This window comes from Serratia sp. CY33802, assembly GCF_052169095.1.
Taxonomy (GTDB): domain Bacteria; phylum Pseudomonadota; class Gammaproteobacteria; order Enterobacterales; family Enterobacteriaceae; genus Serratia; species Serratia bockelmannii.
In genome coordinates this window covers 1-57,037 of the sequence record NZ_JBJNLL010000012.1, presented here as the reverse complement: position 1 = coordinate 57,037, position 57,037 = coordinate 1, and the positions used below count along the sequence as shown (strand labels likewise).

The 57,037-nt window shown below is 60.6% G+C and carries 52 protein-coding genes (1 of these 52 cut by a window edge); 15 read left to right on the top strand and 37 right to left on the bottom strand.

Annotation, left to right across the window (positions count from 1 at the left end; translation table 11 throughout):
- The 14 genes from ACJ8HA_RS23070 to ACJ8HA_RS23005 form a co-directional block, all read right to left on the bottom strand.
- Positions 1–1,178 carry the 5' portion of a thiamine pyrophosphate-binding protein gene (locus tag ACJ8HA_RS23070; RefSeq protein WP_442515533.1) on the bottom strand. Its footprint begins 463 nt before the window's first position, so the window shows 1,178 of its 1,641 coding nt (coding positions 1–1,178); the start codon lies at positions 1,176–1,178; its stop codon lies off the left edge, out of view.
- Between the two features lie 52 nt (positions 1,179–1,230).
- Positions 1,231–2,700, bottom strand: coding sequence for an aldehyde dehydrogenase (locus ACJ8HA_RS23065; protein ID WP_049296213.1), 1,470 nt, complete (start codon positions 2,698–2,700; stop codon positions 1,231–1,233).
- A 16-nt stretch (positions 2,701–2,716) separates the two neighbouring features.
- On the bottom strand, positions 2,717–3,511 hold the full coding sequence (locus ACJ8HA_RS23060; RefSeq protein ID WP_025304196.1) for an aspartate dehydrogenase: 795 nt from the start codon (positions 3,509–3,511) through the stop codon (positions 2,717–2,719).
- Between the two features lie 15 nt (positions 3,512–3,526).
- Entirely contained in the window at positions 3,527–4,321 is a 795-nt protein-coding gene (locus tag ACJ8HA_RS23055; RefSeq protein ID WP_043141245.1) for an SDR family oxidoreductase, read from the bottom strand.
- Positions 4,318–5,136, bottom strand: coding sequence for an alpha/beta fold hydrolase (locus ACJ8HA_RS23050; RefSeq protein WP_049208797.1), 819 nt, complete (start codon positions 5,134–5,136; stop codon positions 4,318–4,320). Before ACJ8HA_RS23050 ends, ACJ8HA_RS23055 begins: the two co-directional genes overlap by 4 nt.
- A complete protein-coding gene (locus ACJ8HA_RS23045; protein WP_004937634.1) occupies positions 5,136–5,660 on the bottom strand; it encodes a cupin domain-containing protein in 525 nt (174 codons plus the stop codon). Before ACJ8HA_RS23045 ends, ACJ8HA_RS23050 begins: the two co-directional genes overlap by 1 nt.
- A gap of 168 nt (positions 5,661–5,828) precedes the next feature.
- Positions 5,829–7,085, bottom strand: coding sequence for an MFS transporter (locus ACJ8HA_RS23040; RefSeq protein WP_049208796.1), 1,257 nt, complete (start codon positions 7,083–7,085; stop codon positions 5,829–5,831).
- Between the two features lie 23 nt (positions 7,086–7,108).
- Entirely contained in the window at positions 7,109–8,320 is a 1,212-nt protein-coding gene (locus tag ACJ8HA_RS23035) for an NAD(P)/FAD-dependent oxidoreductase (RefSeq protein WP_025304200.1), read from the bottom strand.
- The gene (locus tag ACJ8HA_RS23030) at positions 8,317–9,258 is read right to left on the bottom strand and encodes a VOC family protein (RefSeq protein WP_142591732.1); all 942 of its coding nucleotides are present in this window, start codon (positions 9,256–9,258) and stop codon (positions 8,317–8,319) included. The genes ACJ8HA_RS23035 and ACJ8HA_RS23030 overlap by 4 nt, the downstream gene beginning before the upstream one ends.
- A gap of 109 nt (positions 9,259–9,367) precedes the next feature.
- Positions 9,368–10,162, bottom strand: a complete 795-nt coding sequence (locus ACJ8HA_RS23025) for an IclR family transcriptional regulator (protein ID WP_025304202.1) — start codon at positions 10,160–10,162, stop codon at positions 9,368–9,370.
- Between the two features lie 37 nt (positions 10,163–10,199).
- Positions 10,200–10,955, bottom strand: a complete 756-nt coding sequence (locus tag ACJ8HA_RS23020; protein ID WP_142591730.1) for an SDR family oxidoreductase — start codon at positions 10,953–10,955, stop codon at positions 10,200–10,202.
- The gene (locus tag ACJ8HA_RS23015; RefSeq protein WP_025304204.1) at positions 10,952–11,995 is read right to left on the bottom strand and encodes an aromatic ring-hydroxylating oxygenase subunit alpha; all 1,044 of its coding nucleotides are present in this window, start codon (positions 11,993–11,995) and stop codon (positions 10,952–10,954) included. Before ACJ8HA_RS23015 ends, ACJ8HA_RS23020 begins: the two co-directional genes overlap by 4 nt.
- Positions 11,996–12,015: 20 nt before the next feature.
- Positions 12,016–12,324 carry a recombinase-like helix-turn-helix domain-containing protein gene (locus tag ACJ8HA_RS23010; protein ID WP_004937617.1) on the bottom strand — a complete coding sequence of 103 codons (309 nt, stop codon included), beginning with the start codon at positions 12,322–12,324 and terminating at the stop codon, positions 12,016–12,018.
- Between the two features lie 2 nt (positions 12,325–12,326).
- Complete coding sequence (locus ACJ8HA_RS23005; protein WP_004937614.1) at positions 12,327–12,644, bottom strand: non-heme iron oxygenase ferredoxin subunit; 318 nt, start codon at positions 12,642–12,644, stop codon at positions 12,327–12,329.
- A 398-nt stretch (positions 12,645–13,042) separates the two neighbouring features.
- Here ACJ8HA_RS23005 and ACJ8HA_RS23000 point away from each other — a divergent pair, with 398 nt between their 5' ends.
- Entirely contained in the window at positions 13,043–14,284 is a 1,242-nt protein-coding gene (locus tag ACJ8HA_RS23000; RefSeq protein WP_049296214.1) for an MFS transporter, read from the top strand.
- Positions 14,285–14,394: 110 nt separating this feature from the next.
- Here ACJ8HA_RS23000 and ACJ8HA_RS22995 read toward each other — a convergent pair whose 3' ends face one another.
- The 3 genes from ACJ8HA_RS22995 to speA all read right to left on the bottom strand — a co-directional run bounded on the left by ACJ8HA_RS22995 (position 14,395) and on the right by speA (position 17,977).
- Positions 14,395–14,547: a Hok/Gef family protein gene (locus ACJ8HA_RS22995; RefSeq protein WP_049203456.1), complete on the bottom strand. Its 153-nt coding sequence runs from the start codon at positions 14,545–14,547 to the stop codon at positions 14,395–14,397.
- Positions 14,548–14,885: 338 nt separating this feature from the next.
- The gene (speB, locus tag ACJ8HA_RS22990; protein WP_004937606.1) at positions 14,886–15,806 is read right to left on the bottom strand and encodes an agmatinase; all 921 of its coding nucleotides are present in this window, start codon (positions 15,804–15,806) and stop codon (positions 14,886–14,888) included.
- 194 nt (positions 15,807–16,000) lie between these two features.
- Positions 16,001–17,977, bottom strand: a complete 1,977-nt coding sequence (gene speA, locus ACJ8HA_RS22985; RefSeq protein WP_004937600.1) for a biosynthetic arginine decarboxylase — start codon at positions 17,975–17,977, stop codon at positions 16,001–16,003.
- Positions 17,978–18,875: 898 nt separating this feature from the next.
- On the opposite strand from speA, the gene metK reads away from it, so the two are divergent.
- Complete coding sequence (metK, locus tag ACJ8HA_RS22980; protein WP_016926681.1) at positions 18,876–20,030, top strand: methionine adenosyltransferase; 1,155 nt, start codon at positions 18,876–18,878, stop codon at positions 20,028–20,030.
- 123 nt (positions 20,031–20,153) lie between these two features.
- Here metK and ACJ8HA_RS22975 read toward each other — a convergent pair whose 3' ends face one another.
- The 7 genes from ACJ8HA_RS22975 to hrpB all read right to left on the bottom strand — a co-directional run bounded on the left by ACJ8HA_RS22975 (position 20,154) and on the right by hrpB (position 31,849).
- A complete protein-coding gene (locus ACJ8HA_RS22975) occupies positions 20,154–20,306 on the bottom strand; it encodes a Hok/Gef family protein (protein ID WP_004937610.1) in 153 nt (50 codons plus the stop codon).
- A gap of 305 nt (positions 20,307–20,611) precedes the next feature.
- Entirely contained in the window at positions 20,612–22,600 is a 1,989-nt protein-coding gene (gene fhuB / locus ACJ8HA_RS22970) for a Fe(3+)-hydroxamate ABC transporter permease FhuB (RefSeq protein WP_442515532.1), read from the bottom strand.
- Positions 22,597–23,505, bottom strand: a complete 909-nt coding sequence (gene fhuD / locus ACJ8HA_RS22965) for a Fe(3+)-hydroxamate ABC transporter substrate-binding protein FhuD (protein ID WP_308369891.1) — start codon at positions 23,503–23,505, stop codon at positions 22,597–22,599. The genes fhuB and fhuD overlap by 4 nt, the downstream gene beginning before the upstream one ends.
- A complete protein-coding gene (gene fhuC / locus ACJ8HA_RS22960; RefSeq protein ID WP_060434503.1) occupies positions 23,505–24,302 on the bottom strand; it encodes a Fe3+-hydroxamate ABC transporter ATP-binding protein FhuC in 798 nt (265 codons plus the stop codon). The genes fhuD and fhuC overlap by 1 nt, the downstream gene beginning before the upstream one ends.
- Before the next feature lie 47 nt (positions 24,303–24,349).
- Positions 24,350–26,548, bottom strand: a complete 2,199-nt coding sequence (gene fhuA / locus ACJ8HA_RS22955) for a ferrichrome porin FhuA (protein ID WP_049296225.1) — start codon at positions 26,546–26,548, stop codon at positions 24,350–24,352.
- 251 nt (positions 26,549–26,799) lie between these two features.
- The gene (gene mrcB, locus ACJ8HA_RS22950; RefSeq protein WP_049296226.1) at positions 26,800–29,292 is read right to left on the bottom strand and encodes a bifunctional glycosyl transferase/transpeptidase; all 2,493 of its coding nucleotides are present in this window, start codon (positions 29,290–29,292) and stop codon (positions 26,800–26,802) included.
- Positions 29,293–29,410: 118 nt separating this feature from the next.
- Positions 29,411–31,849, bottom strand: coding sequence for an ATP-dependent helicase HrpB (gene hrpB / locus ACJ8HA_RS22945; protein WP_442515531.1), 2,439 nt, complete (start codon positions 31,847–31,849; stop codon positions 29,411–29,413).
- Positions 31,850–32,038: 189 nt separating this feature from the next.
- Between hrpB and thpR the strand changes: the two genes are divergently transcribed.
- The 6 genes from thpR to folK all read left to right on the top strand — a co-directional run bounded on the left by thpR (position 32,039) and on the right by folK (position 37,017).
- Positions 32,039–32,581, top strand: coding sequence for an RNA 2',3'-cyclic phosphodiesterase (gene thpR, locus ACJ8HA_RS22940; RefSeq protein ID WP_197813256.1), 543 nt, complete (start codon positions 32,039–32,041; stop codon positions 32,579–32,581).
- Entirely contained in the window at positions 32,578–33,285 is a 708-nt protein-coding gene (gene sfsA, locus ACJ8HA_RS22935; protein ID WP_079656799.1) for a DNA/RNA nuclease SfsA, read from the top strand. The genes thpR and sfsA overlap by 4 nt, the downstream gene beginning before the upstream one ends.
- Before the next feature lie 183 nt (positions 33,286–33,468).
- Positions 33,469–33,924 (top strand): RNA polymerase-binding protein DksA, encoded by a 456-nt coding sequence (dksA, locus tag ACJ8HA_RS22930; protein ID WP_004937569.1) that lies wholly within the window; start codon positions 33,469–33,471, stop codon positions 33,922–33,924.
- 72 nt (positions 33,925–33,996) lie between these two features.
- Positions 33,997–34,908 (top strand): tRNA glutamyl-Q(34) synthetase GluQRS, encoded by a 912-nt coding sequence (gene gluQRS / locus ACJ8HA_RS22925; RefSeq protein WP_025304222.1) that lies wholly within the window; start codon positions 33,997–33,999, stop codon positions 34,906–34,908.
- 61 nt (positions 34,909–34,969) lie between these two features.
- Positions 34,970–36,517: a polynucleotide adenylyltransferase PcnB gene (gene pcnB / locus ACJ8HA_RS22920; protein WP_075200639.1), complete on the top strand. Its 1,548-nt coding sequence runs from the start codon at positions 34,970–34,972 to the stop codon at positions 36,515–36,517.
- Positions 36,517–37,017 carry a 2-amino-4-hydroxy-6-hydroxymethyldihydropteridine diphosphokinase gene (folK, locus tag ACJ8HA_RS22915; RefSeq protein WP_060448070.1) on the top strand — a complete coding sequence of 167 codons (501 nt, stop codon included), beginning with the start codon at positions 36,517–36,519 and terminating at the stop codon, positions 37,015–37,017. Before pcnB ends, folK begins: the two co-directional genes overlap by 1 nt.
- Before the next feature lie 5 nt (positions 37,018–37,022).
- On the opposite strand, the gene qseC is transcribed toward folK, so the two are convergent.
- Together qseC and qseB are read right to left on the bottom strand one after the other, a co-directional pair.
- The gene (gene qseC / locus ACJ8HA_RS22910) at positions 37,023–38,381 is read right to left on the bottom strand and encodes a quorum sensing histidine kinase QseC (protein WP_442515530.1); all 1,359 of its coding nucleotides are present in this window, start codon (positions 38,379–38,381) and stop codon (positions 37,023–37,025) included.
- Positions 38,378–39,040, bottom strand: a complete 663-nt coding sequence (gene qseB, locus ACJ8HA_RS22905; RefSeq protein ID WP_060448068.1) for a quorum sensing response regulator transcription factor QseB — start codon at positions 39,038–39,040, stop codon at positions 38,378–38,380. The genes qseC and qseB overlap by 4 nt, the downstream gene beginning before the upstream one ends.
- 166 nt (positions 39,041–39,206) lie before the next feature.
- On the opposite strand from qseB, the gene panB reads away from it, so the two are divergent.
- The 3 genes from panB (at position 39,207) to panD (ending at position 41,405) form a co-directional block, all read left to right on the top strand.
- Positions 39,207–40,001: a 3-methyl-2-oxobutanoate hydroxymethyltransferase gene (panB, locus tag ACJ8HA_RS22900; protein WP_025304226.1), complete on the top strand. Its 795-nt coding sequence runs from the start codon at positions 39,207–39,209 to the stop codon at positions 39,999–40,001.
- 23 nt (positions 40,002–40,024) lie between these two features.
- Positions 40,025–40,879 (top strand): pantoate--beta-alanine ligase, encoded by an 855-nt coding sequence (gene panC, locus ACJ8HA_RS22895; protein ID WP_147823234.1) that lies wholly within the window; start codon positions 40,025–40,027, stop codon positions 40,877–40,879.
- 145 nt (positions 40,880–41,024) lie between these two features.
- Positions 41,025–41,405 carry an aspartate 1-decarboxylase gene (gene panD, locus ACJ8HA_RS22890; protein WP_004937544.1) on the top strand — a complete coding sequence of 127 codons (381 nt, stop codon included), beginning with the start codon at positions 41,025–41,027 and terminating at the stop codon, positions 41,403–41,405.
- A 34-nt stretch (positions 41,406–41,439) separates the two neighbouring features.
- Here the strand turns inward: panD and ACJ8HA_RS22885 are convergent, their stop codons facing one another.
- The 3 genes from ACJ8HA_RS22885 to ACJ8HA_RS22875 form a co-directional block, all read right to left on the bottom strand.
- Positions 41,440–42,720: a polysaccharide deacetylase family protein gene (locus ACJ8HA_RS22885; protein WP_025304228.1), complete on the bottom strand. Its 1,281-nt coding sequence runs from the start codon at positions 42,718–42,720 to the stop codon at positions 41,440–41,442.
- Positions 42,721–42,897: 177 nt separating this feature from the next.
- The gene (locus ACJ8HA_RS22880) at positions 42,898–43,668 is read right to left on the bottom strand and encodes an ABC transporter permease (RefSeq protein WP_004937535.1); all 771 of its coding nucleotides are present in this window, start codon (positions 43,666–43,668) and stop codon (positions 42,898–42,900) included.
- The gene (locus ACJ8HA_RS22875) at positions 43,665–44,588 is read right to left on the bottom strand and encodes an ABC transporter ATP-binding protein (RefSeq protein WP_015379030.1); all 924 of its coding nucleotides are present in this window, start codon (positions 44,586–44,588) and stop codon (positions 43,665–43,667) included. The genes ACJ8HA_RS22880 and ACJ8HA_RS22875 overlap by 4 nt, the downstream gene beginning before the upstream one ends.
- 210 nt (positions 44,589–44,798) lie before the next feature.
- Between ACJ8HA_RS22875 and can the strand changes: the two genes are divergently transcribed.
- Entirely contained in the window at positions 44,799–45,455 is a 657-nt protein-coding gene (gene can, locus ACJ8HA_RS22870; RefSeq protein WP_016930066.1) for a carbonate dehydratase, read from the top strand.
- A gap of 38 nt (positions 45,456–45,493) precedes the next feature.
- Here can and hpt read toward each other — a convergent pair whose 3' ends face one another.
- The 4 genes from hpt to cueO form a co-directional block, all read right to left on the bottom strand.
- The gene (hpt, locus tag ACJ8HA_RS22865; protein ID WP_048234659.1) at positions 45,494–46,030 is read right to left on the bottom strand and encodes a hypoxanthine phosphoribosyltransferase; all 537 of its coding nucleotides are present in this window, start codon (positions 46,028–46,030) and stop codon (positions 45,494–45,496) included.
- Positions 46,031–46,120: 90 nt separating this feature from the next.
- Positions 46,121–46,396 (bottom strand): type II toxin-antitoxin system RelE/ParE family toxin, encoded by a 276-nt coding sequence (locus tag ACJ8HA_RS22860; protein WP_049208401.1) that lies wholly within the window; start codon positions 46,394–46,396, stop codon positions 46,121–46,123.
- 5 nt (positions 46,397–46,401) lie between these two features.
- Positions 46,402–46,593, bottom strand: a complete 192-nt coding sequence (relB, locus tag ACJ8HA_RS22855; RefSeq protein ID WP_049208400.1) for a type II toxin-antitoxin system RelB family antitoxin — start codon at positions 46,591–46,593, stop codon at positions 46,402–46,404.
- A 105-nt stretch (positions 46,594–46,698) separates the two neighbouring features.
- Positions 46,699–48,342, bottom strand: a complete 1,644-nt coding sequence (cueO, locus tag ACJ8HA_RS22850; RefSeq protein ID WP_025304229.1) for a multicopper oxidase CueO — start codon at positions 48,340–48,342, stop codon at positions 46,699–46,701.
- 217 nt (positions 48,343–48,559) lie between these two features.
- On the opposite strand from cueO, the gene ACJ8HA_RS22845 reads away from it, so the two are divergent.
- The 3 genes from ACJ8HA_RS22845 (at position 48,560) to speD (ending at position 50,718) form a co-directional block, all read left to right on the top strand.
- The gene (locus tag ACJ8HA_RS22845; RefSeq protein ID WP_004937515.1) at positions 48,560–48,907 is read left to right on the top strand and encodes a YacC family pilotin-like protein; all 348 of its coding nucleotides are present in this window, start codon (positions 48,560–48,562) and stop codon (positions 48,905–48,907) included.
- A 125-nt stretch (positions 48,908–49,032) separates the two neighbouring features.
- Positions 49,033–49,896 (top strand): polyamine aminopropyltransferase, encoded by an 864-nt coding sequence (gene speE, locus ACJ8HA_RS22840; RefSeq protein WP_442515529.1) that lies wholly within the window; start codon positions 49,033–49,035, stop codon positions 49,894–49,896.
- Positions 49,897–49,923: 27 nt separating this feature from the next.
- The gene (gene speD, locus ACJ8HA_RS22835) at positions 49,924–50,718 is read left to right on the top strand and encodes an adenosylmethionine decarboxylase (protein ID WP_004937510.1); all 795 of its coding nucleotides are present in this window, start codon (positions 49,924–49,926) and stop codon (positions 50,716–50,718) included.
- 32 nt (positions 50,719–50,750) lie between these two features.
- Here the strand turns inward: speD and yacL are convergent, their stop codons facing one another.
- The 4 genes from yacL to aceF form a co-directional block, all read right to left on the bottom strand.
- Positions 50,751–51,113: a protein YacL gene (yacL, locus tag ACJ8HA_RS22830; RefSeq protein ID WP_442515528.1), complete on the bottom strand. Its 363-nt coding sequence runs from the start codon at positions 51,111–51,113 to the stop codon at positions 50,751–50,753.
- 139 nt (positions 51,114–51,252) lie between these two features.
- Positions 51,253–53,850, bottom strand: a complete 2,598-nt coding sequence (gene acnB / locus ACJ8HA_RS22825; protein WP_043141310.1) for a bifunctional aconitate hydratase 2/2-methylisocitrate dehydratase — start codon at positions 53,848–53,850, stop codon at positions 51,253–51,255.
- Positions 53,851–54,365: 515 nt separating this feature from the next.
- Positions 54,366–55,790, bottom strand: a complete 1,425-nt coding sequence (gene lpdA, locus ACJ8HA_RS22820) for a dihydrolipoyl dehydrogenase (RefSeq protein WP_004937500.1) — start codon at positions 55,788–55,790, stop codon at positions 54,366–54,368.
- Positions 55,791–56,023: 233 nt separating this feature from the next.
- A partial coding sequence (aceF, locus tag ACJ8HA_RS22815) for a dihydrolipoyllysine-residue acetyltransferase (RefSeq protein ID WP_442515527.1) occupies positions 56,024–57,037 on the bottom strand: 1,014 nt, incomplete at its 5' end.

The following is a 57,037-nucleotide window of genomic DNA, read 5'->3' as shown; positions in this document are numbered from 1 at the left end:
AACAAACGGCTGCCCCAGACGCTGCCGGAAACGGTGATATCGCGCACCAGCAATCCGTCCTGCGGCAACGCGGCGTCGATGGCGTCGTTGAGTTTGGCGTATTCGCCGGACTGTTGACGCAACGCGCTCTCCGCCTGCTGCACCGCCCCCGCGATCTCGGCATCCCACTCGGCGTTAACCTTCTCGCCGGGGGTCAGTCGCGCCGCCAGCGCCGTCAGCAGCGCCGCACAGTCGCCGTTGATCTGCTCATCGGCCAGATAGTTGCGGTTGGCCGCCGCCGGATCGATGTCAATCTGCACCAGCGGGCGCGGCAGCGGCAGCGTCCAGGTGCGGGTTTCATTGCTGCGCAGGCGCGAACCAGCCACCAGCGTCAGATCGCACTGCGTCAGGATCGCTTCGATGCTCGGCGAGTTGTGGAACGCCCGCAGGCTGCGCGGATGGCTGTCCGGCAGAATGCCCCGCCCGTGGGTGCTGGAGATCACCGCCACGCCGGCGTCCGCCAGCTTGCGCACCGCGTCGCCGCAGGCCAAGGCGCCACCGCCTAACCACAGCAGCGGACGCTTGGCCTGTTTCAGCCGCTGATGCAGCCGCTCCACCGCCGCATCGTCCGCCTTCGGCAGCGGCGCCGGCGCCAACGCTTCGGTCAACACCGAACGGGAAACCAGGCTACTTTGAATATCGATCGGGATCTCGACCGCCACCGGGCCACAGGGCACGGTTTGCGCATCCAGGATCGCCCGCTGGATCACCGCCACCGCCTGCTCCGGCGAATTGACCCGGTAAGCGCGCTTGGAGCAGGCGCGCAGGAAGCCGAGCTGATCGCGGGTTTCATGAATAAAACCGGCGTCGGCGTCCAGATAGGCTTTTTCCACCTGGCCGGTGATATGCAGCAGCGGCGTGTTGGCGTTGAGCGCCTCAATCATCGCCCCCACCGCGTTGCCAGCGCCGGCGCCGGTGCTGGTCAACGCCACGCCCAGGCCGGAGAAGCGCCCGTGCGCGTCGGCCATGGTGACCGCACCCGCTTCGCCGCGCGCCGGCACGAAGCGAATTTTATCGCGCTGCCCCACCGCATCGGCGATCGGCAGATTATGAATCGAAATGATGCCGTACATCGCCGACACCGCGTACTGTTCCAGAGTCCGGGCTATCGCCTCGCCAACCGTGATTTTATCGCTCATCATCTGCCTTCTTAGGGTAGTCGTTATTAGGGTTATGCGTAGAGGTGTCGGCCTAGTCGCTCCAGCGGTTCACCTGACGGCTCAGCGCCAGATACACGCTTTTCTGCTGCATGTAGGCCTTGATGCCGTTCAGGCCCTTTTCGCGGCCCAGCCCGCTTTCCTTGAAACCGCCGAACGGTGTAGAAATCGAGAACGTTTTGTAGGTGTTGATCCAGACGGTGCCGGTTTCCAGCCGCTCCGCCAGCGCCATCGCCCGCGGGAAATCGCGGCTCCAGATGCCGGCCGCCAGGCCGTACACCGAGTCGTTGGCCTGTTCGATCAGCTGTTGCTCGTCGTCGAACGGCAGCGCCACCAGCACCGGGCCGAAGATCTCCTCCTGGCACACGCGGGCGTCGTTGTTCAAGCCTTCAATAATGGTCGGCAGGTAATAGCTACCGCTCGCCAGTTGCGGATCGGCCGGCGCTTCGCCGCCGATGATCACCCGGCCACCCTCCTGCCGCGCCAGCGCCACGTAGTCCGCCACGCTTTGCCGATGTTTGGCGCTGATCAGCGGACCGAGGTGCACGCCCGGCACCAGCGGGTTGCCGATGCGAAGCCCCGCCGTCAGTTCGGTCAAGCGCGCCAGCAGCGGCTGATACAGCGAACGATGCACGAACAGCCGCGATCCGGCGATGCACGCCTGGCCGGCGGAGCTGAAAATGCCGTAGCAGATACCGCGCGCCGCCTGTTCCAGATCGGCGTCCTCCAGCACGATGGTCGGTGATTTGCCCCCCAGTTCCAACGAGGTGGGGATCAGCTTGTCGGCGGCGATATGCGCCAAATGGCGCCCGGTGCTGGTCCCACCGGTAAAGGAGATCTTTTTCACCCGCGGATGGCGCGCCAACGCCTCGCCGATCACCGAACCTTTGCCCGGCAGCACGCTGAGCAGCCCGGCAGGCAGGCCCGCCTGTTCGAACAGCTCGGCCAGCTTCAGCGCCATCAGCGGCGTGGCTTCGGCCGGTTTGAGCACCACCGCGTTGCCCGCCGCCAGCGCCGGCGCCACCTTCTGCATTTCACTGGCGATCGGTGAGTTCCACGGCGTGATGGCGGCGATCACCCCCATCGGCTGATACTGGCTGAGCGTCATCACCTCGGCGCTGCGCGGGGTCGGCAATTCGCCTTCCAACACTTCGCAGGCGGCGGCGAAGTAGCGCGCGGTCGCCGCTGCGCTGGCCACCAGCCCGCGGGTCTCCGCCAGCGGCTTGCCGTTGTCGCGGGTCTGCAGCTCGGCCAGCTGTTCCTGCTGCGCCAGGATCAGGTTGCTGACGCGGTAGAGGATCGAGGCGCGTTGGTGCGGCACCAACCCACGCCACTCCGGCGCGCGCCAGGCGCGTTCCGCTGCCTCCACCGCCTCATTCACGTCCTCGACGTTAGCGGCACGCAGCCGCGCGTTGACGCTGCCGTCGGCCGGGAATACCGAAGCCATCTCTTCGCCACGCCCTTCGCGCCAGCGTCCGGCGACAAAAATATTCAATCGTTCCATGCTCCGCTCCTGCCGTTCAGGCAATAAAACCGCCGTCCACCAGACGGCGGCAGGCTTGTACCGCGCTCAGCGCCGCCAGGGTTGATGTTTTGGGATTGCTCGCCAGCGGGGTGCCGCTCAGCTCGATGTGAAACTCGCCAAAATCGCCGCACACCTGCAGGCGATGGGTATTGCGTCGGGTGGCGGGATCGACCTGCAGGCGTACCCGGGTGGCGTCCATCCCCAGGCCGTTGAGCGCAATGGTGGCCGCCACGTTGGCATTAGCCGGGAACAAACGCGCCGCTTCACGCGCCGAACCTTCAAAAAACACCTGCGCTTCACTCACCGCATCGAGATCGATCAACTGTTCCGCCGGGCTGCCGCGCCAGCTGGCCGGGCTTTTACTGGCCTGATAGGTCACGCTCTCCAGCCCGCCTTCGCGCGCCGACGCCAGCCCGTCCATCCCCGCCACCGCGCCGGACAGCACGATCAGTTGCCCGTGATGGCGGCGGCAAACCTGCTGCAGCCGCTGTTGCAATGCGGCGTCCGCCAGCGCGCCGGTCGAGATCAGCGCCAGCGGCCAGCCGCGCTGCAGCACCGCTTCGCCAAACTCCGCCACCGCCTGCTGGCTGGCGCACTCCAGCACCAGATCCGGCCGCTGCGAACACTGCCCAGGATGGGCCAGCGCCTGCACCCGCCCGCCAAAAGCCTCGGCGATCGCCGCATGATGAGCTGCGCGCGCCAGGATCCAACCGACCTCCACGCCTTCCGGCAAACGGGCGATCACTTCCTTCGCCATCGCGCCGTAGCCAATCATCATGATCTTCTTCATCTTTTTCGGCCCCTGCTACACATGGCGGTTAAAGCCGCCGGAAACGTCCAGCGCCGCACCGGTGGTAAAAGAAGCCAGCGGCGAAGCGAGGAACAGCAGCGCCTGCGCCGGCTCCTGCGGCTTGCCCAGGCGCTTCATCGGGATGCCGCGCCGTTCGGCGATCGCCGCCGTCCACTGCTCCCAACTTTGATCTTTATCGCTGCGCTCTTCGAAACGGCGGCGCCACTGACCCGACTCCACCATCCCCAGCAAGATCGAGTTAACGCGAATACCTTTGTCCACCAGCTCTTTCGATAGCGTCAGCGTCATGTTGAGCAGCGCGGCACGCGCCGCCGAGGTGGCGATCATGTGTTCTTCCGGCTGCAGCGCCAGCAGCGAGTTCACGCAGGTGATAGACGCGATCGCCGATCGTTCCAGCGCCGGTAAGAACGCCTGCACCGGATTGATCACGCCGAACAGCTTCAGCTCGGCCTCATGCAGCCAGGCCTCGCGCGGCGTCTGGTCAAAATGGGCGACGAAGCCCTGACCGGCGTTGTTGATCAGCAGATCCACGCCGCCGAAACGCGCCGTCACCTGAGCGGCGAACTGCGCCACCTGCTGCGCATCCAGCACGTCGCAGCGCAGCGCCAGGATCTCCGCCTGCGGGAAGTCCGCGCGCAGGCTGGCCTCCGCGCCGGCCAATTTGTCCGGATCGCGGCCGCAGAACGCCACCTTCGCCCCTTCGGCCAGCAGCAGCTTCAAAGTTTCGAAACCGATGCCCGACGAGCCGCCGGTCACCACCGCCACCCGATCCTCAAGCTGAAAATTCATCGTTGGATTGCTCCCGTAAAATCCCGCAGATAGCGGTTGAAACACGCCGGCGCATCGAGGTAGCTGGCGTGACCGGCGGCGGCAATCAGACGCAGCGTCGCGTCTTGCTCACGCGCCAGCTCGGCCGCCTTCTCCGGCGGCGTAATGCGATCCTGTTCACCGCACCACACTTCCAGCGGGCCGCGATAGCGCGCCAGATAGCGGCCGATGTCGTCGTTAGCCAGCATCCAGGCGGCACTCAGAAAACCGTCGGGATCGAGCTGCTGCATGCCGTTGCGCACCCAGGCGATGTCCTGCGGATCCGCCCCTTCGCGCAGCAAGGCCGCCGCCCGCTGCTCGCCGTAGCCCACCGGCCCCAGCGTCTCCATCATCTGTTGGCGCTGGCCGTACACCTGCCGGCGTTTTTCCTCCGGCGCCGCGGCATAGCCCTGCGCCGGATCCGCCAACACCAGCCCACATAGCCCGTCCGGATAGCCGGCGGCGTAGGCGCTGCCGATCAGCGCTCCCAGCGAATGGCCAACGATCAGCGGCTGCGCCAGCTGCAGTTCATCAATCAGCGCCGCCAACGCCGCCGCATAACCGGCGGCGTCAGCCTGCGGATCCGCCAACGGCAGGCTGCCGCCGTAGCCCGGCGCGTCCCACGCCAACAGACGATGACCGTCCGTCAGGCCGCTGTCGTTAAACTGCTTTATCCACGAGGCGGATCCGGAACTGATGCCGTGCAGCAACACCACCGGCCGCCCCTGCCCGGTCTCGCGCCAGCTCAGGGTGTACGCCCCGCAGCGCGCCCGTTGACGTTGCGCCAGGCCGTTCATCAGTTGCGCTTCACTTTGGACAGCGGGTGATCCGCCGGATAGGTTGGGATCTCCGGCTTGGCGGTGCCGAGCATCACGCACATCAGCGCCTCTTCCTCGCCGTGGTTGAACAGGCCGCGGTACACGCCCGCCGGCACCGAGATCAGATCGCGCTCTTTCAGCCTGGTTTCGTAATACTCTTCCCCATCCTGGATCATCAGCGTGATGCTGCCTTTCAGCATGAAGAACACTTCTTCCACGTCGTCGTGCAGGTGCAGTGGGCCCTCGCACTTCGACGGCAGCACCATGGTGGAAAAGGTGAAGTTGCCCGCCGGAATGGTGTTGGCGTCGCTGGCCACGCCGGTGGCGCCGGTGCCGATATAGCGCATCTGCGCGCGGCGGTATTTCGGGTCAAAGTCGGCCTGGAATTTCAGCGCGTTCCAGTCGTATTTGCGGCCCTCGAAACGGGCGATGCGCGACTCTACCCAGTTTTCCATCGACAGATCCTGCGGCTTGACGCCGGCTTTGTTCTCAACCTGAGACATGTTGTCACTCCTCTGTTGAATCAAATGGTTATCCCCTTCGTCTTTCACGCTGTGGCGTTGTTGGCTGCATTCGTTCACACCAGTCACTTACCGCAGTAAGCTCCTGGAGACTCACGAACTTGCCGCCTAGCCACAGCATGAAATCCATTGGGCTTAGCAATTGTTAATTCAGTACTTTCTCAGCAACGGCAGCAGAATGAGGCAGCCGACGAACGCCATCACCACCAGGAACAGCAGGCCGTTATCCATATTGCCGGTGGCGGCGATCAACGCCCCCATCAGCACCGGCGCCAGCGCGCCGGCAAAATTGCCCAGTCCGTTGAAAATGCCGCCGGCGGTGGCGCTGACCTTGCTGCTGGTCGCCTTCGCCAACAGCGCGAAAATATTCGGCGCACCGGCGCCCCACATAAAGGTGCTGAAGGCCATGGCGGCGATCACGCTGTAGGTGCCCTGCAGGTGCAGCACCACCGCCAGACCGAGGCCGGCGCCGCACAGCGACAGGAAGCAGGCCAGCGCGCGGCGATCCAGCTTGTCCGACAGCCAGGCGCCCAGCACTTCGCCGAGCAGCATGGCGATGAACGGCAGCGAAGAGAGGTAACCGGCATGCTCCAGATGAATGCCTTTGCCCTTGATCAGGTAGCTCGGCAACCAGCCGTTCATGCCCCACAGGTAGGTCAGGAAGGCGATATTGAACAGGCAAATCATCCAGAAATGCGGGCTGCGCAGCAGCTCGCGGCGGTGCTGTTTGCGTTCGGACACCGCCGGCTTGGCCGCCGCCGCCGGGCGCGAGACGTTCAGGTGGCGCATGCCGAACAGCACCAGCAACATCACCGGCAGCGTCAGAAACGCCATAAAGAAGAAGGTGGTCTGCCAGTCGAAGGTATTGAGGATGTACAGGGTGACCGGGAAGCCGAGCGCGGCCCCGAGCGGCGTGCCGAGCAGCCACAGCATGGTGGCGCGCGCCTGCAGCTGCGGCGGAAAGGCCTGACGAATAATGGCGTAGGCCATCGGCAGCAGCGGCCCTTCGGCGATGCCGAGCAGAATGCGCAGCGTCATCATGGCATGATAGGAACGCACCAGCCCCATCAATACCATCAGCACGCCCCACACCACCATCATGCCAATCAATACTTTTACCGGGTTAAGCCGATCGCCGATGCCGCTGAGCAGCATCGAGGAGATGCCGTAGGAGAACAGAAACGCGCTCATCAGCAAGCCCAGCCGCGCCGGGTCAAAGCCGATCCCTAACGCCTGCTGAAACTCGGCGTCGGAAAACAGCGCCGCGATGCTGATCTTGTCGAAAAACGCCAGCAGCACGCAGGCGAACAGCGCGATCGGCACCGACCAGCGCACCCGTTGCTGCGGATTTTCGGCAACGGCTTCCCCCGCCCGTCCAGCGCGGGCGTCAATGTCTTGCGTAGTCATAAAACGCTCCCGAGGTTCGGGCGTTATTTCAACGCCATCAAAGAAAACTCCGCATCCGCCAGCTGCTGCGGATCCAGCACCCGGCCGCTCGCCAACCAGCGCTTGCCGAGCTTGATGGTGCGCGCGTCGTTGAACGCCACCATCTGCACCAGCTGCCGATCGGCGTTCAGCGTGAAGAACACCTGCGACTGCGGCGTGCGGCGCACCACATGGTGCACGCCGCCGCTCGGCACGCCGAGGATCTGGATATTGACGTCATATTGATCCGACCACAGCCAGGCCACGTCGTCATACGGAGCGGCAAAGGCGTCGAGCATCGCGCAGGCGGTGCTGATGGCCTGATTTTGCGCGTAGGCCCAGGACTGCAGGCACAGGCCAAGCGTCGGGTGGCGCGCCACGTCGCCGGCGGCGAAGATCGCCGGATGGCTGGTACGCCCTTGGCCGTCGACCACGATGCCGGACTCGATCGCCAGCCCGGCGCTGCGCGCCAGTTCGAGATTCAGCTCGACGCCGATCCCCACCACCACCAGATCGAAGACCTGCGGATCGCTGACTTCGCTGCCGATCCAGGCGGCGCCGTCGCGATCTTCCAGCGAGATCTCGCCGCAGCCACACAACACCGTAACGCCCTGCCGGCGATGCAGTTCGAGCAACGCCTGCGAGACATCGGCGCCGACGCTGCGCATGCATAGCGCGGGCTGGCGTTCAAACACCGTCACCTCGGCGCCGAGACGGCGCGCAGAAGCGGCGATCTCCAGCCCGATCCAACCGCCGCCGACGATCGCCAGACGGCGGCAACCTTGCAGGCCCTGCCGCAACCGGGCCGCATCGTCCCAGGAACGCAGCGTCATCACGCGCGGATGCTGCGCCCAAGCGGCGCCCGGCACACGCGGCCGCCCGCCGGTGGCGATCAGCAGCTGCTCGAACTGCAGCCGTTGCCCGTCGCTGAGCGTGACGATTTGCTGTTCAGCGTCGATGGACTCGGCGCGCAGCGGGCGACGCCAGTCGATGTTCAGCTCCGCCACCGCCTGTTCGCTGAACAGCCGACTGAGGGGAGCCGCGGCATCCAGCAGCGCCGCTTTCGACAGCGGCGGCCGCTCGTAAAAATCGTAGGGCTCGTCGCTGACCACCGTCAGCCGGCCGCTGTAACCGCGGTCGCGCAGCGTCTTGGCCGCCCAGCCGCCGGCCTGGCCGCCGCCGACGATGACGATGCCCGTCTGTTCTGGCCGGTTCATAACGCTTGCGCCTTTTTATGCTGGCGGCGCGTATCGTGATCGATGCCGCCCTCTACCGCCCATTCGGTGAAGGAGACCAGCGAATGCTCCAGCTCGCGCGGCTGCCAGTTTTCCGTCAGATAATCGTCGTTGGTGTAATACTCGAACGCGCCGCCGGTCGGGCTGTTGACGTACCAGAAATAGGCCGAGGAGATCGGGTGGCGGCCGGGGCCGATAAAGGTGCTCCACTGCTCTTTGTTCATGGCGATGCCGCCGCCAATCACTTCGTGGATATCGCGCACGGTGAACGCCACATGGTTCAGGCCGCGTGGGCGGTTAGGCAGCTTCAGCAGGAACAGATTATGGTGGCCGCCGCGCGCCTGGGTGCGCAGGAAGACGGCGCGATCGATATAGCGATCTGAGACCTGGAAATCCAACAGCTCGCGATAGAAACGCTCGGTCGCCACCAGATCTTCAACGAAGAACACTACGTGGCCAATATTGATCGGTTGCGCCTGCGAATAGACCGGGCTGGGTTGATCGATGCGGCGCACGTCGCCCCATTGGTTGATCGGCGTGACCGGCACCTCAACCGCCTGCTGGCGGCTGACGACGAAGCGCAGCGTCATGCCGTTGGGATCGAGGCATTCCAGCTCTTCTCCCACCTGACGGAAGCCGGGCATCAACGCCAAACGCGGCTGCAGGCGCGCCAGATCGGCGGGTGAGCCCACGCCCCAGGTCATGCGGCGCAGGGTAGAACCGCCTTCAAACGCCGCAGGCAGCGCCGCGCTTTGCAACGGGTGCAGAACGACCTGCGCCCCGCTCAGGGTGGTGAATTCGCGCTGCGGTTCGCCCCAATGTTGCGTGGCGGGCTGCAGGCCGAAGTCTTGCATGAATTTTTCGCAGGTTGGCAGATCTTCGACGCCAAATTCCAGTTTTTCGATTCCGATTACGCTCATTGTTCAGCCTCACGTTCTCGCTGCATACGGTTTTCAGGCATGAGTGAACCCCGGCCCCTGTTTGCTGTGGGCCTTATCCCTGCCTGAGTGAAAGAGTCGGTCCTGTCGGTTAGCCGACGTTGGCCTGCGGCGGCGCGCCGAGGAAGCCAGAAATTTTCTCCGCCGCATCGCGCACTTCCATGCGCAGCCGCTCGCGATCCGCTTTCGGGATCTCATCGGACGGCACCATGATGCTGACCACCGCCTCGACCCGCTGCTCACGGTTGAAGATCGGGTAGACGATCGAGGAGATGCCGTGGCGGAAGAACGATTCGCCGATCACATAGCCGCGCGCCTTGTCTTGCTGCACCATCTGCCACAGCATTTCGCGATCCGCCGGGGTGCCCGGCGCGTTGCCCGGCAGCTGCGCGTCCGGATAGAGTTGTTCGAACTCGCTGCGGGTGGCGCTGGTCAACAACATGCGGCCGAGCGAGGTTTGGTGCACCGGCAAGCGGGTGCCGACGCTGACCTGATTGATCTGTGAACCGGCGGCGCTGACGCGGGCGATATAGATCACGTCGCGCCCGTCGCGGATCGCCAGATGGCTGCTGCACTGGCTGCGATCGCGCAACTGCTCGATCACCGGCTGGCCGGCCTGCGCGACGTCCAGCGACGCGATGTATTCAAAACCGAGACGCAGCACCTTGATGCCCAGTGCGAAGGTATTGGTGCGCGGATTGCGCTCCAGAAAGCCCAGGTGCTCGAGCGTCTGCACCACGCGGTAGGCGGTGGCCTTCGGCATATCGACCAGGCGATGCAACTCGGCAAAAGTCATTTCCTTATGCTGCTCGCCAAACGCCAGCAGCAACTGCAACCCGCGATCCAGTCCCGGGATCAGATACTTACATGCTTGCTCGTCCGCCATCTCTCGCTCCTGCGCTGTGCGCCTGCCCTGCGGGCCGTCAGTTGAATACGAAGCCGCCGTTGACCGGCAGCAGTTGGCCGGTGACGAAATCCGCCAGCGACGACAGCAGATAAAGTACCGTACCGTTCACATCGTCCGGGTGCTGCGCCCCGGCCAGCGCTCGCCCCTGCTCGTACAGCTGATGGCGCTCGGCGGGCACATACTCAGTGGCTTCCACTCGCGTCAGGCCCGGCGCGATGGCGTTGACGCAGATACCCTGCGGGCCCAGCTCGCGCGCCATCGATCGGGTCATTGCAATCACCGCGCCTTTACTGGCGACATAGGCCATCAGGCGCGGCGCGCCCCACAGCGCGGTGTCCGACGCCACGTTGACGATTTTGGCGTGCGGGTTGCGTGCCAGCAGCGGCACCGCCGCCTGGCTCACCAGCCAGGTGCCGCGCACGTTGACCTGCATCACGCGATCCCACAGATCGATATCGTATTCCATCATGGTTTTGCCACCGACGCCGGTCGCCAGCGCCGCGTTGTTCACCAGACCGTCAATCCCGCCGCCTGCGGCGATCTTCTCGAACGCCAAGCGGATCGAATCCGGCGACGCCAGGTCGATCGTCTGCGTTTCCACCCGAGCGCCCTGCTCGCGCAGCGCGGCGCCGCTCGCGGCCAGCTCATCCGCCAAGATGTCGCACATCACCACCTGCGCGCCGGCGGCGGCGATGGCGGCGGCGAAGCTGTAGCCCAGGCCGCGCGCCGCCCCGGTGACCACGATGCGCTTGCCGTTCAGCAAGCCGTTCACTGCGCCGCCTCCCGCTCGCGCAGCGTCGCCAGCTGTTTCTGCGCCTCTTTCTGCATCAGGCGGCGCAGGCGAGAAAGACCGACGTCGTGCTGGTACAGGTATTCGCGGCCGCGGGCGTTAGGCGCCATGTTCTCGAGCACGATGCGATCCTGCTCGAGCACGTCCCAATGCAACGATTCCAGGCGATTACGGTACATGAAGCGCCACATGTCGCGCTGCCAGTCTTTGACCTTACGGATGCGCCAGAAGAACACCCGGCAGTGATCCTTATCTTCCGGCACCACCATGCCGATGATCCAGAAGTGACCACCCGGCCCAAAGCGCTTCTTGTACGGGATCGACAGGCGCATCCAATACGCGCCGCTGCTGCCGAATTCCACCCAGTCGAAGTTAACCCCGATCTGTCCGTTCTTTTTGAAGATAAACCCGCTGTCGGTCGGCTCCAGCCCCATATCCGCCTTGCGATCGCCTTCCGCCATCGAGTGTGAGGAAGAGTGCAGGTAGGTGCCGTGCATCGGATCCATCACGTTTTCCAATGCGTACTGGTAGTTGCAGTCCCAGCTGGCGGTACACAGAAAATTACTGTACGACGCTTCGTCCGCCAGCTCTTGCGGGAAAGTCAGCTCCGCCGGCGCTTCATCCGCCGTCACGCCGAAATAGAGAAACACTGCGCCGTAGGCTTCTTTGGCCGGGTAAGACCGCAGGCATTTTTGCCCCACCAGCGGGCAGCGATCCACCGCCGGCACGTCTTTCACCGTCCCGTCTCCGCCGACTTCCACCCCGTGATACCAGCAGGCGATACGATCGCCGAGGTTCCACCCCATGGAAAGCCGCGCGCCGCGGTGCGGGCAGCGATCTTCCAACGCGTGGATCTGGCCTTCACCGTCGCGCCACACCACGATTTGCTGCTCGAGACGGGTGATGCCGACCGGGTTGTTGCCCACTTCCCAACTGGCCAGCACCGGATACCACATGCCGCGCAATCCCTGGTCAAGATAGTCCTGCAGGCTCTGTTCGGAGGATGTTGTGTTTGCTGTCATTGTCTTCTCCCGGATGTGGCTCAGAAACCGTTAACGTGAAGGAATTCGCGGAACGTCGCCTCATTCCACGGTTGGCCGCTGCGATCGAACAGGCGGCGCTGATTCAACGCGCTGACGATCTGCTCCAGCTCTTCCGCCCCCTGATCGAAGATCGTTTCCAGCGCCGCCACCAGCGCGGTTTCGAAACCGTCCGGCACCCGGGCGCGGTTTTGCCAGATGACATTGCGGAACTGGCCCGGCTGATGGATTTGGCCGTTGCCGCCTTCGCGGGCCGGCGTCACCTGTTGGGTGTCCGGCAGCCAGGGATTGAAATCGGTGATGTGCTGCATGATTACTCCTCCGCGATAAAGGTGATCTGGATTTGGTTGTCGACCACCCGGGTGGGATAGGTTTGCAGATCGCGGCCGCCTGGCTCGCGCAGGCACTGGCCGGTGCGCACGTCAAACAGCGCTTCGTGCAGCGGGCACTCAACCTTGCCGTCGTCTACAAACCCCTGGCTGAGCAAGGCATAAGCATGCGGGCAGACGTCTTCCAGCGCGTAGTAGTTACCGTCGAGCAGGTACACCCCGATCTCTTTTCCTTCCACTTTGCCGGAGAAAGGAAAATCTTCTTTCACCTGAGACACTTCGCACACATTCTTCCAGCTCATTGCTTTTATCCTCTATCTGATTGTTTCATATATGAAACTCAGTTTCTTATTTAATACAGCCACTATAAGTCTGGCGAAACTTTCGTCAAGCGAGCGGAAGGGCAAATGTTAATGAAAGGTTGTTTAAAAATGACAAATGCGGGAGGGATCACGAAATCATGCACCGATATGAAAAACCTATGTCAGTTGTGCGCTCTTCCGCTAATTTATGGCAAAAAATGCGTTGATCCCGGCGGCGCATTGCGCGTAAAAGTGTTTTCTCACTGTCTTTTACACTCAATTTAATAACAATTAATTTACATTAATCAGCCTCGTCCCCCGCGTTTACGCGTAATGGCCTCCGCGGGCGAGTTTACTGCTGCCTGAATTCGTCAACCGCTCGCACTGAGGAACGCGCCGTGCAACAACGTCAACGCTGGTTTGGGGTGATCGCCCTGCTGTTTCTGATCGTTATCGCCTATGCAGATCGGGTTAATATCGCCGTGATGTTGGTCAATCCCGACTTCCTGCAACACTTTCAACTCGGCGGTGACCGCGCCCATCAGGGCACGCTGATGACGGTGTTTTTACTCGGTTACGGCCTGTCCGCCATGTTGCTGACGCCGTTTCTGGAAACGCTGATGGGTTACCGCCGCGCGCTGACGCTGAGCGTGGTGCTGTGGGCGCTGCTCACCGCCGCCTCGCCGTTGGCGGGATCGCTGCTGTTGCTGTGCGCGGTGCGCGCGTTGCTTGGCGTCAGCGAAGGGCCGCTGTTCTCGCTCAAGACCATGTACATCAGCGATCATTTCGCCGCCGACGAGCGCGGCAAACCCAACGCGGTCAGCGCGCTGGGCGTCTCGTTGGGGCTGGTGATCGGCTTTCCGCTGGTGAGTTTTCTGATGGCGCACTTCGGGTGGGCGATGTCGTTTCACCTGCTGGCGCTGCTCAACCTGCTGTTGGGCCTGGCGCTGGTGCGGCTGTTCGTTCATCCGCTCGCCTTACCCTCATCTTCACGCCCCGCCGATCCTCAGCCGGTGTTGAGCCGCGTCTGGCACACCTTCGCGCTGGCCTGGCGCACACCGATGCTCGGTTGGATCCTGCTGATCGAGATCGCCACGCTCAGCTACCTGTGGGGATCCAGCGCCTGGCTGCCGGCTTACCTGACTGATGAAAAAGGATTCTCCATCAAGCAGATGGGATGGATGGCCGCACTGCCTTTCATCGTCAGCATCGCCTCAAAATACCTCGGCGGCGTGCTGCTCGATCGTATCCGCCCCTATCAGGCGCCACTGATCTTCGTCTTTGGCGGCGCGGCGACCGCACTGTGCATCTATGGCGTAATGAACAGCCATCAGCTTGGCTGGATCGCCTTCTTCCTACTGGCGGCCAACGCCTGTTGGGGCGCACAGGGCGCGGCAATCCCCACGCTGCTGCAGCATTATGCGCGGCCGGAGGCGGTCGGCAGCGCCTATGGTCTGATCAACGGCATCGGCAATCTGTTCTCGGCGTTTGTGCCGATGGCGATGGGCATGGTGATGGCCAGCCAGGGCAAGGTGTCCTCGGGCTTTGCGGTACTGATTGCCTCACAGCTGCTGACGCTGCTGGCGGGCGGCGCGCTGTTTAGCCGCATGTTGCTGGCGCGCCAGGTGAAACGGGCATAGCCTGTTCCCGCACCGTTGCGGCAGAGAAAGCCAATGGCCTTGAGAGGGTGCTCATGGATCTGGACGCCAACAACCAGCAGACGGGGGACACCCCCCGTCGCCGGGTTGCCTTACCGTTCGGATTCGTAAGCCAAAATGGCCGCAACCTCCGTGTTGCCCGATCGGATCCGCAGCTCGCACAGCGTGCTGCGGGTTATCCATACCAGTGATATTACCGTGGCACAAATAACCACCAGTTTTAACAGGCTCCGTTTGTTCGGCATCATGCCTTCTTCTCCTTGCCTCGCGGCGGGTAAGAGGCTAACTTAACGTTGCTGGCGTTAGAGTAGGCCTCGGGTTGATGAATATCGACTCGGGGCTTTTCTCTTTGTACCTTTCACGCAGGCTCTAGATACAAAGATCCAGAGCACCCGCGCGCAGTATATTCATCCTCCCCGTTATCCCGGTTCCTTTTTACTGACTCAGTTTCATTTCTGCGCAGGATTGCGCAAAGGCGTTGCAACAGGCTGAAAATCGCAGTGCGGATGGCGACAGACAAATGAAATAAAAAAAGCGGCCCCATACGATGGGAGCCGCTTTTTCAGCGAGGCGTGGCCAAGCGTCAGGCGTGTTTCTTGGCCGCCTGCAGGTACAGCATCTCCAGACCCAGGGTCGCCGCGGCCAGCGCAGTGATCTCGGACTGGTCATAGGCCGGCGCCACTTCCACCACGTCCATGCCGACGATGTTTAGCGACTGCATGCCGCGCACCAGTTTCAGCGCGCGATCTGAGGTCAGGCCGCCGATCACCGGTGTGCCGGTGCCCGGTGCAAACGCCGGATCCAGGCAGTCGATGTCGAAGGTCAGATACACCGGCATATCGCCGACGATGCCCTTGATCTGGGTCAGCAGGTCGTCCACGCTGCGATCGTTCACCTGCGCGGCGTCCAGCACGGTAAAGCCGTTGTCGTGATCGAACTCGGTGCGAATACCGATCTGCACCGAGTGGTGCGGATCGATCAGGCCTTCATTCGGCGCATGGTAGAACATGGTGCCGTGGTCGAACTTGCTGCCGTTGGCGTAGGTATCGGTATGGGCGTCGAAGTGCACCAGCGCCAGCTTGCCGAAATGCTTGGCGTGCGCGCGCAGCAGCGGCAGGGTGACAAAGTGGTCGCCGCCGAACGAGAGCATGCGCTTACCGGCTTTCAGCAGTTTCTCCGCGTGCGCCTGCAGCTTGTCGCTCATGTCCTGCGCATCGCCGAAGTTGAACACGATGTCGCCGCAGTCAACCACGTTCAGGCGATCGCGCAGATCGAAGCTCCACGGCCAACGGTTGCCTTCCCAGGCCAGGTTGGTGGACACCTGACGGATGGCCGCCGGGCCATGGCGGCCGCCGGCGCGACCGGAGGTCGCCATGTCAAACGGAATGCCGGTGATGACCCACTCTGCATCGCTGTCGTAAGGCATGAAGTTCAGCGGAAAGCGCAGGAAACCAAAGGCGTTGGACACTAATGAATTATCGGACTGATGGCCTAAGGTGCTCATAGTAAACCCTCGTAGTTCAACAAGTTGCCGGGCGCAGATGCCGGGCCGTGACAAAAAAAAATCCCTCCCGCGTCGTTAGCCCGACGAGAAAGGGATTTGTTCGATGTTTGTTTCGGTGCTACCGATACGGCAGATTATGGCCGCATTTTGTTCGTGCTTCAAGGGGGTCAACAGCGCCCCCCTGAAGAGGGCGGTTACTCGTCTTCCAGATACGTATAACCGTACAGACCGGCCTCAAACTCTTCCAGGAACTGCGCCTGCAGCTCGCTGTCCAGATCGGTTTCTTTGACCTGATCGCGGAACTTGGACAGCAGCGCGCTCGGATCGAGCTGCACATACTCCAGCATGTCCGCCACGGTATCGCCCTCGTCGGACAGCTCGGTCTCGACGCTGCCGTCCGGGAACACGTACACGTCAACCGAGGCGGTGTCGCCGAACAGGTTGTGCATGTTGCCAAGGATCTCCTGGTACGCGCCGACCATGAAGAAGCCCAACGCCGGCGGGTTCTCCGGATCGTATGGCGGCATCGGCATGGTGGTCGCCACGCCGTCGCCGTCGACGTAATGATCGATGGTGCCGTCGGAGTCGCAGGTGATGTCGAGCAGCACCGCACGGCCTTCCGGCGGCTTATCCAGCCCTTCCAGCGGCAGCACCGGGAACAGCTGGTCGATGCCCCAGGCATCCGGCATCGACTGGAACAGCGAGAAGTTGACGTAGAACTTGTCCGCCATGCGCTCTTGCAGTTCGTCGATGATAGGACGGTGCGCGCGGTTGCTCGGATCGAGCTGCTGCTGGATCTTGTTGCAGATGTTCAGATACAGCTGCTCGGCCCAGGCGCGCTTGGTCAAGTCCAGCATGCCGTGCGCGTATTGGGTATGCACGTCGTGCAGATCCATCTGGCTGTCGTGCAGCCATTCGCGCAGCGAGCGGCGGTTCTCCGGCTCGTTCATTTCCAGCCAGGTTTCCCACATGCTTTCCAGCGCGCGCGGCGCGTCGGCTTCCGGCGGCTGCGGTTCGCTGAACTCGTTGCGCTCGACGCCAATCACGTTGGAGACCAGCACCGTGTGGTGCGCGGTCACGGCGCGACCGGACTCGGTGATCACCGTCGGGTGCGGCAGGCCGTGTTCATTACAGGCGTCGCCGATGCCCCAAATCACGTTGTTGGCATATTCGTTCAGGCCGTAGTTGACCGAGCAATCGGACTGCGAACGGGTGCCTTCGTAGTCGACGCCCAAGCCGCCGCCCACGTCGAAGCACTGAATGTTGACGCCCAACTTGTGCAGCTCAACGTAGAAGCGCGCCGATTCGCGCACGCCGGTGGCGATGTCGCGAATATTGGCCAGCTGCGAACCCAAATGGAAGTGCAGCAGCTGCAGGCTGTCGAGGCGGCCCGCTTCACGCAGGGTTTCCACCAGCTTCAGCACCTGCACCGCCGCCAGACCGAACTTGGATTTTTCGCCGCCGCTCGACTGCCATTTGCCGGAGCCTTGCGATGCCAGACGCGCACGCACGCCCAGGCGCGGTATGACGTTCAGCCGCTCGGCCTCTTCCAGCACCAGGTTGATCTCGGACATCTTCTCGATCACCAGGTACACCTTGTGCCCCAGCTTTTCCCCGATCAGCGCCAGACGAATATATTCACGATCTTTATAACCATTACAGACGATCACCGAGCGGGTCATGCCGGCATGCGCCAGCACCGCCATCAGTTCGGCCTTGGAGCCGGCTTCCAGCCCCAGCGGTTCGCCGGAGTTCACCAGCGATTCAATCACGCGGCGGTGTTGGTTCACCTTGATCGGATACACCAGGAAATAACCGCCCTGGTAGCCGAAGGATTCACGCGCGCGTTTGAACGCGGCGTTGATAGAGCGCAGGCGATGCTGAAGGATCTGCGGGAAGCAGAACAGCGCCGGCAGACGTTGGCCGTCTTGCTGGCGCGTTTTCACCAGTTCTGCCAGATCGACGCGCGCCTGCGGGACATCCGGGTCCGGGCACACGCTGATATGGCCCAGCTCGTTGACGTCATAGTAATTGTTGCCCCAGTAGGCGACGTTATAAGTACGCAGCATCTTGCTGGCATTACGATCATTCATGGCAACCTCCTGCATGGAGCGCAAAGATAAAGACTCGCCCGCAACCGGCGGGCGGTGAATCAACAGATCATCAGACATGGTTCGCCTCACATTCCGCACTGACGAAACCGTCAGCCACTATCGCAGCTACAACCCGCGAGAACAACCCAACAAGCCGCGCCGGCGGCAGCGAAGAGAACTGCCGTTCGCGGTCAGCGATCGGTTTATCACTCATATAATTGTAAGACACCCTGTTCAAACCTCGTGAATCGGGCCAAGAAACATCCCACAGGAAGGCTGCAGGCTACCCTTGTTCAGTTCTTCAGACGACCGTTAGCCGGCCCGAGAATCCTGAGTAGCGGCCAAGTGTTTATCGCACCTGGTAAGTGACAGAGAGACAAGACGGGAAATAGCAGAAGAATGTGCGCCAGAACGGCACTGCTGTTGAGAACCAACAACCGGTAGACAACGGATCATTAATCCAACCACCTCCACGCGCGCCGTTCGGAGTGAACGACCCAGCCTCTAAATATAGTGTTAGAACGTGACCGTTCGATGAAGCGGCGAACGCCCGCGACGGATAATAGCGCAACGCTGGCGAATGCAAAGCGGAAGTTTATCGCACCTTCCCCCACGCCAGACCGCCGTACTGTGCAGCAAATGAACCGCGCGCGCAGTTTATACCGGTAAGCAGGTGAAAAAGCAAAATGAAAATTCGCCGAAAACTGTTTCAAGCGATGAAAATGGCGCCAACCCGTTTGCGCAAAAGAGCGAAAGCGCAAAAAATTACTGGCAATCTGGCTAAACCCTGACCTAAAATAGACGTCCAGATGTTAATCCATCTATACTGGTTAACTGATAAACTGCTTAACGGCTTTGCCTGAGGGGCGTTGCAGGATGCATCTCGCGCCATCAGCGGAAGACCCTTCGCTTCGATGCCGGATCTCCAGCGCTGTGCAGTAATTTCTAACCCGTCTTATGCAAGGTAAAGAACACAATGGCTAAACACCTCTTCACGTCCGAATCCGTCTCCGAAGGACATCCCGATAAAATCGCCGACCAGATCTCCGATGCCGTCCTCGACGCCATCCTGGAACAAGATCCGAAAGCGCGCGTCGCCTGCGAAACTTACGTGAAAACCGGTATGGTGCTGGTCGGCGGTGAAATCACCACCAGTGCCTGGGTCGATATCGAAGAGATTACCCGCAAGACCGTGCGCGAGATCGGCTACGTTCATTCGGACATGGGCTTTGACGCCAACTCCTGTGCAGTATTGAGCGCCATCGGCAAGCAATCCCCGGACATCAATCAGGGCGTTGACCGTACCGATCCTCTCGAGCAGGGCGCCGGCGATCAGGGCTTGATGTTTGGCTACGCCACCAACGAAACCGACGTGCTGATGCCTGCACCGGTCACCTACGCGCACCGTCTGGTGCAGCGCCAGTCCGAAGTGCGTAAAAACGGCACCCTGCCGTGGCTGCGCCCGGATGCGAAGAGCCAGGTGACCTTCCAGTACGACGACGGCAAAATCGTCGGCATCGACGCCGTGGTGCTGTCCACCCAGCACTCAGAAGACATCTCGCTGAAAGATCTGCAAGAAGCGGTGATGGAAGAGATCATCAAGCCGGTACTGCCGGCGGAATGGCTGACGGCGGGCACCAAATACCACATCAACCCGACCGGCCGTTTCGTTATCGGCGGCCCGATGGGCGACTGCGGCCTGACCGGCCGTAAGATCATCGTCGACACCTACGGCGGCATGGCTCGCCACGGCGGCGGCGCCTTCTCCGGTAAGGATCCGTCCAAGGTTGACCGTTCCGCGGCTTACGCGGCGCGCTACGTGGCGAAAAACATCGTTGCCGCCGGCCTGGCCGATCGCTGCGAGATTCAGGTGTCTTACGCTATCGGCGTAGCGGAACCGACCTCCATCATGGTGGAAACCTTCGGTACCGAGAAAGTGCCAACCGAACAGCTGACGCTGCTGGTGCGCGAATTCTTCGATCTGCGCCCATACGGCCTGATCCAGATGATGGATCTGCTGCAGCCGATCTACCGCGAAACTGCCGCCTACGGCCACTTCGGCCGCGAGCACTTCCCGTGGGAAGCGACCGACAAAGCCGCACTGCTGCGCGATGCCGCCGGCCTGAAATAAGCCCCGACATCAACATGAAAACGGCGAGCCAAGGCTCGCCGTTTTTTTTGAACGGATGGGTGCTCCTGGATCAACGCATCGACTGCCGGCCAGCGGAGGCAAAGCCCCCGCCGCCGGGTTGCCTTACCGTTCGGATTCGTAAGCCAAAATGGCCGCAACCTCCGTAGTGCCCGATCGGATACGCAGCTCACACAGCGTGCTGCGGGTTATCCATGCCAGTGATATTACCGTGGCACAAATAACCACCAATTTTAACAGGCTCCGTTTGTTCGGCATCATGCCTTCTTCTCCTTGCCTCGCGGCGGGTAAGAGGCTAACTTAACGTTGTCGTGCGTTAGAGTAGGCCTCGGGTTGATGGATATCGACTCGGGGCTTTTCTCTTTGTATCTTTCACGCAGGCTCCAGAGACAAAGATCCAGAGCACCCGCCCGCAGTATATTCACCTCCCCCTCTCTTCCCACGTTCCTTTTCACGTTAAATGTCTTTCTTGCGTAGCGGCACACAACGCCTTGCAAAGCGTTGAAAAAAGGCCCAGCAACGCAGGGCCATTGAGGGCAGAGAAAGCAAGGTGGGAGCGAGGCTTACGACGTCTGCTTACGCAACAGATAAACGAAGTACGGCGCACCGATAAAGGTCGCCAATAACCCGGCGGGGATCTGATACGGGAACAGCAGCATCCGCCCGCACCAGTCGGCAAACACCATCAGCAAGCCGCCCAGCAGCGCGGCGATCACCATTTGCGGCAGCGCGCGGCGGAAGCCCAGCATACGCGCCATATGCGGCGCCATCAGCCCGACAAAGCTCAACGGCCCGACGGTCAGGGTCGCCATGGCGGTCAGGGTGGCAGCCAGCAACAAAATGGTCAACCGCGCCGGCGTCAGCGCAATGCCCACCGAGCGGGCGGTGGCGCCGCCGAGCGGCAGGATGGTCAACCAACGGCGGCACAGCGGCGCCAATACCATCAGGCCGGCGGCCACCAGCGCGGTACGCAGCGCCTGCGCCGGCTCCACCGAATAGGTCGAACCGGAGAGCCAGGTCAGCAAGCCCCCCATACGCGGATCGCCGCTGGCCAACAGCAGGAAGATGACGGTAGTAAAGGCGGTGCTGAGCGCGATACCGGCGAGCAGCATGCGTTCCGTCGAGAAACCGCCGCGGCCTGCGGCGATCATGATGATCAGCAGCGTAGCGGCCGCTCCCAAACTGCCGGCGGGCAGCAGCCAAACGAAGGCGTCGCCCGGCACCATAAACAGCATCATCACGACGCCAAAAGCGGCGCCGGAGCTGATCCCCAACACTTCCGGGCTGGCCATCGGGTTGCCGGTCAATTTCTGGATCAACGTGCCGGCGACCGCCAGCATCATGCCCGCCGCCAGCGCCGACAGCACCCGCGGCCAGCGCCACGGCAGCAGGGAATCCAGCTCCGCACCCAGGCTCCAGTGCCAACCGCCGGCATTTTTGCCCAGCATCAGCGCCAGCGTCAGACCGATCAGCAATACGAGGCCACCCAGCAGGATCCAGCCGGGCAGATTCCCGCGCTCGGCAGGCACCTTGTCGCCAAGGTTCATCGGCGGCGGCGTGGTGGCGCTGCGCAAACGCGGCAACAGCCACAGCAGCAGCGGTGCGCCGAACAGCGCAGTGGCCGCGCCGGTCGGGATCTCACGCCACACCTGCGTCACCCCGAGCATCACCTGATCGGTCAGCCACAGCAGCAGCGCCCCCAGCAACGGCGCCAACATCATGCGGTGCGCCAGGCGGCGCGCGCCCAGCATCTTCGCCATCAGCGGCGCAAACAGGCCGATAAAGCCGATAATGCCCACCGCACTCACCAACATGGCGCTGAAGATAATGGCCAGCCCCAAGGCGCAGAAGCGCGCCATCGATAGCCCCAACCCCAGGTTGCGCGCCACGCCGTCGTCCAGCCCCAGCAGCGTCAGCGGGCGCAGCAACAGCGCCGCCAGCAGGCCTGCCACCAGCAAACGCGGCAGGAGGAACTGTACGGCGCTCCAATCCTGTTGGTTCAGCGCGCCGGTGCCCCACAGGAACATGCCCTGCAGCTGATCGTAATGAAACAGCGCCAACAAGCTGTTGACCGCGCCGCAGTACAGTCCCAACACCAGCCCGGCCAGAATCAGCGTCACCGGCGACATCCGCTTGCCCCAGGCGACGCCGAACACCAGCCCGCCCACCACAATCGCACCCACCATAGCGGCCAGCTGGCGGGTAAATTCGCCCCCCGGCAGCACCCACAGCGTGGCGATGGTCAGGCCGAGCTGCGCACCGGCGGCCACGCCGAGCGTCGACGGTTCCGCCAACGGATTGCGCAACACCTGCTGGAACAGCACGCCGACCAACCCCAGGCCGGCGCCGGCCAACAGCGACACCGTCAACCGAGGCAGCAGGCTGTAATGGAACAGCATTTGCCGCACGTCGTCGAAGTCCGGCGCGCTGAGCGCCCGCGCCCATTGCGCCGGCGGCAGCTGCTGCGTCAGGTTGTATATCGTCAGGCCACCTGCCGCCGCCAGCAACAGCAGGATCAGCGTCAGCGGTAATTTCCGGATGCCCGCATTCATGCCGCACTCTCCTGAGCCTGTGCCAACAGGCGGCAAAACCGCATCGTCGACAGCGTAGCACCGTAGAACCACACCGCCGGCACCTGCCACAGCTGGTTTTGCCGCACGAAGGGCAATGACTGCCACAGTGGCGTCGCGCTGACCTTGTCCATCATCGCCTGATTGCCGTGATCGAGATAGATGACTCGGGCGTTACGCACCGTGGCCAACCGTTCAATCCCCACCACCGCCGTGCCCCAAAAGTCGGTTGGCTCCTGCCAGGCATTGCGGATGCCCAGTTGGTCCATCGCTTCCTGGAACAGGCTTTTCTGGCCGATGATCAACGCATGGCGCGTGTCTATCAGGGAAAACAGCAGCAACGGTTGGCGGGTGTAGCTTTGCAGGCGCTGACGGGCGTCCTGCATAAAGCGGTCGAACTGCGCCAGGTGGTTTACCGCCCGGCTTTCTATGCCCAACCGCTGGCCCAGCGCCAGCAGCGACTGGCGGGCGACGGTCAGCGGTTTGCCGCTGCCGTCGTTGAAGCCGAAGCTCATGGTTGGCGCGATGGGTTGGATTTTTCGCGGCGTCGGGCCATAGCCCTGCGACAGCAACACCAGCGAAGGCTGGAGCTGCTGCAGCAGTTCGAGATTCGGTTCGGTGCGCTGGCCGACGTCGACCACCGTCGCCGGCAGCTTCGGCTCCGCCACCCACAGGTTGTAGTTATGCACATCGGCCACCGCCAGCGGCGTCACGCCCAATGCCAACAGCAGCTCGATCGGCAGCCATTCCAGCGCCGCAACGCGCGCGATATCCGGCGGCGCCTCCGCCGCCCGCCCGGGCAACGAACCCAACAGCGGCGACAGCGCGAGCGCCATCAACAAACGGCGGCGCAGCGGATCGTGAGAAGAAGTGAATGCAGAGGACATCAGTAGACAAAACTCACCGGCGCGCCGCCGCTCGGATGCGGCAACGTGCCCATAGGAATACCGTAAATTTGCTCCAGCACCGGCCCCTGCATCAGTTCCAACGGGCCGCCCTGGGCAATCATTTCACCGCCGCGCAGCGCCACCAAATGGTCGCAGTAGCGCGCCGCCATGTTGATGTCGTGCAGCACAGCGATCACCGTGAGATCGCGTTCGCGGCTCAGGCGCTGGATCAGCGCCAGCACCTCAACCTGATGCGCGATATCCAGCGCCGACGTCGGTTCGTCAAGCAGCAAACAGCGGCTGTCCTGCGCCACCATCATCGCCAGCCAGGCGCGTTGGCGCTCGCCGCCGGACAGGCTGTCCACCAGCCGGTTGGCGAACGGCTTCAGCCCCACCAGTGAAATGGCCTCTTCAACCAACTGGCGATCGTTGGCGCCAAAACGCCCCAGCGCGCCATGCCACGGATAACGGCCGACGGCCACCAGCTCGCGCACCGTCATGCCTTCCGCCGCCGGCAACTGCTGCGGCAGGTAGGCCACCTGGCGGGCGAAGGATTTGCTGTCCCACTGCGCCAACGGCTGCCGATTGAGCAAGACCTGGCCGCCGCTGGGCGCATGGTGCCGCCCGAGCAGTTTCAACAGGGTGGATTTACCGGAACCGTTATGGCCGATCAGGCCGCAGACTTTGCCCTGGGGAAAACTGAGCGACAGCGGTTGCAGCAGCACCCGGCCGGGGACGGCGAAGCTGGCGTTATCCAGCGCGAAGGCCGCGCCGGGATTAAGAAGTTTGTCCTGCATAGATCCTGCTTTGTCCGGGGCGACGCGGCGCCGCCCCGGCTATCCGGTTAGAAACGGAAGGTTGCGGTGGCGACCACCTGGCGTTCTGCGCCCCAGAAACAACCATATGTAGCAAAGCAACTGGACACATATTGCTTATCAAACAGGTTGTTCACGTTAAGAGCGATCGAAGAACCCGGCAAGTTAAAACGAGCCAAGTCATACTTAAGTACGGTATTCCACACGGTAGAAGCCGGTACTTTAAAAGTATTGGCTTCATCACCGAATGATGACCCCGTATAACGAACACCCGCACCAAAGGTTAGACCGCTCAACGCCGTCTCATGGAAAGTATAATCTCCCCACAGAGATGCCATATGTTTAGGAATGATAGCTGGCGTATTACCTTTATTCGTGGTGTCCTCGGTATACTCTGCATTGGTATAAGTATATGAAGCCAATAGGTTAACGTTGGCATTCAATGCAGCTTTGCCTTCCAACTCAAGGCCCCGTGAACGAATTTTCCCCGTTTGCTGCTGATACCAGCCTTCATTGGCGTGTTGAACGTCCGTTACCAGATTGTTCGACTTAGTCAGTTGATAGATCGCGATGGTTGCAGAAACTGGTTTATCTTTAGGCATGAACTTCAAGCCAGCTTCATATTGCTCCCCTTTGGATGGAACAAAAGCTTTACCGCCATATGCAGCTCCCACGTTTGGCTCGAAGGACTGTGCATAGCTGACATATGGAGAAATGCCATTATCGAATAGATAGTTAAGACCAATACGGTTTGTAGACTGGTGATCTTTTTGCTTACTGTAACTGTCTGCGACACGATCTTCGACCGTACTTTTGGCCCAATCGTAACGAGTGCCGGCTGTCAGAACCCAATTATTCCATTCGGCCTGCTCTTGCATGTAAATACCGATTTGCTGTTGCCCATCGACTTTACTAGTACGATTCAATGCACCTTTTGTATAATTACCGAATTGTGGGTTGGCAAGGTTAAGCGTACTTGCAACACCCCAACCGCCCTCAATATCATTGCTCATGCGCATGAAATCTACGCCACTCAGTAACGTATGTTCCACCTGGCCTGTAGCGAACTTAGCCTGAGCTTGAGTATCCACACTGAAGTTGTTCAGCCGCTCATTAGAAACGATATAGTTACGGTTTAAAGTAACGTTATCGGCTGCAACTCCATTACCATAGACATTATTTTGATTGGTATGCAGTTGCATATACCGTAAGTTTTGACGCACAGTCCAAGTATCATTTAAGTCATGATAGAAACTGTAACCAAACATTCGCGTCTGGCGGGAATAAAAGTTGCTCTTCTCACCCTCATTGAAATTAGTGGGCAGCTTGCCATAAGGTGCAGGTTGCACCGTTCCTTGCATTGGCAGCCAACCGTAGTAGCCCATATTAGGATCGTTTTGCAGGTAAGAATATAAGGTTAAATTAGTATGATCATCTGGCTGCCAACTGAATGATGGTGCAACAGCATAGCGTTTGACTTTAGCCATGTCCTGCTGGTCATTAGCATCTTTCGCCAATCCAGTCAGACGGAACGCATATTTGCCCTCTTCATCTAACGCATCGCTGAAGTCGAAACCAGTTTGGAACAGGCTGTCAGTGCCCATTTTAAACTGCACTTCACGAATAGGCTCATTCGTTGGACGCTTACTCACTAGAGAAACGATTCCGCCAGGGCTGCTCTTACCATACAACACAGAAGAAGGGCCACGTAAAACTTCTGCACGCTCCAGGAAATAGGGATCAATAGAGGCTTCGTTAAAGTAGTCCCCCTGCAGCTTCAATCCATCCAGATATTCATTCTGGTTAACTGAACCAAAACCGCGAATGTAGACTGCATCATATACGTTGGAACTACCGCGGCTACCGACCATCACCCCAGGTGTGTACCCCAGAGCTTCCTTGACGGAGGTTGGCTGTAAAATGTCCATCTGCTCACGTGTCACAACCGACACTGACTGCGGTGTTTTTACCAACTGCGTATCGGTTTTGGTGCCAGTGGCGCTACGTTTGGCGACATAGGTGCCGACCGGCCCCCAGGCGCTTTCCTGCTGGGCGGAATTGCTGCCGCCCACAACGGTAATCGTGTCTTCCTTGGCGGCCGGCTTGGCGTCGGCGGAAAAAGCTGGCATCGCCAGCGTGCCTAACGCCGCAGCGACGGTGATCGCTAACGCGCTGACGGGGAGACGGCCCTGCTTGGCCGCGGATGATGAAAGACGCTTGGTCGGCATGATTTATTTCTCTGATGAATTATTAAATGACGAATGTAAACGATAATAATTATTATAAGCGTCGCATTTTATGCAGAAGCCAAATTAAACTGCAAGCCGAATTCATAGGGCAAATAGGTTAAGGATTAGGCGCTTAGCCATGCAGTTAACAGGGAAATAAAACGAGCGGAAAAACAAAAAAGCCCGCAACCACGGTTACGGGCCTAATAACAAAGAAAAAATTTTCACCGGGGCCGACGCCCCGGTAGCGATTACTGACCGAACATATCCTTGATCCAGCCGGCGACGCCATCGCCATCTTTTTGCTCACCCGCCGCCGGTTGCTGCTGTTGCTGCACCGCCGCCTGGCTGGCCTGGCACAATCCCTGCGGATTGTCGGTCCAGACCGGGATGGTGCGCCAGCTGCCGCCGCCGCAGATAAAATTGCCGGCAGAGTCGATGCTCATCTGGTTTATGCCTTCCGGCGGCTGCAGCATCAGCGGCAGCGGCGTCTGGTTTTCCAGATAGCGGCGATACAGGGTCAACGCGCCGTTGGCGCCGGTCAGCTTGGCCGGGCCGTTGTTGTCGCGCCCCACCCAGGCGATCGCCACTTCCTTGCCGTCGATGCCGGCGAACCAGCTGTCACGCAGATCGTTGGTGGTACCGGTTTTCGCCGCCAGGTTGTAGTTCGGGAACTTCACCGACAGCGAGCGGGAGGTCCCGCGCGCCACGCCCTGCTGCATCGCGTACAGCGTCAGGTAAGCGGCCTGCGCCGGCACCATGCGCTCCGCCTGCGGGAAGCTCTGGTACAGCACCGTGCCGTCTTCGGCGATCACCGAACGCACCGCCGACAGCGGCGCACGGTTACCGCCGCTGGCGATGGTCTGGTACTCCTGCGCGACTTCCATCGGCGTCAGGCCGATCGCCCCCAGCAGCATCGAAGGCACCGGATTGATCTCCGCTTTCGGGATCCCCAGGCGTTGCAGCGTGGCGCTGATCTGATCCAGCCCGACCGACAGGCCGAGGTTCACCGTCGGCACGTTCAGCGAGTTGGCCAACGCATCCACCAGCATCACCTGACCGCGGAATTTACGGTCATAGTTGTTCGGCTGCCAGACGGCGCCGTTCGGCTGTTTCAGCGACAGCGGCGCATCCGCCAGCCAGGTGTTGAGGCGGTATTTATCCGGTTCGGACAGCGCGGTCAGGTACGTCGGCGGCTTGGCCAGCGAGCCGACCAGGCGTCGCGCCTGCATGGCGCGGTTGAAGCCGGCGAACTGCGGGTTGGCGCCGCCGACCATGGCGCGCACTTCACCGCTGAAGCGATCGACGATCACCATCGCCGCTTCCAGATCCTGCAGGTGACGCGCAGCGCGCAGCGCCGGGATGCCGTCTTCGACCGCTTTTTCCGCCGCGTCTTGCGACACCGGATCCAGCGTGGTGAAGATCTTCACGCCGGACAGGTCATTCACCTTATCGCCCAGCTTGGTTTGCAGTTCCTGACGCACCATCTGCATAAACGCCGGCTGTGGCGTAATGACGCCGCCTTTCGGCTGCACGCCCAGCGGACGCGCGCTCAGCATGTCATACAGCTCGCCGTCGATCACGCCCTGGTTCTGCAACAGTTTGAGCACCAGGTTGCGGCGCTCCAGCGCCAGTTTCGGGTTGCGCCACGGGTTATACAGCGACGCGCCCTTGACCATGCCGACCAGCAACGCCTGCTGATCGAGGCTCAGCTCGTCCACCGGACGGCCGAAGTAATACAGGCTGGCCAGCGGGAAGCCGCGGATCTGGTCGCTACCGCTCTGGCCGAGGTACACCTCGTTCAGATACAGCTCCAGGATGCGGTCTTTGCTGTAACGGTAATCCACCAACAGCGCCATATAGGCTTCGTTGGCCTTACGCCACAGCGAACGCTCGTTGGTCAGGAACAGGTTCTTCACCAGTTGCTGCGTCAGGGTACTGCCGCCCTGCACCGCACGGCCAGCGGTCAGGTTGGCCAGCACCGCGCGGCCGATGGAGTACGGGCTGATGCCGTCATGCTCATAGAAATGGCGGTCTTCCGTGGCGATCAGCGTGTCTACCAACAGATCCGGGAAACCGGAACGCGGCACGAACAGGCGCTGTTCACCGTTAGGCGACTGCAGCATGGTGATAAGACGCGGATCGAGGCGGAAGAAGCCGAAGCTACGGCCGCTGTCCAGGTTTTCGATCTTCGCCAGACGGTTGTTCTGGAAATCGAGGCGGGCACGGATCTGCCCTTCTTTACCATCCGGGAAGTCGAACGGGCGGCGCAGCATTTCGATGCTGTTGGCCTGCACGGTAAACTCGCCCGGGCGCGTCATGCGGCTGACCTGGCGATACTGCATGCCTTCCAGCAGGTTGACCATCTCCTTCTTGCTGTACGGCATACCCGGTTCCAGGTTGACCATGCGGCCGTACACCGCCGCCGGCAGCTGCCAGACTTTACCGTCGATGCGGCTGCGGATCTGCGAGTCCAGGTAGACGCCATAGATTGCCAACAAGACGGCGATCACCAGGATCAGTTTGATAAACAGGCCGAGCCAACGGCGTTTTTTACGCGGCGGAGTCGCTTTTACCTTACGCGGCATGCGTTCATCCTCCTCTTCATACTCATCATCGTCATACTCGTCTTCTTCGTAATCGTCATAATCGTCGTCTCGGCGACGGCGCGGCGGCTTGCGCGACGCGGTGCTTTTTGGTTGTTTTCCTTTGCGCCCGATGGGCTCGCGGTCATCCCCAGCCATGGCTGTTGTTCTCCGAGCTTGCCGACACTGCCGGCCATGATTAGTCGCTTAATCTGTGCCTACGCCGCAGCGCTGACCAGAAGAAACATCTGAATTCCAAACCTTAAATGATCGCGACCTACTGATATTTCTTCGTTCGGCGCGTCGGTACCGCCGTGGCCGGATCGTCCGGCCAAACGTGTTTAGGGTAGCGGCCCTTCATCTCTTTTTGCACCTCGCGATAGGCGCCTTGCCAGAAGGCCGCCAGATCGCCGGTGATTTGCAACGGCCGGTGCGCCGGTGAGAGTAACTCAAGCACCACCGGGATGCGACCCTCCGCCAACATCGGGCTGCGCTGCTCGCCGAACACCTCCTGCAAACGCACCGCCAGCGCCGGCGGTTTACCCGCCTCATAACGGATCGGTAAGCGGCTGCCGGTCGGCACAGTGTAATGAGTGGGTAGCGCATTATCCAGCCGCTGCTTTTGCTGCCAGTCCAGCAGACGGGACAGCGCTTCGGCGATGTTGACCTGCTTCAATCCGCGCAGATCGCGCACGCCGTTCAGCGACGGCAACAGCCACTGCTCCAGCGCCGCCAGCAGCGGCTCTTCATCCATCGCCGGCCACTCCGCCTCCGGCAGCCAGGCTTGCGCGCACTGCAGGCGCACCCGCAATTGTTCAGCGGCCCCCTCCCAGTTGAGCACCGCCAACCCCTGTGCGCGCACCCAGTCGAGCAGCGCCTGCTGCAGCTCTTCGTCCGCCGGTTTGGCCAGCGGCTGAGCGCGCAGCGTCAGACGACCGATCTGCTGGCGCTTCCAGGCGCGCAGCGTGCCCTTCTCTTCATCCCATTCCACCGCCGTGCGCTGCGTGACGATCGCCGGCAGCTGCGCCGCCAGGGCTTCGATGTCCACCGGCAGCGCCAGCAGGATACGCGCATCGGGGCTGTTGTGGCCCTGCAACAGGCTGGGAACGATAAGCCAGGGGGCGCGCGACAGCGCCTCGTCCTGGTTCATCGCCGCGCCCAGGCCGTTGGCCAGCAGGTAGCGGCCGTCCTGGCCACGGCGCTGGGCGATGCGATCGGTAAACGCCTGCGCTAACAGGCGCGGCGCCAGATCGACGTCGACTTGCCCCGCACGTTGCGGCAGGCGTTTGGTCAACTGCGCGGCGCGCTGCCGCCAGTTCGGTTGCAGGCGGCTCAGCCAGTAGCCGATATCCATCTGCCCGCCGCGCGGCGGTTCTTCCAGCAATGCCGCCAGCAACGCCGCCGTCGCCAGGCCGTCGGCGCTCAGTGCCGCCCCGGCGACCAGCATCGCCGCCAGCCGCGGCTCGCACCCCAACGCGGCCATCTGGCGCCCCGGCGCGGTAAGTTTGCCGCCGTCATCCGTGGCTCCCAGCCGGTGCAACAGTGCCCTGGCCGCTGCCAATGCCGCCGTCGGAGGCGCATCAAGCCAGGTCAGCTGCGCCGGATCATGGCACCCCCATTGCAGCAATTCGAGCCAGAAGCCGGTGAGATCGCTCTGTAAAATTTCCGGTTCGGCATGTTCCGCCGCGCGCTCCGCCTGTTCTTTGGCGAACAGATGCCAGCAAATGCCCGGCTCCAGGCGCCCCGCGCGCCCGGCACGCTGCACCATTGAGGCCTGACTGATGCGCTGCGTCGCCAGCCGCGTCAAACCGTTGCGCACGTCGTAACGCGCCACGCGTTCCAGGCCGCTGTCCACCACCAGCCGGATACCCTCGATCGTCAGGCTGGTTTCGGCGATGTTGGTCGCCAGCACCACCTTGCGGCGGCCAGGTGCCGCCGGCTGAATCGCTTTTTGCTGTTGCGCCAAAGGCAGGGCACCATACAGCGGGCAAAGATCGGTATCGCTCGCCACCTCGCCGGTCAATCGCTCCAGCACCCGATTGATCTCCGCTACGCCCGGCAGGAACAACAGCAAAGACCCCGGCTGTTCGGCCAGCAGACGCTTCACCGCCGCCGCTACGCCATCCTCCAGCCGCTGATGGCTGGCCAACGGCTGATATAAACGTTCAACCGGAAAGCTGCGTCCCTCTGACACCACCACCGGTGCCTGCGGCAACAGCTGCGTCATACGGACGTTATCCAGCGTGGCCGACATGATCAGCAGTTTCAGATCGTCGCGTAGCCCTTGCTGCACGTCGAGCAGCAGCGCCAGCGCCAAATCGGCCTGCAGACTGCGTTCGTGAAATTCATCGAGGATCACCAGCGACACGCCCTGCAGCTCGGCATCCTGCTGCAGCATGCGGGTGAGAATGCCTTCCGTCACCACTTCCAGCCGGGTCTGCGGCCCGCTTTTACTTTCGGCGCGCATGCGGTAGCCCACGGTCTGGCCGGGCTCCTCCCCAAGTTGCTGTGCCAGGCGGTAAGCGACATTTTTCGCTGCCAGCCGCCGCGGCTCCAGCATGATAATGCGCCCCGGCAATCCGGCCTTAGCCAGGATCTGCAGCGGCAACCAGGTGGATTTACCGGCGCCGGTCGGGGCGTGCAACAGCACCTGAGGAGCGGACTGCAGCGCAGCCAGCAACTCATCAAGCACCGCGCTGACGGGCAATGAAGACACTGAACTCTCCGTGGTGGTTAACGTTAAACGGCGTACAGTGTAGCATTAGCTTTGCCCCCGTAGCCTTTCAAACTGCGGCGTCGTTAGCTATAGTACGGAGCTCATCCATGCGCCCCGCTTCGCGCGAGACCGTTGCAAACCGCATTCAAGTCTGTTCCTGACGGATTTGTCATTATTTACCGAGCCCCCATGTCCAATTCGCGCCGCCTGTTTTTCGCCCTGTCTTTGCCTGATGCCCTGCAACAGCAGGTGATCCGCTGGCGCGCCGAGGCGTTTGCGCCGGAGGCCGGCCGACCGGTGGCGGCGGCTAATTTGCACCTGACGCTGGCGTTTCTTGGCGAGGTCACCGCGCAGAAAGAGCTGGCGCTGCGCAAACTGGCCGGCCGCATCGTTCAACCCGGCTTCAGCATGCGGCTCGACGATCTCGGCCATTGGCCGCGCCCCGGCGTAGTCTGGCTCGGCACCCGCCGCGCACCGCGCGGGCTGCTGCAGCTGGCCGAGCTGCTGCGTTCGCAGGCCGCCCGCAGCGGCTGCCACCAAAGCGCGCTGCCGTTCCATCCGCACATCACGCTGCTGCGCGCCGCCACCCAGCCGGTAGCCATCCCGCCGGCGACGCCGGGCTGGGCGTTCAGCGCCAACGCTTTTTCCTTATATGAGTCGGTGTTCGAAAACGGCCGCACCCGCTATCAACACCTCGAACAGTGGCCGCTGGCCAAGCAGGCATCCGCATGATTTTCTCTCCACCGCTGCGTTCCGCCACGCTGATCAAACGTTACAAGCGCTTTCTGGCGGACGTGATCACCCCGGAAGGGGAAACCTTTACGCTGCACTGCGCCAATACCGGCGCCATGACCGGCTGCGCCACGCCCGGCGATACCGTTTGGTACTCCACCTCGGACAACCCCAAACGTAAATACGCCCACAGCTGGGAGCTGACCCATACCCAACAGGGACACTGGATCTGCGTCAACACCCTGCGCGCCAACGCGCTGGTGCGCGAGGCGATTGAACACAATTTAATCAATGAATTATCCGGTTACAGTAAAATTAGTGGCGAAGTGAAATACGGCGGTGAAAACAGCCGTATCGATTTGTTATTACAGGCAGAAAATCGGGTTAACTGCTATATTGAAGTTAAGTCAGTCACATTACTGCAACAACAACGTGGTTACTTTCCTGATGCGGTAACGCTCAGAGGGCAAAAGCACCTGCGTGAGTTGCTCAGCGTGGTTGAAAGCGGGCAACGGGCGGTGTTGTTCTTTGCCGTGTTACACAGCGGTATTGAGCAGGTCGCACCGGCACATCATATAGATGAGCGCTATGCGGCGCTGTTGGCACAGGTCCAGCAGTTGGGAGTGGAAGTGGTTTGCTATGGGGCAAAATTATCACCTGACGGTATTTATCTCTGCGATAAGCTGCCGTTTTTTATCGATTAGCGCAGTCGGGTCCCTATAAATAGACAACCGGCCAGCACGATCGCCAAATACGCCCTCCTTCACACGATTGTCAAGCGGGCGACAGGAATAATTGCCAACCTACCTTCCTTCTGTTATTTATAGCGGCCTGTTTTTCCCCCGCATTGGGGATTCGATAGTGCGTGTGTATGTAGGAGAAGCAACATGCAAGAAGGGCAAAACCGTAAAACCTCGTCCTTGAGCATTCTCGCCATCGCTGGGGTGGAGCCGTACCAAGAGAAGCCGGGCGAAGAGTACATGAACGACGCCCAGTTGTCGCATTTCAAGCGCATTCTTGAAGCGTGGCGCAACCAGCTCAGGGACGAAGTGGACCGTACTGTATCGCATATGCAAGAAGAGGCAGCCAACTTCCCTGATCCGGCCGACCGCGCTACCCAGGAAGAAGAGTTCAGCCTTGAACTGCGTAACCGTGACCGTGAACGCAAACTGATCAAAAAGATCGAGAAAACGCTGAAGAAAGTGGAAGACGATGATTTCGGCTACTGCGAATCTTGTGGCGTGGAGATCGGCATTCGTCGCCTCGAAGCGCGTCCGACCGCCGATCTGTGCATCGACTGCAAGACGCTGGCTGAGATCCGCGAAAAGCAGATGGCCGGCTAATACCGTTGTTACCGCTGCGGCGTGCGCACCTGCGTGCGCCGCACAGAGAAAAGGGAACCTCTCCCCTCTGATATGCAAGAAAGTCATTATGTGGGGCGCTTTGCCCCATCGCCTTCCGGGGATCTGCATTTCGGTTCGCTGATTGCCGCTCTGGGAAGCTACCTTCAGGCTCGCGCCCAACGCGGGCAGTGGCTGGTTCGCATCGAAGATATCGACCCGCCGCGTGAAGTTCCCGGCGCCGCCGCTCGCATCCTGTCCGCGCTGGAACATTATGGTCTCCACTGGGACGGCCAGGTCATCTATCAATCCCAACGTCACGATGCCTATCGCGCCGCGCTGGATCTGTTGCAGCGCCAGGGGCTCAGCTATTACTGCACCTGCACCCGCAGCCGCATCCAGCACATCGGCGGATTGTACGACGGCCACTGCCGCGATTTGCAGCTCGGCCCGCAGGGTGCCGCCATCCGCTTGCGTCAGACCGCCCCCGTTTACCGGTTCCACGATCGCCTGCAGGGAGAATTGCATGCCGATCCGGCGCTGGCGGGGGAAGACTTTATCATTCGCCGCCGCGACGGGCTGTTCGCTTACAATCTGGCGGTGGTGATCGACGACCATTTTCAGGGCGTGACCGAGATTGTCCGCGGCGCCGATCTGATCGAACCGACGGTGCGCCAAATTGCCCTCTACCGCCAGCTGCAGGCGCCGGTGCCCACTTATGTGCATCTGCCGCTGGCGCTGGGTGCCAACGGCATCAAGCTGTCGAAGCAAAACCATGCGCCGGCATTGCCCGCTGGCGATCCGCGGCCGGTGCTGATCGCCGCGCTGAAATTTCTGCGCCAACCGCTGCCGGAAAGCTGGCAAGATCTTGACCTGCCATTATTATTGAGCTGGGCGATCGAACACTGGCGGTTGGAAAACGTGCCGCGTCAGGAGGCTATCCCTCTGGATGAAAACACGCCGGCATTCTCAAAGGAGCCATGGTGAGCTATGATTAGCCGCTATTTTTTGTTAGCTCCATTTTTATCAGTCACTATCGAGGTGTACCATTTTTACCCGAGTAGCCAACTTCTGTCGTAAGGTACTGACCCGCGATGACAAGCTGCCCCGCGACGACGCGGCGGCCGGCGATAAAAACGTAGTCCGCGAAGAGCGTGCCGCGGCGCCAAGCCGCCCTGCGCCGCAGCCGCGCGCCGCCGATAACGGCAGCAACGCCCCTGCCCGCCGCTCAACGCCGCGCAAGCGTCCGCCTTTTCCTATCGCCGAGAGCAACGACTCGATGACCGTGATCCCGCGCGAACAGCACTCGATCTCCCGTAAAGACATCAGCGAAAATGCGCTGAAAGTGCTTTATCGCCTGAACAAGTCCGGCTACGAGGCCTATCTGGTCGGCGGTGGGGTGCGCGATCTGTTGCTCGGCAAAAAGCCGAAAGACTTCGACATCACCACCAACGCCACGCCGGAGCAAGTGCGCAAGCTGTTCCGCAACTGCCGCCTGGTCGGCCGCCGTTTCCGCTTGGCGCACGTGATGTTCGGGCCGGAGATCATCGAAGTGGCCACCTTCCGCGGTCACCACGAACAGAATCAGGAATCCGACAAGAACTCGTCTCAGCAGGCGCAAAACGGCATGCTGCTGCGCGACAACATCTTCGGTTCGATCGAGGAGGACGCCCAGCGCCGTGATTTCACCATCAACAGCCTGTACTACGGCGTGGCGGATTTCACCCTGCGCGATTACGTCGGCGGCCTGAACGATCTGAAGCAAGGCGTGATCCGCCTGATTGGCGATCCAGAAACCCGCTACCGCGAAGATCCGGTGCGCATGCTGCGCGCGGTGCGCTTCGCCGCCAAGCTGGATATGAGCATCAGCGAAGAGACCGCCGAGCCGATCCCGCGCCTGGCCTCGCTGCTGCACGAGATCCCGCCGGCGCGCCTGTTCGAAGAATCCCTCAAGCTGCTGCAGGCGGGTTACGGTTTCCAGACCTACCTGAAGCTGTGCGAATACCAGCTGTTCCAACCGCTGTTCCCGCTGATCGCCCGCAACTTCACGCCGAACCACGATACGCCGATGGAGCGCATTCTGGCGCAGGTGCTGAAGAACACCGATCACCGTCTGCAGAACGACATGCGCGTCAACCCAGCCTTCCTGTTTGCCGCCATGCTGTGGTACCCGCTGCTGGAGCACGCGCAGAAGCTGGCGCAGGAAAGCGGCCTGGCGTACTACGACGCCTTCGCGCTGGCGATGAACGACGTACTCGACGAGCAGTGCCGCTCGCTGGCGATCCCGAAACGCATCACCACGCTGGTGCGCGATATCTGGCAGCTGCAGCTGCGCCTGTCCCGCCGTCAGGGCAAACGCGCGCACAAACTGATGGAACATCCGAAATTCCGCGCCGCCTATGATTTGCTGGCGCTGCGTGCGGAAGTGGAAGACAATCAGGAGATGCTGCGTCTGGCCGAGTGGTGGGGTGAGTTCCAAGACGCCACGCCGGCGCGGCAGAAAGCCATGCTGAGCACCCTGGGTGACGATCCGGCGCCGCGCCGCGCGCGTCAACGCCGTCCTCGTCGCCGGGCACCGCGTAAAGAAGGGGCATAATGATCCGCGTTTATATCGCGCTGGGCAGCAACCTGGCGCAGCCGCTGCAACAGGTTAACGCCGCGCTGGAGGCGCTGGAGCATCTCCCGCGCACCCGGCTGGTCACCTGTTCTTCGTTTTACCGCACCAAGCCGCTGGGGCCGCAAAACCAGCCGGACTTTCTCAACGCGGTGGTGGCGCTGGATACCCTGTTGCCGCCCGAACAGCTGCTCGACCATACCCAGGCGATAGAACGCAATCAGGGGCGCGTGCGCAAGGATGAACGCTGGGGGCCGCGCACGCTCGATTTGGACATCATGCTGTACGGCGACAAGGTGATCCATACCGATCGCCTGACCGTACCGCATTACGGCCTGAAAGAGCGCGAATTCATGCTCTACCCGCTGGCGGAAATCGCCCCCGAGCTGATTTTCCCTGATGGCGAACCGCTCGCCAGCTGCCTCAAGCGCGTGCCGGAAAACGGCATGGCGCTGTGGCATCAGCCAAAACCCAAGTCCTGACCCTCCTACAGCGCCAACCGCGCAACAAATCCGCCTGCCGGGCGATTGGCGAAACCGATCTGTAGACCATGCAAGCCGGCAATACGCTGCACAATCGATAACCCCAACCCGCTGCCGGTTTGTTCCTGTCCCGGCGGGCGATAGAAACGTTCTCCGAGCCGCGCCAGATGCTCCGCGGTCACCCCCGGACCGTCGTCCTCCACCGTCAGCGAACGTTCGCTCAGCGTTACGGTGACGACGCCGCCCTGCGGGGTATAGCGCACCGCGTTGTCCAGCAAATTGCGCAATAGCAGCGACAGCAGCAAGGTTTCCCCCTGACGCGGCGGTGGCGTTCCCCGATGTTCATAGCGCAGCGTCACGCCCGCCGCATGGGCCTGCCGATCCTGCTCCGCCAGGGTCATCGTCACCAGATCGTTCCAGTCGATCGGCGCCAGCTCGGCCAGATCTGACAGCGAATCCAGCCGCGACAGCGTCAGCAGCTGATCCACCAACCGGGTCGCACGATCGATGCCGAGCGTCAGATTGTCCAGCGCGTGCTCGCGCATCGGCGCATCCTCCCCCGCCAGCTGCACCACTTCGGTCTGCACCCGCAGCGCCGCCAACGGGCTGCGCAGCTCATGTGCGGCATCGGAGGTGAAGCGTCTCTCCCGTACCAGTAAAGCGTTGATGCGGGCGAACAGCGCATTGAGCGCATCCACCAGCGGGCGCACCTCGGTCGGCACCTGGCGCGCATCCAACGGCGTCGCATCATCGGGTGCGCGCCGGCGCAAACCGGCGGCCACCGTGCGCAGCGGCCGCAGTTCGCGCCCCACCATCAGCGCGATCAGCAGCATCAGCACCGGCAGCGTCGCCAGCCAGGGCACCAGTTGGCCCGTCACCATGCCCAGCGCCATATCGCGCCGGTAATCCCACTCCTGGCCGACCACGATGCGGTAGCGCCCGTCCGGGCTGGTCAGCCACACCAGGCGCCAGCTGTCGTCATCGCCTTTGCGCTCACCGTCGGTAAAACCTTCACGTTCCCCGTCAAACAGAAAGTCGGCGCCGTTCTCCCCGTCGTTGAGCAGCATCTTGCCCTGGCGATCGAAGATGGCGAACGCCAGCGCGTCGTCGTCCTGCTCGCCGCGCTTGCCGTGGTGCACCAGCTTCTTGGTTTTCGGCAGGCTGCGCGCGCTTTCATCGGCCAGCAGATCGCCGAGGTTGGCGGTCGCCAGCCGTTTGGCGAACAGCATCTGCTGGGTGTCGAACACTTCGTTGATGGTGTTGCGCGACATCACCCAGGCCACCACGCTGGCGGTGCTCCAGGTCAGCAGCGCCAGCAGGCTGAAGATCAGGATCAGGCGCAGCCGCAGGCTGAGACGCTTCACGGCACATCCCCCAGCGTGTAACCCACGCCGTGGATGGTACGGATGAAGCCGTTGCCCAGCTTGCGCCGCAGGTGGTGAATATGTACCTCCACCGCGTTGCTGCTCACCTCGTCATCCCAGTTGTACAGCTTCTCCTGAATTAACGGCCGCGCCAGCACCCGCCCCTTGTTGTGCAGAAACAGCTCCAGTACCGCCAATTCGCGCGGCGTCAGCGTCACCGGCTCGCCGTTGCAGCTCACGCTGCGGGTGGCGCTGTCGAACACCACGTTGCCGTGCGTCAGCTGTGGCATCAGTTGGCCGTGGCGACGGCGGATCAGCGCCTGCAGGCGCGCCGCCACTTCGGCCAGCGCGAACGGCTTGCACAGGTAATCGTCGGCGCCGCTTTGCAGCCCGCTAACCCGCTGCTCCAGCGCATCGCGGGCGGTGAGGATCAGGACCGGCACGTCCTGCCCCGCCTGGCGCCATTGGCGCAGCAGATCCAGGCCGTCGAGGCCCGGCAGGCTGAGATCGAGGATCACCGCGTCGTACGGCGCACTGTCCAGCGCATTTTTGCCGACGGCGCCGTCGGTGAACCAGTCCAGATTGAAGCCGAGTTTGGTCAGCCCGGCCTTGATGCCGTCACCGATCAGTTTGTCATCTTCGATCAACAGAATTCGCATGAGTATCCCTTTTGAGTCTTGGCGCCATTGCACCACAAGGTTCTTAAGAACCGCTTAAGCATGGCGATCCGCGCTACCCACCCCGATCGGGTTACAGTAGAATGGCTGCACTTTTTTGCAGCCTGGGCCTGCGTAAGCCGCACGGCCCGTTTCAGGAGACGTTGTGATGAAACCCACCACCGTGACCCATTTGCGCCAGTGGAAACAGGAGCAGCGCAAGTTTGCTACCCTTACCGCCTACGATGCCAGCTTTGCCAAACTGTTTGAAGAGCAAGGCATCAAAGTCCTGTTGGTGGGCGATTCGCTGGGCATGACGCTGCAGGGCCACGACTCCACGCTGCCGGTCACCGTCGCCGACGTGGCCTACCACACGCGCGCCGTGCGCCGCGGCGCGCCGGCCTGCCTGCTGCTGGCCGATCTGCCGTTCATGAGTTACGCCACCCCGGAACAGACCTTCGCCAACGCCGCCGAGCTGATGCGCGCCGGCGCCAACATGGTGAAACTGGAAGGTGGCAGCTGGCTGTGCGACACGGTGAAAATGCTCGCCGAGCGCGCCGTGCCGGTGTGCGGCCACCTGGGCCTGACGCCGCAGTCGGTCAACGTGTTCGGTGGCTATAAGGTGCAAGGGCGCGACGAACTGGCCGCCAAACAGCTGCTGCAGGACGCGCAGAATCTGGAACTGGCCGGCATTCAGCTGCTGGTGCTGGAATGCGTGCCGACCGAGCTGGCGCGCCAGATCACCGAAGCGTTGTCCATTCCGGTCATCGGCATCGGCGCCGGCAGCGGCACCGACGGCCAGATCCTGGTGATGCACGACGCCTTCGGCATTACCGGCGGCCACACGCCGAAGTTCGCCAAGAACTTCCTGGCGCAGAGCGGCGATATCCGCACGGCGGTGCAGCACTACATTCAGGAAGTGGAGCAAGGCCTCTACCCGGCGGCTGAACACTCTTTTAACTAAGCGATGGTTCCAGGAGTCACCCAATGATTATTATCGAAACCCTGCCGATGCTGCGTCAGCAGATCCGCCGCTGGCGCCAGGAAGGCAAACGCATCGCGCTGGTACCGACCATGGGCAACCTGCACGACGGCCACATGACGCTGGTCGATGAAGCGCGTGCCCGCGCCGACGTGGTGGTGGTGAGCATCTTCGTCAACCCGATGCAGTTCGATCGGCCGGACGATCTGGCGCGCTACCCGCGCACGCTGCAGGAAGACAGCGAGAAGCTGACCCGCCGCGGCGTCGATCTGGTGTTCGCCCCGGCCCCGGCCGCGGTCTATCCGCAGGGGCTGGAGCAGCAGACCTACGTCGACGTGCCCGGCATCTCCAGCATTCTGGAAGGCGCAAGCCGGCCGGGCCACTTCCGCGGCGTTTCCACCATCGTCAGCAAGCTGTTCAACCTGGTACAGCCTGATTTGGCCTGCTTCGGCGAGAAGGACTACCAACAGCTGGCGCTGATCCGCAAAATGGTGGCGGACATGGGTTACGACATCGATATCGTCGGCGTGCCGACCGTGCGCGCCAAAGACGGCCTGGCCCTCAGTTCGCGTAATGGCTACCTGACCGCCGAAGAGCGCAAGATCGCGCCGCAGCTGAGCAAGATCATGAACGCGCTGGCACAGCAGCTGGCCAATGGCGAGCGCCAGGTCGAAACGCTGTTGGAGCAGACCGCCGAGCAACTGCGCGCCGCCGGCTTTACGCCGGATGAGCTGTTTATTCGCGACGCCGACAGCCTGCAGCCGCTGACGGTAGATAGCCAGCGGGCGGTGGTGCTGATGGCCGCCTGGCTGGGCAAGGCGCGTCTTATCGACAACCAGCAGGTTGACCTGACGCTATAAGCCGTTTTTTATACTATCGTCACCCTGAAGCCTTGGCCATTGGTAGACAATGGCGGAGCAATCGGTGACGATAGAGATTGCAGGGATGCAGGAGAGATGTTCAACCCCAGCGCCTGCGAAGGCCGATATTCAGTTAGGTAAAGCTATGATACGTACTATGCTGCAAGGCAAGCTGCATCGCGTCAAAGTCACTCAGGCTGACTTGCACTATGAAGGATCCTGCGCCATCGACCAGGATTTTCTGGAAGCCGCCGGCATTCTGGAATATGAAGCGATCGATATTTACAACGTGGATAACGGCCAGCGCTTCTCCACCTACGCTATTGCCGCCGAGCGCGGTTCGCGCATCATTTCTGTCAACGGTGCCGCCGCGCGCTGCGCCTGCGTGGGCGACAAACTGATCATCTGCTCCTATGTGCAAATGACCGACGCCGACGCCCGCCAGCACCACCCGAAAGTCGCCTATTTCGAAGGTGACAACAACCTGCAGCGCAAGGCGAAAGCCGTGCCGGTTCAGGTCGCCTGACAATAAAACGGGCGCCTTACGCGCCCGTTCTTCCCTACTGCACCACCACCGTACCCGGCTTGTTGGCTATCCGATCCGCCATGGTCTGGATCGAGTCGGTGCGCAGAATATACAGCCGCTTCAGCGTATAGGGGTTATCCCCCGGCTTCACCTTGCCCTGCACCGTGGTCACCGCCAGATGGAACCCGGCGTCCTGCGCCGCCTGAATCGCCCGTTGGTTATAGCCGCCGAACGGGTAGGACACATACAGCACGTGCGGGTTGAACTGCGACAGCGCGCGGCGCGAGCGCTCAAAATCGAACTCGATATTGTGCAACGAACGGCTCAGCAAAATCGGCTGGCGGTTGCCGTCGGTGCGGTGCAGAAAATGGGTATGCGACTGCACGTCGAACACGTCCTGAATCTGCTTGAGCTCCGAAACGCTCATAAACTGCAGCGAGTCCGGGTTCCATTTCTGCGGGTGGCGTTTGATGCGCGAAGAGATGATGAACGCCGTGGCGCGGAAACCGTAATCCTTCAGCACCGGGTAAGCGTAGCGATAAACCGACTTCAGCCCGTCGTCGAAGGTCAGCACGATCGCCTTGCCAGGCAGGTTGATCTGATTTTTCAGGTAGGCTTCCAGCTGATACAGCGAAATGGTGTCGTAGCCCGCCTGCTTCAGATAGGTCATTTGGTTGCTGAACGCCACGTCTGAGGTGGTGGTCGAGGTGTGGCGGAAGCGTTTGTTCTCTTCGTTTTTCAGCAGGTGGTGGTAAGTCAGCACCGGTATGCCGTTATCGATCTCGCAGTCCAACTCATTAATGAACCCCAGCCGCTCGCCGATGTTGACCTCGTACCAGGTGTTGTTCAGGCGATCTTTCAGCTTGCCGATGATGGGATAGCGCAGGTTGCCTTCCAGCGTGCCCAAAACCTCGCTGTCCTTATCCGCTGCGGTGTATACGTCTATCGTTTTTTGCGTGATCAGATTCTGGTTGGTCAGCGGTTTGTTCAGCTCGCCCAAATCGTCTTGCACCTTGCGCGACTTCTTCAATTCACGCACGTCGTCTTTATCGATAAAGCCGGTACCGTGCCCGAATTTGAATTCGTAGTATTCCGCATCCGCCGGGAAGACTTGGATCAGCTGCCCGCGCTTCACTTCCCCTACCGGGATCACATGCTCGCCCACCAACGCATAGACTTCGCTATCGCGCTGCGCTTCCATGTATTCAGATTTAACCGCGCCGTCTTCCGACAGCAGATTAGCCAGGCTCACAGGGGAAACCAACGACATCAGAATGCCGAGTAACCCAGCCGTTAACGTGTATTGAGACCGCATGATGATGTTCTGCTTACGAGTGCGTAATGACAAAAGTGAAGGAAATGTGGAGCGCCAGCATAGCACGATTTGAACAGCGGGGAACTAGCGGTTATTTGAGCAATTCTATTGATTTACGCGCCGCCTGCGCCAAATCAAGAAAGGCGCTCCCGCCGGGAAAGCGGGAGCGCGATATGATCAGCTGCGCAGGCCGCGGCCGCGCTCGATCAGATACCAGGACAGCAGATAGAACACCGCGATAAACGCCACCAGCACCGCCATAGTGAACGCCAGCGGCACATCGTTGATGCCGAGGAAGCCGTAGCGGAAGCCGCTGATCATATAGACGATCGGATTCAGCTTGGACACCGCCTGCCAGAATGGCGGCAGCAGCGACAGCGAGTAGAACACCCCGCCCAAGTAAGTCAGCGGCGTCAGCACGAAGGTCGGGATCAGGCTGATATCATCGAAAGTGGTGGCAAACACCGCGTTGATCAGCCCCGCCAGCGAGAACAAGATCGCCGTCAGCAACAGCGTCAGCGCAATCACCCACCAGGCGTGTACCTGCAGCGGCACGAAGAACAGCGAGATGATGGTCACCAGCACGCCGACGCAGATACCGCGGGCCACGCCGCCGCCGACATAGCCGGCGATCACCACGTGGGTCGGCACCGGCGCCACCAGCAGTTCCTCAATGTTGCGCTGAAACTTGGCGCTGAAGAACGACGAGGCGACGTTGGCATAGGAGTTGGTAATGACCGCCATCATGATAAGGCCAGGCACGATGAACTGCATGTAGCTGAAGCCGTGCATATCACCGATACGCGAACCGATCAGGTTACCGAAGATGATGAAGTACAGCGTCATGGTGATCACCGGCGGCACCAGGGTCTGGATCCAGATGCGCGCGAAGCGGTTCACCTCTTTGGCCCAGATGCTTTGTAAGGCCACCCAATACAAACGCGTCATGCTTTTTCTCCATTGCCGTTAACCAGGGTGACAAACAGCTCTTCCAGGCGGTTCGCCTTGTTGCGCATGCTCAGCACCTGCACGCCCTGCGCGCTCAACTGGGCGAACAGGCCGTTCAGCCCCTGCTCGCGCATCACCTCCACTTCCAGCGTCGAGGTATCCGTCAGGCGGCTGTGGTAACCGTCCAGCTTCGGCAGCGGGCTCTTCGCCGCCAGATCGAGGATGAAGGTTTCCGACTTCAGCTTGGCCAACAGCCCCTTCATCGAGGTGTTTTCCACCAGTTCCCCGTTCTGGATGATGCCGATGTTGCGGCACAGCATCTCCGCCTCTTCCAGATAGTGGGTGGTGAGGATGATGGTGGTGCCCTGGGCGTTCAGCTCTTTCAGGAAGCCCCACATCGAACGGCGCAGTTCGATATCCACCCCGGCGGTCGGCTCATCGAGGATCAGCAGCTTCGGTTGGTGCATCAACGCGCGGGCGATCATCAGACGGCGCTTCATGCCGCCGGACAGCATGCGGGCGCGCTCGTTGCGCTTGCCCCACAGATCCAGCTGATTGAGGTATTTCTCGGCGCGCGCCATCGCTTCGCGGCGCGTGACGCCGTAGTAACCCGCCTGGTTCACCACGATCTGCAACACGGTCTCGAACGGGTTGAAGTTGAACTCCTGCGGCACCAGGCCGAGTTGGCGCTTGGCGTTGACGATGTCTTTATCGATGTCGTAACCGAACACCCGCACGCTGCCGGCGGTTTTGTTCACCAGCGAGCTGATGATGCCGATGGTGGTGGACTTTCCGGCGCCGTTTGGCCCCAGCAGGGCATAAAAATCCCCCGCCTCGACGCTCAGGTCGATGCCGCGCAGCGCCTTGACGCCACCGGCGTAAGTCTTGGTCAGCTGCGCTAATTCCAGTGCATAATTCATATGTAAAATAGTACCTTATAACGATGAGTATGCCGCCGCGCCCCTGTTTGCGAGGCTTGAAACACTAACAATAATCCTAGCATCGACGGCGTTTTCACTGCGTCGAATCCGTGCGGTAAATGAGGTTGCACCACTGTTCCGATTTCCAAATTGTGACGCTTACCCTATATTACTCCAACGCAATCTGTTCGTTACGGGTCAATCACCTTCATGAAAGAAATCGAAGAGCTTATCGCCAACAACCAGGCCTGGTCGGCCAATATCAGTCAGGAAGACCCGGAATTTTTTGAACGTTTAGCCCAGGCGCAAAAGCCCCGCTTCTTATGGATTGGTTGCTCTGACAGCCGCGTTCCCGCAGAACGCCTGACCGGCCTCGAGCCGGGTGAACTGTTCGTCCATCGCAACGTGGCGAACCTCGTTATCCATACCGATCTTAACTGCCTGTCGGTGGTGCAGTATGCGGTAGATGTGCTGGAAGTCGAACACATCATCATCTGCGGCCACCTGGGCTGCGGCGGCGTGCAGGCGGCGGTGGAAAACCCGGAACTGGGATTGATCGACAACTGGCTGCTGCACATTCGCGATCTGTGGTACAAGCACAGCTCGTTGCTGGGCGAGCTGCCGCCGGAACAGCGTTTCGACATGCTGTGCGAGATCAACGTCATTGAGCAAGTGTACAACCTGGGCCACTCCACCATCATGCAGTCCGCCTGGAAGCGCGGCCAGAAGGTGATGATCCACGGTTGGGTGTACGGCATTCAGGACGGCCGTCTGCGCGATATGGAAGTGCTGGCGACCAGCCGCGAGAGCCTGGAGATGGGCTACCGCAAAGCGATAGCCAAACTGAAGCAGGATAAAGGCGTATAACCCCGCCGCGGGCGCGGCTTGCCGCGCCCCACATCCAATTACTCGTCCAGCAGCACCACTTTGCCGACGTACGGCAGGTGACGGTAGCGCTGAGCGTAGTCGATGCCATACCCCACCACGAACTCATCCGGGATCGAGAAGCCGACATATTCGACCGGCACCTGCACTTCACGGCGCTCAGGTTTGTCCAGCAAGGTGCAAATCGCCAGCGATTTCGGCCCGCGCAGCGCCAAAATCTCGCGCACTTTGTTCAGCGTGTTGCCGGAATCGATGATGTCTTCCACGATCAGCACGTCTTTGCCGCGAATGTCTTCGTCCAGATCCTTGAGGATCTTCACGTCGCGGGTGGTGGACATACCGCTGCCGTAGCTGGAGGCGGTCATAAAGTCGACTTCGTGCGGCACGTCGATCGCGCGGCAGAGATCGGCCATGAACATGAAGGAGCCGCGCAGCAGCCCGACCAGCACCATGTCGCTGCCGCTGTCGCGGTAATGTTCGGTGATCTGGCGGCCAAGTTCGGCGATACGGGTCTTAACTTCCTGCTCGGAAATCATTACGTCTACAGTGTGTTTCATAGTATTCAGGTCAGTTGCCGGAAGAAAGGCGCAGAGTTTAGCATAGGCCGTTACGACTTGCCTCTCTCCCGGACAGGGGAGTTTTCTTTATTAAGGGTATTCCTGACGAGCGTGCAGGACACTCACTATTTCAATATGTGCAGCCAGCACGCGGTAAACCACAATGTAATTAGGATGAACAACCATTTCACGAGTCCCGTTCACCCTGCCAGGCCGGAATAGATAAGGATGTTCCGCTAACGGGATAACCGACTCTTCGATACGTTGCAACAAAGCCTCAGCGGCAAGTGGATTTCGCTCAGCGATAAAAGCCAGCAGCGTATATAAACCCGTTTTTGCTTCGTCAGTCCATTTAACGGTTAACATAAGGGTCAGGCCGATTTTCTTTTGGCTTTCGCCTGCTCGATAATGTGACGAGCACCAGCCATGACTTCATCATGGGGGATACGGGGGGTGTCGCTATTGACGGAAGATTCCACGGTGCTTCTGAACCAACGATCGTAGCTATCAGCCTGTTCTTGAGTCTCAAACTCAGAAACGATGGGATCCAATTTTGTCGGCATGACGCGCTCCTCAACAGCTGATATTTTAATCAGTATAACGGCTTCCTTTCATTGAACCAAGCGGTGGCGACGCGAGCGCACCGCCACCTGAGCGATGAACCGCGATCAGTCGTCGACGGTAAAGCCCATCATCATGCCGGTATCTTCATGCTCCAACAGGTGGCAGTGGGCCATATACGCATGTTCGCTGCTTGCCGGATGATCGAAACGCACCAGCACTTCGCTGCGCCAACCTTCGACGCGCACCGTGTCCTTCCAGCCGCTGCGATGCGCCGCCGGCGGTTTGCCGTTTTCCGAAAGGATACGGAACTGGGTGCCGTGAATGTGGAACGGGTGCAGCATCATGTCGCCCTCACCGGAAATGGTCCATTTTTCATACTGGCCCCGTTTGGCGGCAAACATCGGTTTGTTCATGTCGAAGGCCTTGCCGTTGATCATGTTGCCGTGGCTGAAATCGAACGGTTTGGCTTTGCTCTGCGCGCCGCCGTGATCCATCCCGGCCATCTTGCCATGATCCATGCCCTTCATGTTGCCGTGGTCCATGCCCTGCATGCCGCCCTTCTCCATGCCTTTCATGTCTCCAGCGCCCGTCGCGCCATGATTCATGCTCATGCCGGCCATCGCCTGGTGACCATAACGATCCATCAGCGCCTGCATGCCGAGCATATCCAGCTGCGGATCCATCATCAGCTGCAGCCAACGCTCCTGGATACCAGTGGTGGCAGGCAATGTCGGCAGCTTCACCAGGCTGTCCGGCATGGTTTTGATACCCTGTGCCAACGACGGCTGAATGCGCAACACCGGCAGCGGCTGATCGAACGGAGCCAGCGTCATGCCCATCTGTTTCACCGGCAGCGTCACGATATCGAACGCTTTCCCGTCGGAGGCATCCACCAGCACTTCAAAGCGTTCGCCCATCAGCATCGGCAGCTCGGTCAGCTTCACCGGCTCAGCCAGGAAACCGCCGTCGCTGGCGATAACATACAGCGGACGGTTGTCACTGGCCGCCAGATTCAACGAGCGGGCGTTGCAACCGTTGAGAAAACGCAGACGCAGCCAGCCGCGCGGCGCCAGATGTTGCGGATACTGCGCGCCGTTGGTGAACATGCGATCGCCAAACCAGCCTACCGCCGCGCTCATCACGTCCAGGCGGTATTCGATCTGCGCGTCTTTGCCCAGCCGCTTATCCTGCAGGATCACCGGAATATCATCCTGCCCCCAGGTTTTCGGCAGCGGCAGTTTGGCGCTTTCATCGTCTTCCAGCAGCACCAACCCCGCCAGCCCCATCATCACCTGGCTGCCGGTTTTACCGTGCGTGTGCGGGTGGAACCAGCAGGTAGCGGCCGGTTGTTCGACGGTGAAATTCACCGTGCGCGTCGCGCCGGGGTGGATCAGCGCCTGCGGGCCGCCATCGACGTCGCCGGGAATTTCCAGCCCGTGCCAGTGGACGGTACTGGCCTCCGCCAGGCTGTTTTTGATATCGACCGTCACCGGCTGGCCACGCTGCAGCTTCACCGCCGGCCCGAGCAGCGCGCCGTTGAATCCCCAGGTTTTGGTGGCGGCACCGGGCAACCAGCGGGTTTCACCCGCCTGCAGCGCCAGCGCAATCTTTCCCTGCGCATCCGGCATCAACAGCGGCGGTACCGGCAAGGCCGGCCGATCGGCCGCCCAGGCGGCCCGGCTCCATAACGGCAATGCGCTCGCCGCGCCCAGCGCAGCGGTTAATTTAATAAAATCACGGCGTAACATCGCTGACTCCCTTTTCTCAGTGACATAACTCAATGCCGTCAGCCTAAACCTTCCCCCAGGCGGAAGGTCAAGCCTTTCCTGGCGGTATTTTAAGCTATGCCTCACAATCAAGAGAGTATGACCGGCACGCGCGACGCCGGCCCGGCAGCAATAAAATTTGGTGCCTTTACAGGCAAGTGTGGTAACGTCAGCAGACGACAAACAGGCCTATTTCATGATGAAAAAAACAACGTTATCGATGCTGTTGCTGGCGATGCTGGGCTTCTCCAACGCCAGTCTGGCGCTGAATGAATCCGAGGCGGAAGATCTGGCCGATCTGACGGCGGTATTTATTTATTTGAAAAATGATTGCGGCTACAACGATTTGCCAAATGCGCAAATCAAACGCGCCATTGTCTATTTCGCGCAACAAAACCGCTGGGATTTGAGCAACTACAACAGCTTTAACATGAAGGCGCTGGGCGAAGACAGCTATCGCGATCTCAGCGGCATCGCCATTCCAACGCCTAAGAAGTGCAAATCGCTGGCGCGCGACTCTTTGAGCCTGCTGGCCTACGCCAACTAATTCCGCCCCTCTCCCCCACCCGCCTTTCGCTCTCTCTGTCTGAAATTCAACCGTGCATCGCCAGACAGAGTTAGCTATGATGTTGCGCCGATTTTTCATGGCTGTTATTACGGAGTTTCCCGCACATGACCCAGAAAGAAATTTGGTACGAAACGCTGCATACGGGCTTCGGCCAGTATTTCTCGGTAGAGAAGGTGCTGTACCGCGAGAAGACCGATCATCAGGATCTGGTGATCTTCGAGAACCCGGTGCTGGGGCGCGTGATGGCGCTCGACGGCGTGGTGCAAACCACCGAGCGTGACGAGTTCATCTATCACGAAATGCTGACCCACGTGCCGCTGCTGGCGCATAGCCAGGCGAAGAAAGTGCTGATCATCGGCGGCGGCGACGGCGGCATGCTGCGCGAAGTCAGCCGGCATCCTGGCGTGGAGCAGATCACCATGGTCGAGATCGACGCCGGTGTCGTCGAGTTCTGCCGCCAATACCTGCCCAACCACAGCGCCGGCGCCTATGACGATCCGCGCTTCAAGTTGGTGATCGACGACGGCGTCAACTTCGTGAATCAAACCGACGAAACGTTCGATGTGATCATCTCCGACTGCACCGATCCGATCGGCCCCGGCGAAAGCCTGTTCACCTCAGCGTTTTATGAAGGCTGCGCCCGCTGCCTGAATGAGGGCGGCATTTTCGTTGCGCAGAACGGCGTCTGCTTCCTGCAACAGGACGAGGCGGTCAACAGCCACGCCAAACTGAGCCGCTACTTTACCGACGTCAGCTTCTATCAGGCAGCGATCCCGACCTATTACGGCGGCATCATGACCTTTGCCTGGGCGAGCCAGAACCCGGCGCTGCGCCAGCGCGATCTGCCGACTCTGCAACAACGCTTTAACCAAAGCGGCCTACACTGCCGTTATTACAACCCGGAAATTCACGTCGGCAGCTTTGCCCTGCCGCAATATTTGCTCAATGCCCTGAACGTAACACGTTAAGCGAGAAGATAAAGGAGGTGGCCTAAATTGCATAAGCTAAAACTGCACGGCTTCAACAACCTGACCAAGAGCCTGAGTTTTTGTATTTACGATATTTGTTATGCCAAAACCGCGGACGATCGCGACGGCTATATCGCCTACATAGACGAACAATATAACGCCAACCGGCTGACCGAGATCCTAAGCGAGACCTGCTCGATCATCGGCGCCAATATTCTGAACATCGCGCGTCAGGACTACGAGCCGCAGGGCGCCAGCGTCACCATCCTGGTCAGCGAAGAGCCCATCGATCCGAAAGACGTCGATACGTCGGAACACCCAGGCCCGTTGCCGAATACGGTCGTCGCGCATCTGGACAAAAGCCATATCTGCGTACATACCTACCCGGAAAGCCATCCGGAAGGCGGGCTATGCACCTTCCGCGCCGATATCGAGGTCTCGACCTGCGGTGTCATTTCGCCCCTCAAGGCGCTGAACTACTTAATTCACCAGCTGGAATCCGACATCGTCACCATGGACTATCGCGTGCGCGGTTTTACCCGCGACGTGAACGGCGTGAAACATTACATCGATCATGAGATTAATTCGATCCAGAACTTTATGTCAGAAGACATCAAGGCGCTGTACCACATGATGGACGTGAACGTTTACCAGGAAAATATCTTCCATACCAAGATGTTGCTGAAAGATTTCGATCTGAAGCACTACCTGTTTAACGCGGAGCCGGAGGCGTTGAGCGCAGCCGAACGCAAGCAGATCACCGATCTGTTATGGAAAGAGATGCAGGAAATCTATTACGGCCGCAATATTCCGCATCTGTGATGGAAAGGGCGCGGCACGCCGCGCCCTGATGCTTAGTACTGCAGCATGAAAGAACGATAGGCCTTCAACACCAGCAGGAAGTCCTCAACGCCGCAGAATGAGAGGCTTTCTTCGTCGTAGTAGTTCATCCCCTCTTCCATTTCATCGCCCTCGAACTCCAGCTGATTGGCACGGATCATCACTTCTTCACCATCCATCAGCAGCGTATATTCATGGCCTTCCAACTGCCATTGACGCTCGCTGCCTTTGACCTCGGCCGCACCGGCTTCAATCCGGTCCAGCAGGTTGAAATCGCCTTTAACTTCTTCGTTGATCCAGTGGCCAATCGCTTCATGCCCCATCGAAAATCTGACGATCACCTGACCGGTGACGTCACGCAGAAATTCGTAATCCATAGCATGCCCTCCTGAGCCCTTTTTCTTAGTGTAAACATAAATGGCGGACTAACTCAGTGAGCGCTCGCAAAGTTGGCAACTGAGCAAAATAAAACGGGAGGCCAAGGCCTCCCGTTAAACAGTTGCGCAATATAGCGGCTTACACGGCGGTTTGGAAGATCACGCCATCGGCTTTTTCGGTGTACTGCCCCAGCTGGTCAAAGTTCAGGTAGCGGTAGGTATCCGCCGCCGTCTTGTCGACCTGCGCCATATAGGTCTGGTACTCGTCCGGCGTCGGCAGGCGGCCCAACAGGGACGCTACCGCGGCCAGTTCGGCAGACGCCAGATAGACGTTGGCACCGGTGCCCAGACGGTTCGGGAAGTTACGGGTCGAGGTAGAGACCACCGTCGCGCCGTCCGCCACGCGCGCCTGGTTGCCCATGCACAGCGAGCAGCCCGGGATCTCGATACGCGCACCGCTCTTGCCGAAGACGCTGTAGTAGCCTTCTTCGGTCAGCTGAGCCGCATCCATCTTGGTTGGCGGCGCCACCCACAGACGGGTCGGCAGCTGGCCCTTGTGCTGATCCAGCAGCTTGCCGGCCGCGCGGAAGTGGCCGATGTTGGTCATGCAAGAACCGATGAACACTTCATCGATTTTGCTGTTGGCCACGTCGGACAGCAGGCGTGCATCGTCAGGATCGTTCGGCGCGCACAGAATCGGCTCTTTGATCTCGTTCAGATCGATGTCGATCACCGCTGCGTATTCCGCATCCGCATCGCCTTCCAGCAGTTGCGGATCCGCCAGCCATTTTTCCATGCCCTGAATACGGCGCTCCAGCGTACGGCGATCGCCGTAGCCTTCGGAGATCATCCACTTCAGCAGCACGATGTTGGAGTTCAGATACTCTTCGATCGGCGCCTTATCCAGCTTGATGGTACAACCGGCGGCGGAACGTTCGGCGGACGCATCGGTCAGCTCAAACGCCTGCTCGACCTTCAGATCCGGCAGGCCTTCGATCTCCAGAATGCGGCCGGAGAAGATGTTTTTCTTGCCCTTCTTCTCGACGGTCAGCAGCCCTTGCTGGATCGCGTAGTAAGGGATGGCGTGCACCAGATCGCGCAGGGTGATGCCCGGCTGCATTTTGCCTTTGAAGCGCACCAGCACCGACTCAGGCATATCCAGCGGCATCACGCCGGTCGCGGCGGCAAATGCCACCAGGCCGGAACCGGCCGGGAAGGAAATGCCGATCGGGAAGCGGGTGTGGGAATCGCCGCCGGTGCCGACGGTGTCAGGCAGCAGCATACGGTTCAGCCAGGAGTGGATCACGCCGTCGCCCGGACGCAGCGAGACGCCGCCGCGGTTCATGATGAAGTCAGGCAGCGTATGGTGCGTGGTCACGTCGACCGGTTTCGGGTACGCGGCGGTGTGGCAGAACGACTGCATGACCAGATCGGCAGAGAAGCCGAGGCAGGCCAGGTCTTTCAGTTCATCGCGGGTCATCGGGCCGGTGGTGTCCTGAGAACCGACGGAGGTCATCTTCGGTTCGCAGTATTCGCCAGGGCGAATACCGGCGACGCCGCAGGCGCGGCCGACCATTTTCTGCGCCAGCGAGAAGCCTTTGCTGCTCGCGGCAACCGGTTTGGCGATACGGAACACGTCGCTGTGCGGCAGGCCCAGCGCTTCGCGCGCCTTGGTGGTCAGGCCGCGGCCGATGATCAGTGGGATACGGCCGCCGGCGCGCACTTCATCCAGCAGCACGTCGGTTTTCAGCTCGAAGTTGGCGATCAGCGCGCCGGTTTCGTGGTTGCGCACTTCACCTTTGTACGGGTAAACGTCGATCACGTCGCCCATGTTCAGCTCGGACACGTCCACTTCGATCGGCAAGGCGCCGGCATCTTCCATGGTGTTGAAGAAGATAGGCGCAATCTTGCCGCCCAGCACCACGCCGCCGCCGCGCTTGTTCGGCACGTGCGGGATGTCGTCACCCATGAACCACAGCACCGAGTTGGTGGCGGATTTACGGGAGGATCCGGTGCCGACCACGTCGCCGACGTAGGCCAGCGGGAAGCCTTTCTTGTTCAGCAGCTCGATCTGTTTTATCGGGCCGACGCTGCCCGGCTGATCCGGCACGATGCCTTCACGTTCGTTTTTCAGCATCGCCAGCGCGTGCAGCGGGATATCCGGGCGCGACCAGGCGTCCGGCGCCGGAGACAGGTCATCGGTGTTGGTTTCGCCGGTCACTTTGAACACGGTGACGGTGATCTTTTCCGCCAGCTCCGGGCGCGACAGGTACCATTCAGCATCGGCCCAGGACTGCATGATCTGCTTGGCGTGCGCGTTGCCGGCTTTCGCCTTCTCTTCCACATCGTAGAAGTTGTCGAACATCAGCAGCGTGTGGGACAGCGCTTTGGCGGCGATAGGCGCCAGCTTTTCGTTGTCCAGGGCTTCGATCAGCGGATGAATGTTATAGCCGCCCTGCATGGTGCCTAACAGTTCAATGGCTTTCTCGGGGGTAACCAGGGGGGATGTCGCTTCGCCTTTGGCGATGGCCGCCAGGAAACCTGCTTTAACGTAGGCGGCTTCGTCGACGCCCGGTGGAACACGGTTAATCAGCAGGTCTAACAGGAATTCTTCTTCGCCTTTTGGCGGATTCTTCAGTAGTTCGACCAGCGCGGCCATTTGGGTGGCGTCTAGCGGCTTAGGGGCGATGCCCTCAGCAGCACGCTCGGCTACGTGCTTACGGTATTCTTCTAGCACGACGTTCTCCTCGCTCTCATTGTCATTTATTGTGCCTGGCGTATATGCAAACCGGGTTTATACCCTTGGGGTTTCACTCTGTGGCTAGGCGATCGGCCCGTAAAGGCCCCGAAACGGTGATTGGGGCAAACAAGCACGGTCAAACAGCGTTACAGCATGAAAGACTGATGGGTAGAGCGCACGGCGATATTGATGCCATCTATCCTGACGGGGCACTGCTGTCGATGTCCTGGACTGTAAGGTACAGTGCCCGGTTCCGCTCAGCCAGCATATCAGGATTTGAAACGGTTGTTAATTCGTTCACATAAAAGCAACATTAAATCTTTGCTGAATCGTTGAGCGCAGCGTAATCGGCTGCCGGACTAGCAGGGCATTATATCCATACAATTAAAATGGATATAAGCATAAGGATCGGAATTTGGCGCAGCGGCCACAAAAATACCGCTTGGTGCATCTGAGCAAAAAAAAACGGCCCCTTCTCAGGAGCCGCTTGTTAACCGGTCAAACCAACAGAATTACTTCTTCTTGGCTTTCGGGTTAGGCAGGTCGGTGATACTGCCTTCGTAGATTTCCGCCGCCAGGCCCACAGATTCGTGCAGGGTCGGGTGAGCGTGGATGGTCAGCGCGATGTCTTCCGCGTCGCAGCCCATCTCGATAGCCAGACCGATTTCACCCAGCAGTTCACCGCCGTTGGTGCCGACAATCGCGCCACCGATGATGCGGTGAGTTTCTTTGTCGAAGATCAGTTTGGTCATGCCGTCTGCACAGTCGGAAGCGATCGCACGGCCGGAAGCCGCCCACGGGAAGGTGGAGGTTTCGTAGCTGATGCCTTTCTCTTTCGCTTCTTTCTCGGTCAGACCCACCCATGCCACTTCCGGCTCGGTGTAAGCGATGGATGGGATCACTTTCGGATCGAAGTAGTGCTTCATGCCGGCGATAACTTCTGCGGCAACGTGGCCTTCGTGCACGCCTTTGTGCGCCAGCATCGGCTGACCGACGATGTCGCCGATAGCGAAGATGTGCGGCACGTTGGTACGCAGCTGTTTGTCGACGTTGATGAAGCCACGCTCGTCAACTTCAACACCGGCTTTGCCGGCATCCAGCAGTTTGCCGTTCGGCACGCGGCCGATCGCCACCAGCACCGCGTCGTAACGCTGTGGTTCTGCTGGCGCTTTTTTACCTTCCATCGTGACGTAGATGCCGTCTTCTTTGGCTTCTACCGCGGTCACTTTGGTTTCCAGCATCAGGTTGAACTGCTTGCTGATACGCTTGGTGAAGACTTTCACCACGTCTTTATCTGCCGCCGGGATAACCTGATCGAACATTTCAACGACGTCGATCTGTGAACCCAGTGCATGGTATACGGTGCCCATTTCCAGGCCGATGATGCCGCCGCCCATAACCAGCAGACGCTCTGGGACGGTTTTCAGCTCCAGCGCATCGGTGGAATCCCACACGCGTGGATCTTCATGAGGAATGAATGGCAGTTGGATCGGACGAGAACCTGCAGCGATGATGGCGTTGTCGAAGTTGATGGTGGTTGGGCCGTTTTCGCCTTCCACAACCAGGGTGTTAGCGCCGGTGAACTTGCCCAAGCCGTTGACCACTTTCACTTTACGGCCTTTCGCCATGCCAGCCAGACCGCCGGTCAGCTGAGTGATGACTTTTTCTTTCCAGACGCGCACTTTGTCGATGTCGGTTTTCGGCTCGCCGAAAACGATGCCGTGTTCGGCCAGCGCTTTGGCTTCTTCGATCACTTTGGCAACGTGCAGCAGTGCTTTGGAAGGGATACATCCCACGTTCAGGCAAACCCCGCCCAGAGTGGAATAACGTTCAACCAGAACGGTTTCAAGACCTAAGTCAGCGCAACGAAAGGCTGCAGAGTAACCTGCCGGGCCCGCCCCAAGTACCACGACCTGAGTTTTAATTTCAGTACTCATCATGACCTCTTAATTGATTGTCCGGCGGGTCAGACGTCATTTTTATTGCTAATCGATCTCATAACGCCCTTCATCCACCGGGACGCTTACACCGCGAGCAGTTTACAGAATTGTTAATAATCTGCAAAGCGTGTTCGAGTGACCCGTGTCTCAACAATTTTGTCGAGTTGTGCAAAATCCGACAAAACTGCTACAGAATCATCAGGGGCGCAGCATGCTGCGCCCCTTTTGCATTACATCACCAGACGGCGAATGTCGGACAACATGTTGTTGATGATGGTGATGAAGCGCGCACCATCGGCACCGTCGATAACGCGGTGGTCGAAGGACAGCGACATCGGCATCATCAGGCGCGGCATGAACTCTTTACCGTTCCAGACCGGCTCCATCGCAGACTTGGAGACGCCCAGGATAGCCACTTCCGGCGCGTTGACGATCGGCGCGAAGTGAGTCGTCCCGATGCCGCCCAGGCTGGAGATGGTGAAGCAGCCGCCCTGCATCTCGCCCGCGGTCAGCTTGCCGTCGCGCGCTTTCTTGGAGATGGCCATCAGTTCGCGAGACAGCTCGGTGATGCTCTTCTTGTTCACGTCCTTGAACACCGGAACCACCAGGCCGTTCGGGGTATCTACCGCCACGCCGATGTTGATGTATTTCTTCAGCGTCAGCTTCTGGCCATCTTCGGACAGCGAGCTGTTGAAGCGCGGCATCTGCTCCAGAGCGGCAGCAACGGCTTTCATGATGAACACGACAGGCGTGAACTTCACGTCCAGCTTGCGCTTGGCCGCTTCTTCGTTCTGCTGCTTGCGGAACGCTTCCAGATCGGTGATGTCGGTTTTGTCGAAGTGAGTCACGTGCGGGATCATCACCCAGTTGCGGCTCAGGTTCGCGCCAGAGATCTTCTGGATGCGGCCCATTTCGACTTCTTCGATCTCGCCGAACTTGCTGAAGTCCACTTTCGGCCATGGCAGCATGCCTGGCAGACCGCCGCCGGCAGCAGCCGGGGCCGCTTCAGCGCGTTTCACCGCGTCTTTCACGTAAGTCTGAACGTCTTCGCGCAGGATGCGGCCTTTACGACCGGTACCTTTCACTTTCGCCAGGTTAACGCCGAATTCACGCGCCAGACGACGAATGACCGGGGTCGCGTGCACGTATGCCGCGTTCTCGGCGAACTCGCCTTTGTCGTCAGCTTTCGCAGCCGGAGCGGCGGCTTTAGCGGCGGCCGGGGGGGGGGGGGGGGGGGAGGAGGG

What these genes read in the sequence shown, in the direction of transcription:
- panB (WP_025304226.1), top strand. Translation starts at nt 39,207, where the DNA reads ATGAAACCCACCACCGTGACCCATTTGCGCCAGTGGAAACAGGAGCAG.
- folK (WP_060448070.1), top strand. Translation starts at nt 36,517, where the DNA reads ATGATCCGCGTTTATATCGCGCTGGGCAGCAACCTGGCGCAGCCGCTG.
- qseB (WP_060448068.1), bottom strand. Translation starts at nt 39,040, where the DNA reads ATGCGAATTCTGTTGATCGAAGATGACAAACTGATCGGTGACGGCATC.
- ACJ8HA_RS23045 (WP_004937634.1), bottom strand. Translation starts at nt 5,660, where the DNA reads ATGTCTCAGGTTGAGAACAAAGCCGGCGTCAAGCCGCAGGATCTGTCG.
- speB (WP_004937606.1), bottom strand. Translation starts at nt 15,806, where the DNA reads ATGAGCACCTTAGGCCATCAGTCCGATAATTCATTAGTGTCCAACGCC.
- ACJ8HA_RS23060 (WP_025304196.1), bottom strand. Translation starts at nt 3,511, where the DNA reads ATGAAGAAGATCATGATGATTGGCTACGGCGCGATGGCGAAGGAAGTG.
- yacL (WP_442515528.1), bottom strand. Translation starts at nt 51,113, where the DNA reads ATGGATTACGAATTTCTGCGTGACGTCACCGGTCAGGTGATCGTCAGA.
- ACJ8HA_RS23030 (WP_142591732.1), bottom strand. Translation starts at nt 9,258, where the DNA reads ATGAGCGTAATCGGAATCGAAAAACTGGAATTTGGCGTCGAAGATCTG.
- mrcB (WP_049296226.1), bottom strand. Translation starts at nt 29,292, where the DNA reads ATGGCTGGGGATGACCGCGAGCCCATCGGGCGCAAAGGAAAACAACCA.
- sfsA (WP_079656799.1), top strand. Translation starts at nt 32,578, where the DNA reads ATGATTTTCTCTCCACCGCTGCGTTCCGCCACGCTGATCAAACGTTAC.
- relB (WP_049208400.1), bottom strand. Translation starts at nt 46,593, where the DNA reads ATGCCGACAAAATTGGATCCCATCGTTTCTGAGTTTGAGACTCAAGAA.
- panD (WP_004937544.1), top strand. Translation starts at nt 41,025, where the DNA reads ATGATACGTACTATGCTGCAAGGCAAGCTGCATCGCGTCAAAGTCACT.
- ACJ8HA_RS22995 (WP_049203456.1), bottom strand. Translation starts at nt 14,547, where the DNA reads ATGCCGAACAAACGGAGCCTGTTAAAACTGGTGGTTATTTGTGCCACG.
- speA (WP_004937600.1), bottom strand. Translation starts at nt 17,977, where the DNA reads ATGTCTGATGATCTGTTGATTCACCGCCCGCCGGTTGCGGGCGAGTCT.
- ACJ8HA_RS23010 (WP_004937617.1), bottom strand. Translation starts at nt 12,324, where the DNA reads ATGCAGCACATCACCGATTTCAATCCCTGGCTGCCGGACACCCAACAG.
- ACJ8HA_RS23040 (WP_049208796.1), bottom strand. Translation starts at nt 7,085, where the DNA reads ATGACTACGCAAGACATTGACGCCCGCGCTGGACGGGCGGGGGAAGCC.
- ACJ8HA_RS23050 (WP_049208797.1), bottom strand. Translation starts at nt 5,136, where the DNA reads ATGAACGGCCTGGCGCAACGTCAACGGGCGCGCTGCGGGGCGTACACC.
- dksA (WP_004937569.1), top strand. Translation starts at nt 33,469, where the DNA reads ATGCAAGAAGGGCAAAACCGTAAAACCTCGTCCTTGAGCATTCTCGCC.
- ACJ8HA_RS22875 (WP_015379030.1), bottom strand. Translation starts at nt 44,588, where the DNA reads ATGAATTATGCACTGGAATTAGCGCAGCTGACCAAGACTTACGCCGGT.
- cueO (WP_025304229.1), bottom strand. Translation starts at nt 48,342, where the DNA reads ATGTTACGCCGTGATTTTATTAAATTAACCGCTGCGCTGGGCGCGGCG.
- panC (WP_147823234.1), top strand. Translation starts at nt 40,025, where the DNA reads ATGATTATTATCGAAACCCTGCCGATGCTGCGTCAGCAGATCCGCCGC.
- ACJ8HA_RS23035 (WP_025304200.1), bottom strand. Translation starts at nt 8,320, where the DNA reads ATGAACCGGCCAGAACAGACGGGCATCGTCATCGTCGGCGGCGGCCAG.
- fhuD (WP_308369891.1), bottom strand. Translation starts at nt 23,505, where the DNA reads ATGTCCTCTGCATTCACTTCTTCTCACGATCCGCTGCGCCGCCGTTTG.
- can (WP_016930066.1), top strand. Translation starts at nt 44,799, where the DNA reads ATGAAAGAAATCGAAGAGCTTATCGCCAACAACCAGGCCTGGTCGGCC.
- ACJ8HA_RS23055 (WP_043141245.1), bottom strand. Translation starts at nt 4,321, where the DNA reads ATGAATTTTCAGCTTGAGGATCGGGTGGCGGTGGTGACCGGCGGCTCG.
- metK (WP_016926681.1), top strand. Translation starts at nt 18,876, where the DNA reads ATGGCTAAACACCTCTTCACGTCCGAATCCGTCTCCGAAGGACATCCC.
- speE (WP_442515529.1), top strand. Translation starts at nt 49,033, where the DNA reads ATGACCCAGAAAGAAATTTGGTACGAAACGCTGCATACGGGCTTCGGC.
- fhuB (WP_442515532.1), bottom strand. Translation starts at nt 22,600, where the DNA reads ATGAATGCGGGCATCCGGAAATTACCGCTGACGCTGATCCTGCTGTTG.
- ACJ8HA_RS22885 (WP_025304228.1), bottom strand. Translation starts at nt 42,720, where the DNA reads ATGCGGTCTCAATACACGTTAACGGCTGGGTTACTCGGCATTCTGATG.
- ACJ8HA_RS23025 (WP_025304202.1), bottom strand. Translation starts at nt 10,162, where the DNA reads ATGGCGGACGAGCAAGCATGTAAGTATCTGATCCCGGGACTGGATCGC.
- ACJ8HA_RS22845 (WP_004937515.1), top strand. Translation starts at nt 48,560, where the DNA reads ATGAAAAAAACAACGTTATCGATGCTGTTGCTGGCGATGCTGGGCTTC.
- ACJ8HA_RS22880 (WP_004937535.1), bottom strand. Translation starts at nt 43,668, where the DNA reads ATGACGCGTTTGTATTGGGTGGCCTTACAAAGCATCTGGGCCAAAGAG.
- fhuA (WP_049296225.1), bottom strand. Translation starts at nt 26,548, where the DNA reads ATGCCGACCAAGCGTCTTTCATCATCCGCGGCCAAGCAGGGCCGTCTC.
- ACJ8HA_RS22975 (WP_004937610.1), bottom strand. Translation starts at nt 20,306, where the DNA reads ATGCCGAACAAACGGAGCCTGTTAAAATTGGTGGTTATTTGTGCCACG.
- lpdA (WP_004937500.1), bottom strand. Translation starts at nt 55,790, where the DNA reads ATGAGTACTGAAATTAAAACTCAGGTCGTGGTACTTGGGGCGGGCCCG.
- hpt (WP_048234659.1), bottom strand. Translation starts at nt 46,030, where the DNA reads ATGAAACACACTGTAGACGTAATGATTTCCGAGCAGGAAGTTAAGACC.
- fhuC (WP_060434503.1), bottom strand. Translation starts at nt 24,302, where the DNA reads ATGCAGGACAAACTTCTTAATCCCGGCGCGGCCTTCGCGCTGGATAAC.
- ACJ8HA_RS23015 (WP_025304204.1), bottom strand. Translation starts at nt 11,995, where the DNA reads ATGACAGCAAACACAACATCCTCCGAACAGAGCCTGCAGGACTATCTT.
- gluQRS (WP_025304222.1), top strand. Translation starts at nt 33,997, where the DNA reads ATGCAAGAAAGTCATTATGTGGGGCGCTTTGCCCCATCGCCTTCCGGG.
- ACJ8HA_RS23065 (WP_049296213.1), bottom strand. Translation starts at nt 2,700, where the DNA reads ATGGAACGATTGAATATTTTTGTCGCCGGACGCTGGCGCGAAGGGCGT.
- ACJ8HA_RS22860 (WP_049208401.1), bottom strand. Translation starts at nt 46,396, where the DNA reads ATGTTAACCGTTAAATGGACTGACGAAGCAAAAACGGGTTTATATACG.
- thpR (WP_197813256.1), top strand. Translation starts at nt 32,039, where the DNA reads ATGTCCAATTCGCGCCGCCTGTTTTTCGCCCTGTCTTTGCCTGATGCC.
- ACJ8HA_RS23005 (WP_004937614.1), bottom strand. Translation starts at nt 12,644, where the DNA reads ATGAGCTGGAAGAATGTGTGCGAAGTGTCTCAGGTGAAAGAAGATTTT.